The following is a 57,671-nucleotide window of genomic DNA, read 5'->3' as shown; positions in this document are numbered from 1 at the left end:
TCGCGGCCGCGCAAAGGCGCGCGGACGAACTGAACGGCGAACTCGACAACGCGTAACGCGGTTTCCCGTTCGCCGGGGCCGCCCGCAGGCGGCCCCGACCGGAAGTCTCGTGCGAGGCTTCCGCAACCGGCCGTCCCAGCGCGGCATTTGGCGCAACATCATGGCTCTAGCTAAACGCATCATCCCCTGCCTGGACGTGACTGCCGGGCGTGTCGTCAAGGGCGTCAACTTCGTCGAGCTGCGCGATGCCGGCGATCCCGTCGAAATCGCCCGCCGCTACGACGACCAGGGCGCCGACGAACTGACGTTCCTCGACATCACCGCGACGTCCGACCAGCGCGACCTGATCCTGCCGATCATCGAAGCCGTCGCGTCGCAGGTCTTCATTCCGCTGACCGTCGGCGGCGGCGTGCGCGCGGTCGAGGACGTGCGGCGTCTGCTGAACGCGGGCGCGGACAAGGTCAGCATGAATTCGTCGGCGGTCGCGAACCCGCAGCTCGTGCGCGATGCGGCCGACAAGTACGGCTCGCAGTGCATCGTCGTCGCGATCGACGCGAAGCGCGTGTCAGCCGACGGCGAGACGCCGCGCTGGGAAGTCTTCACGCACGGCGGCCGCAAGAACACGGGCCTCGACGCGATCGAATGGGCGCGCAAGATGGCCGAGCTCGGCGCGGGCGAGATCCTGCTCACGAGCATGGACCGCGACGGCACCAAGTCGGGCTTCGACCTCGCGCTCACGCGCGGCGTGTCGGACGCGGTGCCGGTGCCGGTGATCGCATCGGGCGGCGTCGGTTCGCTGCAGCATCTGGCAGACGGCATCAAGGACGGCCGCGCCGACGCGGTGCTGGCCGCGAGCATCTTCCACTACGGCGAGCACACGGTCGGCGAGGCGAAGCGCTTCATGGCCGACCAGGGCATCCCGGTGAGGCTGTGATGAATACGGAAACGAAATCCCTGCCCGCGTGGCTCGACAAGGTCCGCTGGGACGACAACGGCCTCGTGCCGGTGATCGCGCAGGAAGCAGCGACGAACGACGTGCTGATGTTCGCGTGGATGAACCGCGAGGCACTGGCGAAGACGATCGAGACGCAGCGCGCGGTCTACTATTCGCGCTCGCGCAAGCGGTTGTGGTTCAAGGGCGAGGAGTCGGGCCACGTGCAGCACGTGCACGAGGTGCGGCTCGACTGCGACGAGGACGTCGTGCTGCTGAAGGTCGAGCAGGTATCGGGCATCGCGTGCCACACCGGCCGGCATTCGTGCTTTTTCCAGAAATTCGAGGGCACCGTCGACCACGGCGACTGGGTCGCGGTCGAACCGGTGCTGAAAGATCCCGAACACATCTACAAATGACGCAATCGACCGAAGACACGCTGCTGCGCCTCGCGGCCGTGATCGATAGCCGCAAGGGCGGCGACCCCGATCAATCGTACGTATCGCGCCTGTTCCACAAGGGCGACGACGCGGTGCTGAAGAAGATCGGCGAAGAGGCGACGGAAGTCGTGCTGGCCGCGAAGGACGTGCGCCAGGGCGGCGCGCCGAGCGCGCTCGTCGGCGAGGTGGCCGACCTGTGGTTCCACTGCCTCGTGATGCTGTCGCACTTCGAGCTGAGCCCGGCCGACGTGATCGCCGAACTCGAGCGCCGCGAGGGGCTGTCGGGCATCGAGGAAAAGGCGCTGCGCAAGCGCCGCGAGCGCGAGGAAAACGGCGGCTGATGCGCATCGTCCCGCCGCGGTGGCAGCAGTGCGGTAAGCTGTAAGAATTGTCATCTTACGGGGGTAGCATCATGAACGATACGTCGAACCAGTTTCCGACGCCCGCGGTGCCGGGGGCGGCGGATGCCGAGCGCCTGAACGGGCTGCGCACGCTGACTCACGTGCTCTACGGTCTTTATGCATTTCACTGGCTGACGGGCGGCGTCACGGGCATCATCGCGATCATCATCAACTACGTGAAGCGCGGGGACGTGGCCGGCACGCCGTATGCCGACCATTTCGAGTGGCAGATCCGCACGTTCTGGCGCGCGCTGATCGCGTACGTCATCGGGTTCGCGCTGGCATTCGTCGTGGTCGGATTCGCAGTGATGTTTGTCACGTGGATTTGGACGCTGTACCGTATCATCAAGGGTTGGCTGTACCTGAACGACAACAAGACGCTCGATCCGCAGGCGTGGTTCTGACCGGCGCGCGCGGGCGTTTCGCAGGAGCAACATGAGTCACGATCCGAATTGCCTGTTCTGCAAGATCGCGGCAGGCGAGATCCCGAGCACGAAGGTGCACGAGGACGACGAATTCGTCGCGTTCCGCGACATCCGCCCGGCGGCCGAGACGCACGTGCTCGTGATTCCGCGCCGGCACCTGCCGACGCTGTCGGCGGCGAGCGCGGACGATGCGCCGATGCTCGGCCGGCTGATGCTGCTCGTCGCGCGCCTTGCCGACCAGCTCGGCGTCGCGTACACGGGCGGCGAGACCGGTTTTCGCACGGTGATCAATACGGGCCCGGGCGGCGGGCAGGAGGTCTACCACCTGCACGCGCATATCCTGGCCGGTCCGCGCCCCTGGCAGCGGATGGGTTGACGGCGCGGGGCGTTTCCCCGCATCGATAGTCGAAGCCGGCGCGTCGCCGGCGATTTGCGCCGCCCGGCGGCGTGGTTGAGGAGAGGTTTCATCATGGGTGGATTGAGCATTTGGCACTGGCTGATCGTGCTGCTGATCGTCGCGCTGGTTTTCGGTACGAAGAAGCTGCGCAACATCGGCAACGATCTCGGCAGCGCCGTGAAGGGTTTCAAGGACGGCATGAAGGAAGGCGAAACGCCGGCCGATGCGCAGCAGCTGCCGCGCTCCGGCTCGGTCGACGTCAACGCGAAGGAAACGACGCGTTCCGATTCGAACAAGGCGTAACGCCGGCCCGCTGACAGGCATTCGCGATGCTGGATCTCGGTCTTTCGAAGATGGCGCTGATCGGCGTCGTCGCGCTCGTGGTGCTCGGCCCCGAGCGCCTGCCGCGCGTCGCGCGTACGGCAGGCGCGCTGTTCGGTCGTGCGCAGCGGTACATCAACGACGTGAAGGCCGAGGTCTCGCGCGAAATCGAACTCGACGCGTTGCGGACGATGAAGACCGATTTCGAATCGGCCGCGCGCAATGTCGAGACGACGATTCACGACAACCTGCGCGAGCACGAGAAGGAACTCAACGACACGTGGCATTCCGCGGTCGGCGGTCTTGACGAAGCGTCGGGTGCCGCCGGGTCCTACGGTTCCGACGCGCCTGCTGCGCCGTCGTGGCGCGGCAGTCCGGCCGCGCTCGCGACGAAGCGCCGCAACTGGCGCGTGAAGCAGGCGGCGACGCCTGTCTGGTACAAGCGCGCGACCACCCGCCGCACGCACGTGCAGTCGGGCGCCGCGCGTGTCGCGCGCCACCAGCCGGCCAGCCTGCGCCGGCCGACGCGCTTCTTCTGAGCCGAGCGCATGCTCGCTCGTCAATCCTACCGAGGGCCGGTGTGAGCGACCCCCAGCAGAACCCGGGCGACGCCCCGGAAGAAACCTTCATTTCCCATCTCGTCGAGCTTCGCGACCGCATCATTCGCGCGGGGCTGGCCGTGATCGTTGTGTTCCTCGGGCTCGTCTACTGGGCGCCCGACATCTTCCGGCTGCTCGCGCGGCCGCTGATGGAGAATCTGCCGAAGGACGGCAAGATGATCGTCACCGACGTCACCGGCTCGTTCTTCGTGCCGATGAAGGTCACGATGCTCGTCGCGCTCGTGATCGCGCTGCCGGTCGTGCTGTACCAGATCTGGGCGTTCGTCGCGCCGGGGCTGTACCAGCACGAGAAGAAGCTCGTCACGCCGCTCGTCGGCAGCAGCTACGTGCTGTTCCTGTGCGGGATGGCATTCGCGTACTTCCTCGTGTTCCCGACGATCTTCCGCGTGATGGCGCACTACAACGCGCCGCTCGGGGCCGAGATGACGACCGACATCGACAACTACCTGAGCTTCGTGCTCGGGATGTTCATCGCGTTCGGGGTCACGTTCGAGGTGCCGATCGTCGTCGTGCTGCTCGTCCGGATGGGCGTGCTGACGGTGAAGAAACTGAAGGAAATCCGCCCGTACGTGATCGTCGGCGCGTTCGTCGTCGCGGCGGTCGTCACGCCGCCGGACGTGTTCTCGCAACTGATGCTCGCGCTGCCGCTGATCGTGCTGTATGAAGCCGGGATCCTGGCCGCGCGGTTCTTCGTGCCGAAGAAGCCGGCCGAAGAGGGCGAGGCGGGGAACGGCGAAGCCGCGGGCTGACGGCGGCGCACCGGGCGGCGGGCCGGCTCTTCCGGTCAGCTCGAACGGTGCGGCGATGCCGTGGCCGAGCCGGCAAGCGTGTGGCATTGTCCCCTTCCCGGGCAATACGGATCGGTCGAAGCAAAGCAAAAGGGCAGCCAACCGGCTGCCCTTTTTCATTTCCACCGACGACAACGGGCGCGTGATGTCGCGCGACCCGCCTGCCCAACCTCATTCGGTATCGCTGTCCTGCTCGTCGAGCGTCTGCTTCGGCGGCGGCGGGCGCTTGCCGATCACGACGCTCACGTCGAACTCCTTGCCCTTGCGCACGACGTGCACCTTGGTCGGCGTGCCGGGCTTGATCTGCGCGACGACGTTCAGCAGCTTGGTCGTGTCCGTGATGTCCTCGCCGTTGACCGTGACCAGGATATCGCCCGGCTTGATGCCGGCCTTGTCGGCCGGGCCGCCCTGCAGCACGCCGGCGACGATCGCGCCCGATTTCTGCTGGAGCCCGAACGACTCGGCGATCTCCGGCGTGACGTCCTGCGGTTCGACGCCGATCCAGCCGCGCGTGACCGAGCCCGTCGTGATGATGCTCTCGAGCACCGTGCGCGCGGTCGACACGGGAATCGCGAAGCCGATGCCGAGCGAGCCGCCCGAACGCGAGTAGATCGCCGTGTTGATGCCGAGTAGGTTGCCGTTCACGTCGACCAGCGCGCCGCCCGAGTTGCCGGGGTTGATCGGTGCGTCGGTCTGGATGAAGTTCTCGAACGTGTTGATGCCGAGGTGATTGCGGCCGAGCGCGCTGATGATCCCCATCGTGACCGTCTGGCCGACGCCGAACGGGTTGCCGATCGCGAGCACGACATCGCCGACGCGCGACTGGTCGGAGCGGCCGAGCGTGATCGTCGGCAGGTTCGTCACGTTGATCTTCAGCACGGCCAGATCGGTCTCGGGATCGCTGCCGATCACCTTCGCGGTGGCCGTGCGGCCGTCGGCGAGCGCGACTTCGATCTGGTCGGCGCCGTCCACGACGTGCTGGTTCGTTAGAATGTAACCTTCCGGGCTCACGATAACGCCCGAGCCGAGGTTGGCTGCCGGTTCGTCCTGCTGCTTGCGGGCGTTGCGGTCGCCGAAGAAGTAGCGGAACAGCGGATCTTTCGCGCGCGGGTCGGGCGGCAGCGAGCCGTCCTTGCTGGAGAACACGTTGACGACGGCCGGCATCGCCTTCTGCGCGGCTTCCGCGTACGACGTGGTCGCCGGCGCGCCGCCGATGCCGGGCGCGACCTCCCGCAGCGCAACGATCGGCGTGGCGAGCTGCTTGCCGAGCTGTCCTTGCCGTTGCAGCCATTGCGGCTTGAGCGTCACGACGATGAACATCAGCGCGAGCAGCACGGTAACCGCCTGCGCGAAGAACAGCCAGAAGCGTCTAAGCATCTGAATGGATTAGAGGTTTATATGGATCGGATCGAACTTGAATTGTACTTGAACAATACCCTCGAAACCGCGCGCTTCAAGGACTATTGCCCGAACGGCCTCCAGGTCGAGGGGCGCCGCAAGGTCGAGAAGATCGCCACCGGCGTGACGGCGTCGGTCGCGTTCCTCGAGGCCGCGCTCGAATGGGGGGCGGATGCCGTGCTCGTCCATCACGGTTATTTCTGGCGCAACGAGGCGCCGCAGATCACGGGCCGCAAGTACCAGCGCCTGAAGCTGCTGCTCGCGAACGACCTGAACCTGTTCGCGTTCCACCTGCCGCTCGACGCGCATCCCGAATTCGGCAACAACGCGCAGCTCGGCGCGAAGCTCGGGCTGATCGGCGAGCAGCGTTTCGGCGAAGGCAACCTCGGCTGGATGGCGACGCTGCCGATGCCCGTCACGCTCGAGCACTTCGTCGCGAAGGTCGAGAACACGCTCGGCCGCACGCCGCTCGTGCTCGGTGACCCGGAGATGCAGCTGCGCCGTATCGCGTGGTGCACCGGCGCCGCGCAAAGCTATTTCGACGCGGCGATCGATGCCGGCGCGGACGTGTACCTGACCGGCGAGGTGTCCGAATACGTGACGCACACGGCTGCCGAGAGCGGCGTCGCGTTCGTTGCGGCGGGGCACCATGCGACCGAACGTTACGGAATCCAGGCGCTGGGCGCCCACTTGTCCGAAGAATTCGATATCGAGCACCTTTTTATCGATATTCACAATCCGGTCTGAGCGACGGATTTGCGGCGGTGCATCGAAATTTCGCAATGTAGCGGATGCTTAAAAGTGAAATGATTTAATCGCTCCGATAGTGGGGGATAACCCTTAACTATCAAACACTTCGAAGGGATTTTCATCTCCGGGCCTTGTAAATGGCGACTCCATTCGAGCAAACTAGCGGCGGAATGGAAAGTCGTGACGGAAAATCCAACTCAGAAGTGGGGCGTGTGATGCGAGACAAGGAAGAGAAACGCGTCGACAGCGGCCGCCGTACCTGGCTGATTGCGACATCCGTAGCAGGTGGCGTGGGAGGCGTAGCCACCGTCATACCTTTCGCGGCGTCGCTTGCGCCGTCCGCGAAAGCGAAAGCGGCCGGTGCCCCGGTCGAGGTTGATATCAGCGGCCTGAAGCCTGGCGAAATGGTCACCGTGCCGTGGCGCGGCAAGCCCGTCTGGATCCTGAATCGCACCGATTCGATGCTGGCCGACGTGGTCAAGGCCGACAAGGAAGTCGCGGATCCGACCACGAAATCCCCGTATTCGATGCCGTTGCCCGCGTATTGCGCCAACGAATATCGCTCGCGGGCCGATCGCAAGAACATTCTCGTCGTGATGGCCGTGTGTACGCACCTCGGCTGCACGCCTAGCCAACGCTTCACGCCGGGTCCGCAGCCGAACCTGCCGGACGACTGGCCGGGCGGTTTCCTGTGCCCGTGCCACGGTTCGACCTACGACCTCGCCGGCCGTGTGTTCAAGAACAAGCCGGCGCCTCAGAATCTCGACATCCCGCCCTACATGTTCACGTCGGCGACGACCCTCGTGATCGGCAAGGACGAGAAAGGAGAAGCGTGATGGCCGCCGACAACAAAGAAGTCTCCACGACAGGTCTCACCGGCTGGATCGATCAGCGCTTCCCGCTCACGTCCACCTGGAAGAAGCACGTTTCCGAGTACTACGCGCCGAAGAACTTCAACTTCTGGTACTTCTTCGGCTCCCTCGCGCTGCTGGTGCTCGTCAACCAGATCGTCACGGGCATCTTCCTGACGATGAACTACAAGCCCGACTCGATGCTCGCGTTCGCGTCGGTCGAGTACATCATGCGCGAGGTGCCGTGGGGCTGGCTGATCCGCTACATGCACTCGACCGGTGCATCGATGTTCTTCGTGGTCGTCTACCTGCACATGTTCCGCGGGCTGCTGTACGGGTCGTACCGCAAGCCGCGCGAGCTCGTGTGGATCTTCGGCTGCGCGATCTTCCTGTGCCTGATGGCCGAGGCGTTCTTCGGCTACCTGCTGCCGTGGGGCCAGATGTCGTTCTGGGGTGCGCAGGTGATCGTGAACCTGTTCTCGGCGATCCCGTTCGTCGGCCCGGACCTGTCGCTGTGGATTCGCGGCGACTACGTCGTGTCCGACGTCACGCTGAACCGTTTCTTCGCGTTCCACGTGATCGCGATTCCGCTCGTGCTGGTCGGTCTCGTGATCGCGCACCTCGTCGCACTGCACGAAGTGGGGTCGAATAACCCGGACGGCATCGAGATCAAGGCGAAGAAGGACGAGAACGGCATCCCGCTCGACGGCATCCCGTTCCATCCGTACTACTCGGTGCACGATTTCCTCGGCGTGTGCGTGTTCCTGATGATCTTCGCGCTGATCGTGTTTTTCTCGCCGGAGATGGGCGGCTACTTCCTCGAGGCGAACAACTTCGTCCCCGCGAACCCGCTGCAGACGCCGCCCGAGATCGCGCCGGTCTGGTACTTCACCGCGTTCTACGCGATGCTGCGCGCGACCACCGACCCGTTCAAGATCGTGCTGATGATCGTGATCGCGCTGCTCGGCGTGCTCGCGCTGATCCGCGCGCGCGGCAAGTGGAAGGCAGGCCTGCCGGTGCTGGCCGCGGCGATCGTCGTGTTCATGTACCTGACGGAGTCGAAGTTCTGGGGCGTCGTCGTGATGGGCTCGGCGGTGATCACGCTGTTCTTCCTGCCGTGGCTGGACCGCAGCCCGGTGAAGTCGATCCGCTACCGGCCGCTGTTCCACAAGGTGTTCCTCGGGATCTTCGTCGCGGCGTTCCTGACCCTCGCGTTCCTCGGCACGCGGCCGCCATCGCCGGCTGCGACGCTGATCGCGCAGGCCTGCGCGCTGATCTACTTCGCGTTCTTCCTCGGCATGCCCGTCTGGACGCCGCTTGGCACGTTCAAGCAGCCGCCGGAGCGGGTGCGCTTCAAGCCCCATTAACGTGAGCGAGGAGAGAACGACATGAAGAAACTGCTTTCGACACTCGCGCTGATCGGGGCGACCGCGTGTGCGCTGCTGGCGGCGCCGGCCGTGCGGGCGGAAGGTAATTTTCCGCTCGACCGGGCGCCCGATAACACGGAAAATCTCGTTTCGCTTCAGCACGGCGCGCAATTGTTTGTAAACTATTGCCTGAACTGCCACAGCGCGAACCTGATGCGCTACAACCGTCTGACGGATCTGGGCATATCCCAGAAGGAGATCGAAAAGAATCTCCTGTTCACGACCGACAAGGTCGGCAACACAATGTCCGTCGCGATGCGGCCCGAAGACGCGAAGAACTGGCTCGGCACCACGCCGCCCGACCTGTCGGTCGAGGAGCGCGCGCGCGGCCGCGACTGGCTGTATACGTATCTGCGGAGTTTCTACCGCGACGATACGCGGCCGACCGGCTGGAACAACGCGGTGTTCGAGAACGTCGGCATGCCCCATGTGTTGTGGCAGCTGCAGGGGCAGCGCATTGCCAAATTCGAAGACAAGACGGACGAGGAGACGGGCGAGAAGGTCCACACGCTCGTCGGCTTCCAGCAGGTCACGCCGGGCACGCTGTCGTCGCCCGACTATGATGCTGCGGTGGCCGACCTGGTGGCCTATATGACATGGATGTCCGAGCCGGCCCAGCAGACTCGCAAACGCCTCGGCGTGTGGGTGCTGATCTTTCTCGGTGTCCTGACTTTCCTGGCCTGGCGGCTCAATGCCGCGTACTGGAAAGATATCAAGTAAACACGCCTGACCGGCGTGGGGCCGGCGCAAGGCGGAACCCGTGAAAGGGGTTGCGCCGCGTGCCGGCCCTCGGCTTTTTTGAGGAAACGCAAATATGATGGTTCTGTATTCCGGCACAACTTGCCCGTTCTCCCAGCGTTGCCGGCTGGTGCTGTTCGAGAAGGGCATGGACTTCGAAATCCGCGACGTCGACCTGTTCAACAAGCCGGAAGACATTTCGGTGATGAACCCGTACGGTCAGGTGCCGATCCTGGTCGAGCGCGACCTGATCCTGTACGAATCGAACATCATCAACGAGTACATCGACGAGCGCTTCCCGCATCCGCAGCTGATGCCGGCCGACCCGGTGCAGCGCGCCCGTGCGCGCCTGTTCCTGCTCAACTTCGAGAAGGAACTGTTCGTTCACGTCAGCACGCTCGAGAACGAGAAGGGCAAGGCGGCGGAGAAGAACCACGAGAAGGCACGCCTCGCGATCCGCGATCGCCTGACGCAGCTCGCGCCGATCTTCGTGAAGAACAAGTACATGCTCGGCGAAGAGTTCTCGATGCTGGACGTCGCGATCGCTCCGCTGCTGTGGCGCCTGGATCACTACGGCATCGAGCTGTCGAAGAACGCCGCGCCGCTGATGAAGTACGCCGAACGGATCTTCAGCCGTCCGGCCTACATCGAGGCACTGACGCCGTCCGAAAAGGTCATGCGTCGTTGATGTTGCAATGAAGGAATGACGGAGCGGGCGGCGCGGCGTGCCGCGTGCCTGCTCCGGGTTCGAGGATCGTGATGCAAGAGATTTCAACGAAGCCTTATCTGCTGCGCGCGTTGTACGAGTGGTGCACCGATAACGGTTACACGCCGCATATCGCGGTGAGGGTCGACAACTCGACGCGCGTGCCGCGTCAGTTCGTGCGTGACGGCGAGATCGTGCTCAACATCAGCTTCGAGGCGACGAGCCAGTTGCAGATGGGCAACGAGTGGATCGAGTTCACGGCCCGGTTCTCCGGGAAGGCGCACAAGATCGAGATTCCGGTGGCCAACGTGCTCGCGATCTATGCGCGCGAGAACGGGCAGGGCATGGCGTTCCAGGTCGATGCGGTTGCGGGCGAAGGCGCGGATTCGGGTACGTTCGACGATGACGCCGCGCAAGCGGAAGACGGGCAGCGTGACGAGCCTGCGTCGACGTTGACGCCGGTCGCCGACAGCGGCGCGAACGAGGAGCCGTCCGAAGGCGCCGACGAACCGCCGAAAACCGACGGCGACGGCACGAAAGGCGGCAGCAGACCTCGCCTCAAGATCGTGAAATGAGGTAGAATCTCGCGCTTACGCCGGCTTAGCTCATCTGGTAGAGCAGTTGATTTGTAATCATCAGGTGGCGGGTTCGAGTCCTGCAGCCGGCACCATATTGAACGAAGGGCCGGGAGATTGATTCTCCCGGCCCTTTGTCTTTTCTGCGGCCGTCTTTCTGGTCGACGAGGTGTCGTGTGCGCGGTGCCGCGACAAGGGGACTGTCCTTTCGACATCAATCTGCCGCTCACATCTGCCTGAACAATCCCGCATACGCACGACTGACGGGCAGCATCTCCCGCTGCCCGTGCACGCGAATCCGCAACCGCCCCAGCAGATCGCGCTCGATACGATCGATCGCCGCGTACGCGACGATCACACCGCGATGCACCTGCGCGAACCGCGCCGGATCGAGCCGCTGCATCAGGTCCTTCAACGGCGTGCGGATCACGAGCCGTTCGCTGGCCGTGACGATTTCCGTGTATTTTTCCGACGCCTGGAAATACAGCACATCGTCGATCGAAACGAGCCACGTCGCATCCTTCACGCCCACGGTCAGCCAGCGGATCGGCGCGGCATCCCGCGATTGCGCCGCTTGAGCCAACGCTTCGGGATGCCCGACAGCCGGCTCGCCGCGCTGAAGCTTCGCGATACAGCGCAGCAGCCGCTCGTCCGTCACCGGCTTCAGCAAGTAGTCGACCGCTGAGCGATCGAACGCGTCGACTGCATATTCGTCGTAAGCCGTGACGAACACGACATGTACGTCCGGCACCAGCGCAGCCAGCTTCAATCCGTCGATGCCGGGCATCCGGATGTCGAGGAACGCGATGTCCGGGCGCGGCGACGCATTCAGTGCGGCCAGTGTTTCGACACCGTTGCGCGGCATCGCAACGATCTCCAGTTCAGGCCAGAGCTGCCGCAGTCGTTGCGCGAGCGAAGCGGACAGGTTCGGTTCGTCGTCGGCGATGAGGGCGGTCGGCATGTCAGTCGATCGGAGTCAGCAGGGTGGCGGTGACGCCATGTGCGGCACTCGCGTTCGTTTCGACGGTGATGCTGCCGCGCTCGCCATGCAGCGTCCGGATACGTGCGGCGACGTTGGCGAGCCCGACACCGCCGTGCAGGCCAGAGCCGCCCTTGCCGAGGCCGACGCCCGTGTCGATCACGTTCAGTTCGAGCTTGTCGCCCCGCGTCCGGCCGCGAACGACAATCCCGCCGCCGTCGATCGACGGCTCGATCCCGTGCAGCAGCGCATTCTCGACGAGCGGTTGCAGCAGCAGCGGCGAGAACGGCAGCGCGTGCAATTCCTCCGGAACTTCGATCGCATATGACAGCCGCTCGCCGAGCCGGATCGAGGCGATCTTCAGCAACGCGTCGACGAGATCGAGTTCGTCGCCGAGCGTCGATGTCGCATCGCGCGTGCGGCGCAGGCTCGCACGCAGGTAGCGGTTCAGGTGGTCCAGCATCGTCGATGCGCGGGACGGGTCGCGTTCGATCAGGCTCTGCACGTTCGCGAGCGTATTGAACAGGAAGTGCGGCTCGATCTGCGCCTGCAGCAGCGCGAGGCGTGCGGCTGTCTCGGCCTGGCGCGCTTCGGCGGCTTCGCGTCGCTCGGTTTCGAGCGTCGCGCGCATGCGAAGCGACTGAAGGAACAGCGACACGCACACGAACAGCACGGCCGACACCAGGAACGACGGCCCGTAGTCGTCCCACGTTCCGATGCGGGCGTGCCCGAATACGTGCGGCACGTTCCCGCGAATGATGGTCGCGGCGATCTCGAACCCGGCGAACACGCTGACCGGTGCGATCACGATGGCCTTCAGCACGAGCCCCGGCTTGCGCGGCAGCAGCCGATTCGCGGCGCGGCTGAGCAACAGCGCGCAGAAACCGATCGTGTTGGCGACGACGAGGTAGGGCAGCAGCGGTTCGCCGACATGGACGACCCAGAACCCCAGGCCGACGACCGAATTGAAGCACGTGAACGCGAGCAGCGCGGCCGGATCGCGCAGCCGCCGCGGTGCGGCGCCGGCAGGCGGCGGTATCGGTGAAGGATCGGACGTGGCTCGCATGGTGTCGGGGGAGCGTGGTGCGCGATGCGCGTATGCCGTGACTTTAGCGTCACGTGGGCCGACTGCGTGAATGTTGCGACGAACGGCGCGCGGCTTCGACGACGTGCGTCGGCGGCCGACGGCTGGCCGGCTATCGCCACGAGTGTCGCGGAGCGTCGCCCGGAGGGATAGCGGATGGCGTCGGCTCCGCGCCGAGGGGGCCTCACCGGACGACCATCGCCACGACGCGCAGCTCGTCCGCGGATTCCGGCCGCCCGTCGCAAGCCGCGCCGCGCGCCGGGGCTGCGCAGTACGGTGTCGGCGTGTCCATTCCGATCAGGCGACTTCGACCATGTCCGCGCTCCTTCATCTGAAGCCTTACGTGTACGTGATGTTCTGCGTGCTGCTTTACATCGGCATCAAGCGCTGTTTCCCGCGCGAGGTGCCGGCGATGCGACCGCTGATTTCTCCCGTCGTATTCGGGATGCTCGGCATCGTCAGCCTGAACGGTCTGTTTCCGCACGCCGGTGTCGATGCGAACGCGATTGCGCTGGCGGCCGTGCTGGGCGGCGCGTCGCTGGGCTGGCTGCACGCGAGCCGGTGGCGCCTCGAATACCGCTCGATGCCGTCGGGCCTGCGCGTGCGCCTGCCCGGCGACGCAAGCCTGCTCGTCACGCTGATGGTGACCTTCGTCGCGGAAACCTGCATGCATTATGCAGTGGCCGTGCGGGCGCCATGGGCGGCGACGAGCGGCTTCGAGATGCTGTCGTTCGCCGTCTGGGGCGTGCTCGTCGGAATGACGCTTGGGCGTGCACTGAACGTGGTCGTGCGCTGCATGCGCCATGCGAGCGGATCGGAGCGCGGCGGCTACCCGTATTCAGTCGATTCGCGATGACGGGCGCGAGCTTGATGCAGTTCGTCGTCAACTGGATCCGCATCGAAACGCCGGCGGCGCGTAATGCGGACTGTTTCGCTCCCGCTTTGCTGTCACGGCCGCGTCACGATACGCCCATAAGGTTGCACGTTTTCATCGCCGCGACCTCGCCCGACGGAGCCGTGCGCAACCCGCCCCGCGGCGACGTGCCCGCCTCGCAGGCCGGGCAACCGGGATCTCGCTCCGGCAGCCTGGCGGCCGCGCATCGCACCCTTCCATTCGCAAACACGATCGACGCCGGTTCGAACCGGATCGCAGCCGGTCAGGAGACAAGCACCATGCTGAGTCCGCACGAATTCTCGATGCTGTTGCGCATTGCGCGTGCGCCGGACAGCGTCGATCAATCGAATCCGGCCTTTGCCGTGCTGGTCGAGAAGCGTCTGGTCGACGATACGCAGGCGCGCATGAGCGCCGTGGCGGCGCGTCCGGCGCTGACGCCGATCGGCCAGATGTTGCTGGCGCGCTTCGACGAAGCGGCTTGAGGGGAGGCGTCACGCGTTCATCGAAATGAACGGCGTGACGCATGGAAATGCCGGGCGGCTTATTGTGCGACCGGCACCGTCACATCGCTGCCGAACCAGTGCATCGAGATCTTCTTCAACGTGCCGTCCTTGTGCAGCGAATCGAGCGCGTCGTTGATCGCCTTCTCGAACTTCGGATTGCCCTTGCGGAACGGGATCGCCATTTCCTGCTTGCCGCCGTTCAGCACCGCCCCCGCGCGCAGCGGCAGGTTGGACGTCTTGATCATGTACGGCAGCATCAGCCGATCGTCGAGCGTTGCCTCGATCCGGCCCGCGGCGAGGTCACGCAGTTTCTCCGGCGCGCCCGGATACGTCTGCACCTCGATACCCGGCACGGTGCGCGCCATCTGGTCGTAGTTGGTGCCGAGCGTCACGCCCAGCTTCTTGCCCTTGAAGTCGTCGAGCGACTTGAAGTTGCGCGTGTCGTCCTTGCGCTGGATCAGCTGCGCGGCCGAGTACGTGTACGGCTGGCTGAAGTCAAGCGCTTCCTTGCGTTGCGGCGTGATCGTGACCTGGTTGACGATCACGTCGAACTTGCCGGCCTGCAGGCCGGCGATGATGCCGCTCCATTCGGTCGGGACGAACTGCGTCTTCACGCCGAGCTTGCCGGCGACCGCGTTCGCGACGTCGACGTCGAAACCCTCGAGCTGGCCTGACGTGCCGCGCGAATTGAACGGCGGATACGTGCCTTCGAGGCCGACGCGCAGCACGCCGGCTTTCTTCACGGAATCGAGCAGGTCTTCCGCGTGTGCGGCGACGGCCGTGAAGCCGAGGGCCGACGCGAGCAGCAGGCCCGACAGCAGGAACTTCGAACGTTTCATCGCAGATCTCCAGTGTTCAGTGTCGTGTAGGGAGCGCCGGGTATCGGTTGGACCCGGATGAGGCCGGAATACGGGCACGTAGACACTACTCGCAACCGCGCCGCGCCGGAAGTCGAATTGGCCCTGATTGCAATCGATTTCACGGCGCGGCGAGGGCCGAACGGTGCGGCGGGCGCCAGCGCAGGCAAAGCGCGGACCGATTGGATGCCGTGTCTTCAAATCCGGCCGGTTTTCGAGGATGCCAGTAAATTGTCTGTAAAATCGCGCGAGCAAAGTCCAGTGCTCGCGCCATCCGAGGGCGCGTCAAAAGAAGAAAAGGCCGTAGCCATGAACATGCAGAACACGATCGCCGCGTTGCGTGGCGGGTTGCTTCAGCAGGACCGGTTGCTGAAGCTCGATACGCCCTTGGGGGGCAACGTCCTGACCGTGCAGCGGGCAGTCGGCCGCTCGCGCATTGGGCGTGCGTACGAGTTCACGCTCGACGTGCTGTCGACCGATAGCGATCTGGAACTTAAAAAGCTGATCGCGCAGCCCGTCACGCTGTGGATCGAGCAAGGCGACCGCAGCTATCGGCCGATCAACGGATACGTGCATACCGCGCGCCGGCTGGGCGCCGACGGCGGACTCACGACCTATCAGCTCACGTTCGCCGATTTCACCCATTTCCTGAAGTTCCGTCGCGACCAGCGGCTCTGGAACGACACGACCGTCGACCAGATCATCAGCGACGTGCTGAACCAGCATCCGCAGGCCAAGGGCCATTTCCGCTTCGCACTGTCGAAGCCGCTGCCGAATCGCTCGTACACGCGCCAGCACGACACCGACTGGCATTTCGTGCATCGGCTGATGGAGGACGAGGGGCTCTACTGCGCATGGCAGCAGGCCGACGACGGCAAGTCGCACACGCTCGTGATCACCGACAATCTGCAGGCGTTTGCGCCGCTGTCACCGGAGACGGTGAGCTTCTATCGCGGCGGTTCGGCAAGCGGGGCCGACGCGTTCACGCAATGGTCGGGCACGCGCACGCTGCAGAGCGTCACGCGGTCGACGCGCACGTTCGACTACAAGAATCCCGCGCAACCGTCGAATCCGAAAGGTACGTCGCTGCCGACGATGGCCGGCCAGGGTGAACTGCCCGACCAGCTCGAGGTGTACGAGTACACGGGCGCTTACACGTATCTGGACCAGACGCGCGGCGACCATCTGACGAAGATGCGGATGGAGGAGTGGGAATCGCAGGCGAAGCGCTTCCACGGTGCGGGCGGCGTGCGCGCGATCGACGCCGGCCGGCGCTTCACGCTGGCCGAGCATCCCGAGCACGATCGCGATTCCGCCGATCAGCGCGAATTTGCCACGATCGAGGTCGCGTGGTGGATCGAGAACAACCTGCCCGTTGCGAGCGACAGCGCGGACTTCCCGTACAGCTTGCGCGAGGCATTGATCCAGGCACAGGATGGTTACGGCGCCGATCCTGCGTTGCGTGTCCCGCACGACGACGGTTCGACGGGCTTCTATCTGGTCGAGGTCGAGGCGCAGCGCGTGAGCGTGCCGTATCGCAGCCCGTTCGAGCACAAGAAGCCGGAGATGCACCTCGAAACGGCGATCGTCGTTGGGCCGCAGGGCGAGGAGGTCCATACCGACGAACTGAACCGGATCCGTGTGCAATTCGTATGGGACCGGTTGAATCCGGCCAACGAGAACGCGTCGTGCTGGGTACGCGTGGTGCAGTCGGATACGGGCGGCGGCTACGGCGGCGTGCACGTGCCGCGCATCGGCGAGGAAGTGCTGATCGACTACGTCGGCGGCGACTGCGACCGGCCGCTGGCCGTCGGGCGCGTGTACAACGGCGCGAACCAGCCGCAGTGGCACAGCGACGGGATCCTCTCCGGCTACCGGTCGAAGGAGTATTCGGGCGGCGGCTACAACCAGCTCGTGATGGACGACGCGACCGGGCAGAACCGAGTGCAGTTGATGAGCAGCAGCGCGAACAGCCTGCTGCACCTCGGCTACCTTATCGACCAGAACGGCAATTCGCGCGGGTCGTATCTCGGCAGCGGGTTCGACTTGCGCTCGGATGCGTACGGCGCGGTGCGGGCGAGTCAGGGCCTTTACGTAACGACGCACCCGAAGGCGCCGAACAGCCAGCCGCTCGACGTGAAGGAAGCGCAGCAGCAGCTCGTGACGGGTGAAAGCCTCGTCGAAGCGATGTCGGGCGTGAGCGAGCAGCATCAGGCGGAAAGCCTGAAGGAAGCGCACGACACGATGCGCGCGTTCACCGACGCGACGCAGGACAGCAAGTCGGGCAGCGCGTCCGGCGGGCGCACGGCCGGTGGCGGCACCGGAAGCGCGAATGCGTTCAAGGAGCCGGTGATGCTGTTCGGCAGCCCGTCGGGAATCGGGATGTCGACGCAGCAGTCGGTGCATGTGGTCGCGAACGATCACGTGAACGTGGCGAGCGGGCAAAGCGTGCATGTCGCGGCGGGCAAGTCGCTGATCGGGAGCATCGGGCAGAAGCTGAGCCTGTTCGTGCAGAACGCGGGGATGAAGCTGTTCGCGGGCAAGGGCAAGGTGGAGATCCAGGCGCAGTCGGACAACATCGAGGTGACCGCGCAGAAGGCGGTGAAGGTCGTGTCGGCGACTGACCGGATCGAGATCGCGGCCGATCAGGGGATTCTGCTGACGAGCGGCGGCGGGTATATCCGCATTCAAGGCGGCAACATCGAGATTCATACGCCTGGCGCGGTCGATGTGAAGGGTGCGTCGCATACGTTCGCGGGGCCGGCGAGCATGGGGTATCCGTTGCCGAGTCCACGGCCGGATCAGCCGGGGCAGCTGGAGCTGTTTCACAAGTACGTGAACGGCGAGGCGGTGAAGGGCGGGCTGTTCACGGTGAAAGACGTGAACGGTGCGGTGCTGAAGAAGGGGGCGCTCGACAACAGCGGCTACACGGTCGTGAGCGGGCTGCCGCCGGGTGCGGTACGTGTCGAGTTCGGGAAGGATCCGCGCGAGTCGGATCAGCCGGCGAACTATTTCAAACAGGCGAAATGGCCAGCGGAGCCGGTCGAGCCGTCGCCGGAGGCGGCCCAGTCAGCGGCAACGGGACAGCTTGCCAGCCAGTTGCAAGGGATGGCCCCTGCTGCTGCGACGGCAGCCATGGGGCTCGTGAGCGGTGGCGGTGCAGGTGCAGCGCTGGGCGGACTGGCGAGTTCCGCGTTGCCGGCTGCGGCGGGCGCGCTGGGTGGGGCAGGTGCAGTCTCCGCGCTGCAGACGGCGTCGAGCCTGGGCAGCGCCGCTAAGCAGGTGGCCGGGATGGTGCAGGCGGCACGGCAAGGCGGACTCGCGGCGCTGGCCGCGCCGGCGGCGAATGCGGCGTCCGGGGCGTTGCAAGGCGCATTGCCGGGCGTCGCCGGTATCGCGGGCAAGGGCGCCACGACCGTGGCCTCGGCCGCGGGCGCGACGGGCATGAAGCTGCCGACGAGCGGGTTTGGCGGACCGCTGAAATCCTGAGAGCGCGGCGGCTCGTCGGCCGCCCGAATATAACGAACTGAACGAAGAACGACATGGCACAACAACTTCCGCCGGGCGCAGAGAAGGAACAGGCCGTTACCTGGCTCAGCGATGTTTCTCCGAAGGATGTCGCCGCGGTCGGCAACCGCTTCGATGCGTGGTTGCGCAAGATCAGCGGCAACCACATCACGTTCGAGGACGTGAAGACGTTTGCCGGTGCGGTACCGATCATCGGCAACATCATGGCAATGGTCGACGCGCTGGGCGATATTGCCGAGATCATCGAGAAGCGCGGCGGCCAGGTGCTCGACTACATGAGCCTGGCGATCAACCTGCTTGGCATCATCCCGGTTCCGCCGACGCTTGCGCCTTTCCGGATGTCGGCGCGCCCGCTGCTTGCGCTCGTTCGCCACGAATTGCTGATGACGCGCAACAACCTCGGCGCGGCGATCATCTCCGTGCTGGTTACGCATATCAACGCGACTTGCGCGACCGAGATCGAGGACTTTCTCAACAAGCTGAAGGCCGGTCTCGTCGAACTGCTCAACGGATGCGCATCGACGTGCCAGGAGCTCATGCTCGCGCTGGCGACCGGCATGGACAAGGCGCTGCACGGGCAACTCTTCGACGCCAACGCGAATCTGAAGCGACAGCAGGAGATCGCAAAGAAGATGGCGGACGATCGGCCGTGGTACAGCCCGAGCCGTGTCGGCGACGGCATCCAGTTTGCGTACGAGGGGACCAAGGCGCTGGGAAAGAAGGTTGTCAACAAGACGGCGGGCACGGTGGCGAAGCTCGCGCCGGATGCGTGGCTCGAGCCGTTTCGCGGCACGGTGACGTTCCTTCGGACCGAAGCGCCGAAGATCGCGGCGTCGATTCGTTCGCTTGCCGGCAGCGAAGAAGGCAAGATGATGTGGCTGGTCTTGCAGCTGATCGAGGCCGTTGGCCGCGTCAAGGCGCGCGCGAAGCTTCATGAGCAGAGTACGGACGTCAAGGCGAACGGGAAGAGCCAGGCGAAGAAGACGCGGGAGCAGGAAGGGCTGGAGAAAGTCGACGGACAAGCGCCGGTCGAAGGGGCGGGGAGGAGCACGTGCAAGGCGTGCGGGCTCGGGGCATCGGAGGCATCAATCGATTTCGCGTTCGGCGACGAAACGTTCTCCCACGTGGATTTCGACCTGCCGGGCGCCATGCCGCTCGTTTGGGAGCGTACTTATCGTTCTCGTCTGTCGGCTTATGACAATGGCGAACTGGGTGCGCGATGGATCACGCCCTATACGACGCGCATCGACACCAAGAACGGTCAGTGGATCTATCGCGATGCGGAAGGGCGCAGCATCGAGTATCCGGCACTCGCGGCCGGCGCGGTGCACGATGATCTGTCGGAGAACCTGACGCTGTCGCGGCTCGACGATACATGGGTGACGATCGCATACGGCCATGCCGTGCTGCATGTGTACGAGCGTCGCGGCGACGTGTTCCGTCTCGCGATGCAGAAGGACCGTGCCGGCAACACGATCACGCTGGACTACGATGCGCTCGATCGCCTGGCGCGTCTGATCGATTCGAGCGGCAATGTGCTCGCGTTCGAGCACGATCGGCATGGCCGGATCGTGCAGATCGAACACGTGCTCAAGGATGGTGTTCGCCGCACGCTGGCGAGCTACGAATACGATGCCGACGGCGATCTCGTGCGCGCGGTCGATCGCCACGGCAATGCGCGGACGTATCAGTATCGCCGTCACCTTGTGACGCGCTATACCGATCGCACGGGCCGCGGGATGACGCTCGAATGGGATGGCGCGGATGCCGAGGACAACGCAAACGCGAAGTGCATTCGTGAATATGCCGACGACGGCAGTCTCGATCTCCGGCTCGCGTGGAATCCGAACATCCGTCTGACCTACGTGACCGATGCGCTCGGACAGATGACGCGGTACTACTTCAACATCCACGGTTACGTGTATCGGATCGTGTATCCGGACGGTAACCAGGAGTGGTTCCGGCGCGATGCTCATCACAATCTGGTACTGCACATCCGGCAGGATGGCAGCATCGAACGGCGCGAATACGACGCGCGCGGCAATCTGGTTCAGCACGAACGGGCGGACGGCAGCGTCGTCGAGATGGCGTACGACGAGAAGGATCAGATGATCCGGCTCGTCGACCCGAACGGGCACGTGTGGCAACGCAAGTACGACGATGCGGGCAACCTCGTCGAGGAAATCGATCCGCTCGAACACTCGACGAAGTACGAATACAACGACAAGGGTTTGCCGACGCAAATCATCGATGCGAAGGGCGGTTCGAAGACGCTCGAGTACAACGACGCGGGGCAGGTCACAAGCTATACGGACTGCTCCGGAAAGAAGACGGAGTGGCGCTATGACGATATCGGGCGCGTGATCGAGACAAAGGACTCGGCCGGTGGCGTGGTGGCCTATCGGTACGGCCCGAACGGGCAACCGACCGAAGTTCGCTCGCCTGCTGGCGTCGAACAGATCCAATACGATGCTGAAGGCCGCTTGCTCCGTCACACGGATCAGCTCAATCGTTCGACGCGATATGGCTACGACGCGGTCGGCCGCATTGCCAGCCGCGCCGATGCGCTCGGGCAGACGGTTGCGTATCGCTATGACCGCCTCGGGCGCCTGACCGCGTTGACCGATGCGAACTTTGCGACGTATCAGTTCCACTACGATCCGGCAGGGCGGCTGATCGAGGAAATCGGCTTCGACGGCAAGTCCACGCGTTATCAGTACGACAGCGAGAGCGGCAGTCTCGTTGCGATCGACGAAGCGGGTTGCGTGACGTCGATCGACGTCGATGTGAACGGTCGGCTGCTGAAGCGCGTCGCGGGGGAAAGCGAAGAGCGGTTTGCCTACGATCGGAGCGGCAAGTTGATCGATGCGGTGAATCGATACGGCCGCGTGCAGTTCTTCTTCGATCCGGTCGGCAATCTCGTGCGCGAACATCATGCGTACGACCTGTTCGGCGAACGACGCAGTTACGTATGGCATCACGAGTACGACGAACTCGGCAATCGGCGGCGTACCGTTCGGCCGGACGGCCATGCGGTCGACTGGCTGATGTATGGGTCCGGGCATGTGCACGGGATGCTGCTCGATGGCGAGGAGCGTGTGCAGTTCGAGCGCGATGACTTGCATCGCGAGACGGTGCGTGTGCTGTCGAGCAAGGTCGGCCAGCGCACGCACTACGATCCGGCTGGACGCGTGTTGCAGCAGACGATTCAGCGATCGACATCGCCCGCGCCGCTTGCCGAGCGGCGGTATCGCTATGACGTGGTGGGGCAGTTGTCGCGAATCGAGGACAGCCGCAAGGGCGGGACCGACTATCGATACGATCCGGTCGGACGGTTGATCGAGGCGATCAGTCCCATCGCGAAGGAACGGTTTGCGTTTGATCCCGCGAGCAACATCATCGATCCGGTGCGGACTGCGGACATGTCTGCGTCGCGTCCGAGTCAGGTGCGGCCGGAAAGCACGTTGCCGGTTGAGGTGCCGAAGGTGCTCGGTAACCTGCTGAAGGCGTATGCAGGCATGCACTTCGAGTACGACGCGCGCGGGAATCTGGTGCGCAAGCGCACGCCGGCGGGTGAGCAGGAGTACGAGTGGGATGAATTCAATCGCTTGCTGTCCGCACGGGTTGCCGAGACGTCGCGGCAGAGTCAGGCGCGGTATTTCTATGACCCGTTCGGTCGGCGTATTGCGAAGGAGGTGAACGGCGAGCGGACGGTGTTCGGGTGGGATGGTGACACGCTGGCGTATGAGAGTGACGGCGAGCGCGGCACGCACTATCTGTACGAACCGGGAACGTTCGTGCCGCTGGCGCAGTATGTTGCGGGGCCGGTTGAGGGGGTCGTGACACCGGAGTGGAAGAGTACCGACCGCTATGTGCCAGAGGAAGATCCGCTGCAGAAGGTGCCGGAGCGTCGAGGCGATGCGGCGGTGTTCTATTACCACTGTGATCAGATCGGCACACCGCAGTTGTTGACGGATGCCGATGGAGACGTCGTGTGGGAGGCGTCATATAAGGCGTGGGGGGAAGCGCGGGAAGTGATCGCGCGGGTGTCGAAGGCGGCGGGGATCGTGGCGAGGAATCCGCTGCGGTTTCAGGGGCAGCAGGACGATGAAGAGACGGGGCTGCATTACAACCGGTATCGGTACTACGATCCAGAAGTAGGACGGTTCATTAGCAAAGATCCAATTGGACTTGCGGGTGGGCTGAATGCTTTCCAGTACGCGCCTAACCCCATCGGTTGGGTTGATCCGTTGGGGCTCAGATGCGATAGTCCAGCAGAAAAACTTCGTCGGAAGCTTTCAGCGCTTGAAGGAGCACAGGCGACTGCTGATCGAACGCGTGCGCTGCCAGACGGACGTATCCGGTACTACGATAAAGAAGCGTTAGCCAGAACTGCCGGGCCGACGAGAGGACGATCACACGTCACCGAATGGAATCCTGCTACTGGTCAAGTCCGCAGTTGGGAAGAGACGTACGACCATTCTGGAGCAGTGAATCGCGTTCATCCTAAGATGAATGATGGCGAGGTTCTGGATTTACCACACTACCCGCCGACCAAGGCAGATATAGATCAAGGGAAGGCGACGCCGGGCGGCAGAGCAATTAATTGTCCATGTAGGTGCTGATGATGAATCAACGCGATGAAAAACTGAACTTGGTCACGGAAATAATGGAGTTCATCGAAACACAACCCTATGCCCCGGAAACATGTGCTCGATATGTTTATCTCAAGTCGCTTGATGCTAGGGCATATCGCTATGGTGATAAGAGGCTCGACACGCTGCTCGACACGATTGGTGGGATGAGTGCTGGAGAGGAGTTCGTCTATTCAAAGACTGAGCTTCTAGAAATGTTGAAGGCGTACTTGTCAGAGGCGTAGTAACGAAAGGCCGCTCGAGCGGCTCCTGGTATATATGTGATTGTCGAGGTCGGGGGAGATGGAAATCAGGTACGACGGGATCGACCATTTGATCGAGCAAACGGGGGGCGACGGCAAGATGGTGCGCTATGAATACGACGAGGTGGGTTTACGGATCGCGTCACCTTGAGGAAATTACTCAACACCCCGCAGCCAAAGGCGCACCGGCACCTAGCGAGTGGCGCAATGCGACTACGACGCGGGTGGTGTTCTGCGCCCAGGCAATGTGCTTCTCGATTGGGAGAGTGAAGGAGCGCGACTTATAGACGGGGCTCGCCTATAACCGACACAGATACTACGATCCGAGTTCGGGGCGCTTCGTGTCCAAGGACCCGATCGGTCTCGCTGGCGGCAACAACCTCTATCAATACGCGCCCAATCCGACTGGCTGGATCGACCCGCTGGGGCTGGCTCGATGCCCTTGTGATCCGTGCTCGAAGTATGATGTTGGTACGTACGACGATCTCAAGAAGCGTTCAGCTTCTGGCGACGGCCTCGATATTCACCACGCGATGCAAAAACACCCAGCCGCCCAGGTTGTTGCTGGCTACGATCCAAAGACTGGCCCGGCCATAGCTGTTCCTGCTGGTGAACATGAACAAATTCCGACACGTAAGGGCGCGTATACGGAAACGGCGAGAGATTTGCTAGCTAGCGACATCAGAGACCTGAGACAACACACTGGCGCTTCTAACAAGTGCTTGCAACGGCTCATTGCGCTCAACAAGGAAATGTACCCAAAGGCTTTTAAGAAATAGTATTCACGTAAAAAGGACTTCAGTCATGAATACAGAGGAATTCGTTGCTGCGATCCGGACGCATGTACAGGAGCAGGCGACAAGTGATCTTGTGAGAACTTTTACTGCCCCTCCGGGGCGGCGGCCTCGTGATCTGCTGATCAAGGTTTCGGAGTGGCGGGCTCGTTTACCGAGCGATGAACAACGGCTACTCGACGAAGCGATAGCAGAATCGGTTCGCGTTGCATTATTTGGTCTCTTTGCTGTAATCGACGGGTCAAGGGTCGTTGACGAAAATGTGGATCGGTTCATTATTACTGCTGTAGGCTACGACGGAGCTCGAACAGAGCTTAATGAAGATACCGCAGTCGACCTTCACAGTGAGTTTGCGCCTGATTGACGAGAGCCTTCGAAGGGAGCAGTAAAAGAACAAGGGCCGCGTAAGCGGCCCTTGTTGTTTCTGGTCGCTGATGTCCGGAAATAGACCAACGCGCGGTTACTCGTTTCTCCCCTGATAATGCGAGTTCACGCGCTGCGGCTCGAGCCTTTGGATCTGGCTCAACCAGACCTGATTCAATTCTCTATCAAGCTAGGATAAATGGTGTTACGCACTCGCGGACGTTTGCGAATCCTTGTCCATGCAAATGCCCATGACTGGAGATGAAATGACGCCCACTGAACGATTGACGACCTTTATAGCGGATATGCTGCGTTGGGAGATAGCGCTTGAGGTGAAGCGACGAGCCCTGAGAGGCAACCAGGACTCATCGGTGCGTGAGCAAATGTTGACCGATGCTAGAGAAGCGCTAAACCAGATTTTTATGGAGCATCTCAGTGCCGAGGCGCTTGCTACGAAGGCGCAAAGTCGCCTCGATTTGTTGCCTTCTGGTCGTCCGCCAGAGTTTGAGCAGCAAGTGCTGGATGATACAGAGAGCAAAGTCGGTAAGACGATCTACATCGAGACGTTCAATGAAAGAGGACTCGCTCAGCGTCTCCGTTACGCGCTCGTAATGGAGCACGGTGAGCCGAAAATTGACGCCGTCTACGATTGGCGTCGGAGTACGGGTAAATGGGACAAGCAGGATTCCATCTAGAGTGAGTCACCGCGCCACATGGCGCGGGTGAAGCAAGGGCGGTTATCAGCAAAGCGGCTCGCAATGTAGGAATCAGGAATCCACTGCGCTTCGCGGACCAATTGAGATGCTGAAACGGGGTCGCTCCAGCTGCACTATAACCGGCATCGGTACTACGACCCGAGCAGCGGCCGCTTCATCTCGAAAGACCCGATCGGCCTCGACGGTGGCTTCAATGTCTATCAATATGCGCCCAACCCGACCGGCTGGATCGATCCGTTAGGGCTTTCGAAGCAATGTCCTAAATGCTTGCCTAGCTGCAACGATTTCGCGTCTCAGGGGCCGAAAGATTCAACTGAGATGGCCCAAGAACTTTCAAAGCAGATCAACCAAAATTCGATAACGTTCTTTACGCCCACAACACAAGGCCACATTGATCTGAAAGGGGCATCGCATTTCGATAAGGCCAAACTCCGTGTAATTCGGTAGATTCGGCCCATGTGCCTATCCTGCACTGGATCAAAAAGGTTCAACGTTGATCTTGATTGGCTCCAGCCGCCAAAATCGGTCAACGTGTACTTACTCGTTTCTCCCCGATCGGGGAGAAACGTAGCGTCGGCCGTCGGAGTGGGGACGGCTAAGACAACGCGCTGGCTGAAACGATCAACGGCCTGTACAAGACGGAACTGATTCATCGGCGTGCCCCGTGGAAAACAAGGGAATCCGTCGAACTTGCAGCGCTGGAATGGGTGGCCTGGTACAACCATCATCGACTGATGGAACCGCTGGGCTATATCTCGCCCGCCGAGGCTGAGGCAAACTACTACGGGAAACTCAGAGCTACCGCTGACGTACCCGCATTAACTTAAACTAACCGGCCTCCACGATTCCCGGTGCGGATCACACCTTCGGTGCAATTGGCGGGGCCGTCACACGAAGTTGGGCCGGAGCATTATGTTGCGACACAATCGCAGCGTCAGAGAGGTGTCGACGGTACATATGCCGTGGAGCGTCGGGTTGCATGCCGGGTTCTACGCCGAGCTGGTTTTTCTGCAGATGAAACTCGCTGCCATGTAATGCGAGATAACAATTATTTCTCCAATGTGGGCATTACGGATGATACGTCGACTCGTGTGCCGAGGAATGGAAATAGTTCAACCAGGAGGTGGTAGTGTGAGCAAATGGATTACAGATGATATGATTTTGGAGATGTCCAGGATATGTGAATGCTTTTCGAAAAATATTTTCGAAAAATTGGTTTCGGATGGAAATTTTGACGCCAAAGAGTCAGAGGGAATTAAGAGGAATATTTTGGAATATCTGTGCGGGGATATTCTGGATGAGAATGCGCTAAAAAGAATCGGAGTCCCTGATCGAGGCTACATCGTTAGTCGCGTGAAGTTGTATGAAATTGATCCGGGGGCGCCATCGGAGTCCAGTAAGAAGGTGCAACTCGATCTAATAATAGATGGCGTTGAAAGTGACCTTACTCTTGTTATGCATGCATATAAAATGACTGAAAAGGATAGGATTTTGATTTGCGATGCTCTAACTTTGTAGGGTCGGTTTGCTGCTGAATGAGAGTGGAGGCTTTGCGTTTCGGGGTTATTCTTTTTCGACGGGGCGTGCAGTCCCTCAGTTGAGGCGAGGTGATGTTGATACGTATCGATTGGCGTGAATTGTATGTTGATGAGTAAAAAATTTCGATATTGATGCAGGGTGGGTCATCTTCGCTTCTTTTTTTGATTGGTTCGGAAAGGGGGGCAGATGATTGCGTACGATTTCGATTCGGACCTGATCGCCATATTATGTCTATTTGGCTAGGGAGTCTGATGAAGAAGATGGTGACTTCGTAAGTGTGGCGATCACGGAATTCGTAGTATCTTGCCCAAATTTCAATCGGCAAAAAGTATAGATGTGGGATGCAGGTTTCAAGTGGTGTTTAGGAGGAGCGCGCGGGGGTGTCAGGATTTCCGTGTTCAAGGCGGGTGGAGCAATTACTCGGAACGCCGGATGAATCGATCTGCGTAAAGGATAGCGAATTGGTTCATGGCGGTCTTCCAGTCATGCGTGGCACTTCCCCAATTCGCGGTGATGTTGCGCAAGGCCAGCCAGATGAGCTTGGTGGCGGCCTCATCGGTCGGGAAGTGACCACGGGTCTTGATGATCTTGCGCAGCTGCGAGTTGATATTTTTCAATCGCGTTCGTCGTGTAGATGATCTTGCGCCCGCCCGGCGGAAACGCGAAGAACGGGATCACGCGATCCCAGGCGTTGCGCCACGCGCTACTGACGGTCGGGAATTTCTGGCCCCACGGGCCATTCGCAAACGCATCGAGTTCGGCCTGAGCAGCTTCCGCGCTGGGCGCGGCATAGATCGGTTTGATCGCCGCGGCCAGTCCTCGGCGGTCCTTCCAACTGGCGTAGTCCAGGCTGTTGCGGATCAAATGGACGATGCAGGTTTGCAGCGTCGTGGCCGGAAATACTGCTGCCAGGGCCTCGGGCATGCCCTTCAGACCGTCGGTCACGGCGATCAAGATGTCGTGAACGCCGCAAGTCTCCAGATCGTTGAGTACCTTCATCCAGAACTTGGCGCCCGCGGTGTTCTCGATCCACAGACCCGGGATCTCCCGCGTGCCGTCGGGCAGCACGCCCAGCGCCAGGTACACCGCCTTGTTGCGCACGACGGCGTCTTCGCGAATCTTGACCCGCAGTGCGTTGAAAAACACCACCGGATACATCGGCTCAAGCGGCCGGGCCTGCCAGGCGGTTACTTCGGCCATGACCTCGTCGGTGACCGAGCTGATGAAGTCGGGTGAGACCTCGGTGCCGTACTGTTCCAGCAGGAAGCCCTGAATCTCGCGCACGGTCATGCCCCGGGCATACATGGCGACGATCTTGTCGTCGAAGCCCGTGAAGCGCCGTTCGTGCTTGGGAATAAGGATGGGGTCGAAGCTGCCTTCGCGGTCGCGCGGCACCTCGATGCGAATCGGACCGTCTTGGCACCTTTGCCGTTGCGCTGATTCGTGGCGTTGGTCGGTTTGGCCGCACCGGCAGGGTAGCCGAGATGATGATTCATCTCGCCGCCCAACGCCCGTTCGATCAGCGCCTTCTTGAGCGCCAGTGTCGCGGCATTGATGGCTTCGGCCGTCATCGGACCGTTGCAGAACCGCTCAAGCAGCTCGGCCGGAATCGCCGGCAGAGCCGCCGGCTGGGCTTTCGGTTTGCAAGGCATACACTCTCCTTGAGAGCATGTTATGCCTTAAACACGAAATTCCTGACAGGCCCCCAACAACGCGCGCTGAGCAATCTCAGGGCCCCGGATTCGGCATAATCACGGCTTGCCACCGTGGCCTCACGATTCCAGCAACGCCTTCCCTCCGTTCAACCGCAATACCTATGTCGACCACCTACGCGACCACTGCGTCGCTGCAGCACATCCTCGAACACCCTGGAGATTTTTCCGGATGGCTCTGCCTGCCGCCGACGCCGTGGACGCTCGATACCGAGGGCGAATTCGCCGATGACGCTGACCACGCCGAAGGCACCACGCTACCCGCCGCCGCACCACACCCCGACTGGCGTGTCACGTTGAACAGCGCGACGATCGAGGACATCGTGATCAACGCACATGACCAGGTCGACGAACCGAGTATCGCGCAACTATTCGACGCATTCGTGTTCTACGTCGACAACGAAGAATTCATCCTGCTCTGAAGGCGCTCGCCACGCGCCACAGTAAAAAAGGACCGCCGAGCGGTCCTTTTTCCATGCAGCATCAACGCGAACGAAGCCCGCCCCTCAAGGCAACGAAATCGTCAAATTAGCCGACTCCGGCCCCACCTTGATCACCTGCGAATAAGGCGCCAACGCCTGCAGCGTCTTGTCCTTGAGATAAGTATTGAGCCCGAGGTACCCGAGCAGTGCCACGAGTGCAAACACCGCCCCGATCGCCCAAACCGGCACCTCACGCTTCAACCGATGCGCGATCTGATCCGGCAACGGCCAATGCGGCGCGAACGGCGCCCGCTTGCCTTTCATATGCGCGATCTCATCGCCCAGCCGCGCGGTGAGGTAAGCGAGCTTCTCCGGCCCTTCGAGCAGATACTTGCCCTGGAACCCGAGCAGCAGACACATATGAAACACCTCGAGCGACTGCAGCCGCGCCGCGCCCTGCGCACGGCAATCCTCGAGATACTGATAGAACTTCTCGCCCGCGAGCTGCTCGCCGAACAGCACGAGCTGCAGCGGCCGGCGTTCCCAGTCGGCCCGGATCTTGAACTGCGACGACAGCACCATCTCGTCGATCGCGGCGCAGAACGCGAATTTCGCGCCGTAGACGTCCTCGGCAGCGATATTCAGCTTCTTCGCACCGCGCTCGAAATCCGACAGGAACTCCTGGATCCGCGTGCTGAACTCGCTCGCGCTGTCCGGTTCCCGCCCGTTCTTGAGCAGGAACAGCATGAAGAAGCCGTCGTACAGCAAATCGAGCAGCGAACGCGCCTGGAACGCGGAGTCCGTCGACGCCGGGGTATGCATGGGTGCCGGCGCATTGTCGCCGAACAGGGAAGGCGCGTAGCTCATGATGTGACCGCGATCAGTTCGAATTTCAGGTCATTGATGCCAGTCGGCGCATAGATCATCGCGGACTGGGCCTGCAGCATGCGCTCGTACAGCGGGCTGCGCGAATCGAGCGCGAAGTAGCATGCGCCCGGCCGCACCGGGATCGCGGGCGGCACCTGCGGCGTGTACGACAGCCGCACGCCGGGCATCGCCGACAGCACGAGTTTGTCGACGTCGTCGGGCGCGCCGACCTTGAAGCGGGCCGGCACGGCATCGACGAGCTCGACGCTCGGCATGTCCGCGGACACGGCCAGATAGAACTCGGTCTTGTCGTCGATCTTGCCGGAGTCGAGGCGGCCGAGGTGGAACGACGGACGTACCTCGTCGAGCGTGATCGCGAAATAGCGCGTCGAGATCACGGTGTCGAGCAGCTCGCGCAGCATCAGGTCGAGACGCGCAAAACTCGGTCCCGGATCGTCGTGGCGGTAGACGGGCAGGTCGGCGAGCGAATAACCCTTCGAGAACGTCATCAACTGGCCCGCGAGGCGCAGCAGTTCCTGGAACAGCCGCTCCGGATGCAGCGCCGCGTGCTGGTGCAGGTGCGCGAGCGTCGCGAATGCGGCGTTCGCGGTGTGCAGCAGCCAGAATGATGCGATGTCGCCCGAGCGGAACTCGATGATGTTCTTCGACGGCTCGCGGTGGAAACCGTACAGCGCGTTCACCTTCGCCTGCAGCGCGTCGACGAGCTGGCGCAGCCGCTGGTGCAGGATCGGCGATGCCTCGATCGCGAGGCACGGCGGCACGAAGCTGTCGTCGATCTCGAAACCGGAGGTCGCGGTGCGGCGCACGCGGACGAGCGGCACCGACAGCAACTGGTCGCGCGGTTCGCTGTGCGCGATCAGCTTGACCTGCGTCTTCAGGAACGTGATGTCCGCCTCGGCGGCATCGGTGAAGTTGTCGGCGACGCTCGTCTGCTCGCTGACGAAGCGCGTCATGAAGCCGGCGGCCGGATCGTCGCTGTAATTGGTGCCGTTCTCGCGCAGCGGGTGCAGCGCGAGATAGAACACGAATTCGTTGATGCCCTCGGGCAGCGTATCCAGCGCGATCGGCGGCGGCAGGTCGTCGGCCTGCGGCGCGGCATACAGCGCACCGTCCGGAAACACGAGCGCGAGTTCGGCGACCCGCAGCACGTTGCTGCCGAGCGCGTCGCGATCGATGCGCACCGAGCGCACGCCCCAGTTGTACGGCTGGATCGCCTGGATGGACTCGAACAGGCGCGCCTCGTGGTACGCGTCCTGTCGCTGAAAGTGTTGAGGCCGGAGGAACAGCCCTTCCCCCCACAGCACCTTGGCCGAATAACTCATGTCAAATCCGGTTAATGTGGCGTTGCGATGTAATCGATTTGGTCGTGCCCGAATTAAATCGCCAATTGTTAACTCTTGTTAATTGACATTCGTGCGACATGTTTAACCGCAGGACACCGAAGACAGCATATTCAGCGGTTGTGACGGCGCACCCTGCTGCGGTGCAATGACGGTGCCATCGGTGACCGTCATCGCGCAATTATGCAGGCCGATGATTATGCCGGATTTCTCCGACTTCACCGGATCGAACGTCAGTTTCCATCGCTGGAGTGCGGGATCGCGGAACAGTGCGACGATGCCGAACGCCTGCGCCTCGCGCGAAACCTTCTCGGTCGCCGTATAGCGCTGGCCCGGAATCAGCGTGATTTCACGTACGTTCAGCAGGTCGGCGCCGAGTGCGGCCTTTTCCTTGGTCGGATCGGTGAAGGCGTCGAACGGCGCTTGCTGGAACGACGTCGGGTCCTTCAGCGTATAGAGCCGCACGACGAGCGCGAGCGGCTTGTTGTCGGTCGCGGCATTCAGGTTCGGCGCCGCGGCGAGCGTGATGCCGAGGTTGCGCGGCGGCTTTTGCGCGTCGGGCACCTCGGGCTTGCCGATGCCGGCCGCGGACATCACGGCGCTCGCGGCCGAGCCGAGCAGCGGGGCGGCCGCGCATCCGGCCAGCAGGGCGCACGCAACCAGCGGCAGCGCGTAGCGAATCATGGACGATCTCATGTGTTTCCGGCGTGCCGCCTTTATCCCTGTCAAGACTGCCAGGTATTTCCGCGATCGCTGCGAATCCCCGGCGTTACATTGTTCAACTATTAAGCGCGCCGGCGTCTCGGCGGGCATCCGGAAATTTTTTCCGCCGCCCGGGCGGCGCGTCGTGCGACCAGTAAAACTTGCGCATTCCGGCCGAAAGAAAAACCGCCGCGAGCCTGCGGCGATAGGCCATTCGAGGGGGTAGCGCCCGGTTTTAAAAGGAATTACTCTTCACACGACGATTGAATTATGAAAAATTGATCGGTACTATACCCGCGCGCTTCTTGCAAAGCAAAAGAACCAGATTCTCAACGATTTAAAACTCACGCGCCGGTGGAAATAACGATGAAAGACCGTCTCTTCGCAAAACTGTCTGGGGTAGTAGTGGCTTGCGGCGTGATCGCCGGTTGTGCGAGCCAGCCTCCCGCGCCGCCGACTGCCGAGGTGTTCAACAAGTCGCTGGCCGATGCAGACGCTGTTGCGAAGGCGGGGGACCAGGACAAGGCGCTCGGCCTTTACCAGCAACTCGCGAAGTCGGATCCGACGCGCGAGGAGCCGTGGTCGCGCATTGCGCAAATCCAGTTCGCACAGAACCACTACGGCCAGGCAATCGTTGCCGCGCAGGAAGCGCTGCAGCGCGACGCGACCGACCGTCAGGCGAAGAGCGTGCTGGCCGTGGCCGGCCTGCGGATCGCGACGCAGTCGCTCGGCGAGCTGCGCCAGGATGCGTCGCTCGCGGGCGACGCGAAGTCCGATGCGCAGGCGCTCGCGAAGCAGCTGCGCGACACGCTCGGCGAATCGGCGCTGTTCCCGCCTGAAACGAAGGTCGTGAAGCCGCGCCCGCCGCGCCGCGTCGTCCATCGTCCGAAGGGCGTTGCCGCACCGGCCGCCGAAGCGGCGGCAGCCACCACGCCGACGCCGCCCGCCACGCCGCAAAAGGGCAGCGCCGATCCGTTCGGCGCACTGCGCAACTGAAACCGCAACTGACGCGATAACCACAACTAACCTGGGAGCCGTCGAGATGGCCAAGAAAGAAAGCATTCAGAAAAGCTTGCAGAAAATTCGGCCGCCGCGCGTCCAGCTGACCTACGAGGTCGAGAAGGGCGATGCGATCGAGGTGAAGGAACTGCCGTTCGTCGTCGGGGTCGTCGGTGATCTGGCGGGCCAGTCCGAAATCGAGCAGCCGAAGCTGCGCGACCGCAAATTCGTCAACATCGACCGCGACAATTTCGACGACGTGATGAAGGCGATCGAGCCGCGTGCCGCGTTCCAGGTGGAAAACCGCCTGAGCCCGGAAGGCGGCAAGTTCGCGGTCGACCTGAAGTTCCGCTCGCTGTCGGATTTCAGCCCGGACGAAGTCGTCGAACAGGTCGAGCCGCTGCGCCGCCTGCTCGAGGCGCGCTCGAAGCTCGCCGACCTGCGCAACAAGCTCGCCGGCAACGACAAGCTCGAGGATCTGCTGTCCGAGGTGCTGAAGAACACGCAGCAGCTGCAGGAGCTCGCGAAGGGCACCGGCGGCGACAAAGACGGCGAATGACGACGGAGTGTTGAGATGAACCAGCAAACGGCTGCGGCCCAAGCGAGCGGCGCGGAATACGCCGCCGGGACTTCGCTGCTCGACGACATCGTCGAGAAGAGCAAGGTCGCGAAATCCGATTCCGAGCATGCCCGCGCGAAGGACCTGATCGGCGAACTCGCGCACCAGGTGCTCGACGGCACGGTGATCGTGTCGGACAACCTGTCGGCCACGATCGACGCGCGCGTCGCGGAACTCGACCGCCTGATCTCCACGCAGCTTTCCGCGGTGATGCACGCGCCGGAATTCCAGCGCCTCGAGAGCACGTGGCGCGGGATGGACTACCTGGTCAAGGAAAGCAACACGGGCCAGACGATCAAGATCAAGGCGCTGCACGCCCCGAAGCGCGACCTCGTGCGCGACTTCAAGGGCGCGAGCGAGTTCGACCAGAGCGCGCTGTTCAAGAAAGTCTACGAAGAAGAATTCGGCACGTTCGGCGGCTCGCCGTTCGGTGCGCTGATCGGCGATTACGAGATCTCGCGCCAGCCGGAAGACCTGTACTTCATCGAGCAGATGTCGCGTGTCGCGGCGGCTGCCCATGCGCCGTTCATCGCGTCGGCGTCGCCGGAGCTGCTCGGCCTCGAGTCGTTCGCCGACCTCGGCAAGCCGCGCGATCTCGCGAAGGTATTCGACACGGTCGAATACGCGAAGTGGAAGTCGTTCCGCGACTCGGAGGATTCGCGCTACGTCGGCCTGACGCTGCCGCGCTTCCTCGGCCGCCTGCCGTTCAATCCGAAGGACGGCCAGACCGCGGAGCGCTTCAACTTCGTCGAGGACGTCGACGGCACCGAACACGACAAGTACCTGTGGTGCAACGCGGCGTGGGCCTTTGCAGCCCGCCTGACGGCTGCATTCGACGACTTCGGCTGGTGTGCGGCGATCCGCGGCGTCGAAGGCGGCGGCCTCGTCGAGGATCTGCCGACCCACACGTTCAAGACGGACGACGGCGAAGTCGCGCTGAAGTGCCCGACCGAGATCGCGATCACCGATCGCCGCGAGAAGGAACTGAGCGACCTCGGTTTCATCCCGCTCGTCCATTGCAAGAATTCCGATTACGCCGCGTTCTTCGCCGCGCAGTCGGTGCAGAAAGCGAAGAAATACAGCACCGACAGCGCCAACGCGAACGCCGTCCTGTCCGCCCAGCTTCAATACATCTTCTCGGTATCGCGTGTTGCGCACTACCTGAAGGCGATGATGCGGGACAAGATCGGCAGCTTCGCCTCGGCGCAGAACGTGGAAACATTCCTCAACCGGTGGATTTCGCAGTACGTGCTGCTCGACGACAACGCGTCGCAGGAGCAGAAGGCGCAATTCCCGCTGCGCGAGGCTTCCATACAAGTGTCGGAGATTCCGGGGAAGCCGGGCTCGTATCGTTCGGTCGCATTCCTGCGCCCGCACTTTCAGCTCGACGAACTCTCGATTTCTCTGCGACTTGTCGCTGATCTGCCCAAATCGGCAAATTCATAAGCGAGCAAAATCGCCCGGGCGGGCCGCCTGGGTAGGACGTTAAAACCACCTCTTTGGGGAGTAGAAGGGCCATGTTACACATTCACTTGCAATTTGGTAGCCCGGCAGTCAAGGGCGAGTCGGCTGACAAGGACCATCAGGGCTGGCTTGAGCTGAAGTCGTGGGATCACTCGATCGTGCAGCCGCGTTCGGCAACGGCGTCGTCGGCCGGCGGCCTGACGCAGACGCGGTGCGAACACGGCGACATGGTGTTCTCGAAGGAAATCGATTCGTCGAGCCCGCTGCTGTACCAGCACGCGTCGGGCGGCACGACGTTCGACGAAGTGACGATCCATTTCTCGCGCGCCGACGGTGAAGGCAAGCGCGTGCAGTATCTGGAAGTCAAGCTCAAGTACGTGATCATCTCGAGCATCGCGCCGAGCGTCCGCGAGGAAGGCCTGCCGATCGAGACGTTCTCGCTGAAGTACGCAGCCGTGCAGTGGAAGCAGACCCAGCAGAAGATCGGCGGCAACCAGGGCGGCAACACGCAGGGCGCCTGGAGCCTGACGAAGAACGACAAGACCTACGCGGTCTAAGGTCGGTTGCGGCAACGGGGCGCACGGCGTCCCGTTGCCGTTTTCGCTGTGCACGCCGGCTGATGAAACGATTCGAACCCAGTTTTCTCGACAAGCTGTTCGACGACGAACCGCACCTGCCGGCCTCGGCAGCGATGCGGCAATTGTCGCTGGACGAGCTCAAGAACACGGTCGCCCGCGACGTCGAGGCGATCCTCAACACGCGTATCGCGCATACCGAGAGCGAGCTGGCGGCGCTGCCCGAATGCCAGAAGTCGGTGCTGACCTACGGGCTGAACGATTTCGCGGGGCTGAGCCTCGCGAGCCACTACGACCGCGCGTTCATCTGCAAGTCGATCCAGCAGGCCATCGCGCGCCATGAGCCGCGCCTGCAGCAGGTGCAGGTGACGTTCGAGCTGAACGAGCAGGCCACCAACGCGCTCTATTTCGCGATCCAGGCGCTGCTCGTCGTGCACCCGGCCGAAGAGCCGGTGAGTTTCGACGCGATGCTGCAACCGTCGACGCTGCAGTATTCGGTCACGCGCGCACGCGCCGCGAGAATGCAGTAAATCAAGCCGCCGAGCGGGCCGGACCGCCCGGTGGTTGATCAGGTCCGGCAGGAAATATTGAGGTTCGGGGTCGTCGATGGAAGAATTGCTGCCGTATTACGAGCGCGAATTATCGTTTTTGCGGCGCTATTCGCGAGATTTCGCCGAACGCTATCCGAAAATCGCGGCGCGGCTCGCGCTGTCCGGCGAGCATTGCGAGGATCCGCACGTCGAGCGGATGATCGAGTCGTTCGCGCTGCTCGGCGCGCGCATCAACAAGAAGCTCGACGACGATTACCCCGAATTCACCGAAGCGCTGCTGGAAGTGCTGTATCCGCACTACCTGCGGCCGTTCCCGTCGTGCTCGATCGCGCAGTTCACGCCGGCTTCGCCCGGCCAGCAGACCGAACCGGTCGTGATCGAGCGCGGCACCGAGCTGAAGAGCCGTCCGATCCGCGGCGTGCAGTGCCGGTTTCGCACCGCCTACGACGTGACGCTCGCGCCGATCCGCATTTCGGAGGCCCGTTACACGCCGGTCGCGCTCGCGCCGAGCGCGACGGTGCTGCCGTCGAACGCGACGGGCGTGATCTCGATCACGTTCGAATCGCTCGCCGCGCAGCTCGATCTCGGCGCGCTGAAGCTGTCGACGCTGCGCGCGCACCTGCACGGCGAGCAGTCGTTCGTCGCCGCGCTCACCGACTGCCTGTTCGTCAACGTGCTGGGCGCGTATGTCGAGCCCGAACGCAACGGCCGCTGGACCGCGCTGCGCAAGCTGCCGATCGCGCAGGCCGGTTTCGACGAAGACGACGCGCTGATCGACTATCCGGCGAAATCGCATCCCGCGTATCGCCTGCTCACCGAATACTTCGCGTTCCCCGACAAGTTCGATTTCGTCGATTTCGACCTCGCGGCGATCACGCGCGCGTCGGGCCGCTGCCAGCGCGCGACGCTGCATCTGGTGCTGCAGGACGTGCGCAGCGATTCGCACGTCGCGCGGCTGCTCGAGCTGCTGACGCCGAGTCATTTCCGGCTGTTCTGCACGCCGATCGTCAACCTGTTCCGTCAGCACGGCGAGCCGATCCGCGTCACGCATCGCGCGGTGTCGTATCCGGTGATTGCCGAGGCGCGGCGCGCGTTCGCGTACGAGGTGTACTCGATCGACTCGGTGAAGCTCGTCAGGCAGCAGGCGCACGAGGAGTCGGTGATCGAATTCCGGCCGTTCTACTCGCTGCATCATGGTGAATCGGCGCGGATCGGCCACTACTGGTTCGCGCGCCGCAACGACTGGGTCGCGCAGAAGAGCCCCGGCTACGAAACCGAAATCTCGATCGTCGATATCGACTTCGAGCCGACGTCGCCGCAAACCGACACGCTGAGCCTCGACCTCACCTGCACGAACCGCGATCTGCCGGCGATGCTCGCGTTCGGCCTCGAAGGCGGCGACCTGTTCCAGGAGGGCGGTGCGCAGACGAGCGGCATTTCGATGCTGCGCCGCCCGACGCAGAGCGTGCGCTTCGAGCGCGGCCGCGCCGCGCACTGGCGGCTCGTGTCGCATCTGGCGCTCAATCACGTGTCGCTGGTCGCGCACGGCCTTGCGCCGCTGAAGGAAATGCTGACGCTGTACGACCTGCGGCGCACGGCCGTGTCGATGCGCCAGATCGACGGCCTCGTCGGGGTCGAGCAGCGCGGCGCCGTGCAGTGGCTGCCCGGCAAGCCGTTCGCGACCTTCGTGCGCGGCATCGAGATCCGGCTCACGATCGACGAGGAGCACTTCGTCGGCGCGAGCCTCGCGTCGTTCGTGCGCGTGCTCGACAGCTTCTTCGGGCTGTACGTCCATCTCAACAGTTTCGTTCAATTGGTCGTCGTGTCGAAGCGCACCGGCGAGGAGATCATCCGATGCAAGCCCCGAACCGGCGAATCGATCCTGGCGTAGTCGACGCGCTGCTCGACGAGCCGCACCGCTTCGAATTCTTCCAGGCGGTGCGCGTGCTCGAAGGGCTGTTCGCACGGCAGGCGTCGGACGCGCCCGGCGCATGGCGGCAGGGCGACGTGGTCGCGCAGCGCATCGAGTTCCGCAATACGCTGTCGCTCGGTTTTCCGCCGAGCGAGATCGAAGGTGTGCGCTCGTTCGACGACGGCGGCGCGCTGCTCGATTCGGGCGAGCAGCGTACCGCCGCGCTCGCGGCCGGCGAGCTCGGCCACGTCGAGCTGACGCCCGCGTTCTTCGGGCTGCTCGGCGGCCAGGGGGCGCTGCCGCTGCATTACACCGAGCAGATCGTCGCGCGGGAGTACCTGCGGCGCGATCATGCGGCGCGCGCGTTCTTCGACGTGTTCTCGAACCGCGCGACCGCGCTGTTCTACGCGGCGTGGAAGAAATACCGGCTGCCGTTCCATTACGAGCTCGATCGCGACGAGCGCTATCTGCCGCTGCTGCTCGCGATCGCGGGCGTACCGAGCGACGAGGTGCGCGACAGCCTCGCGGCCGGCCCGGGCGGCGTGCTCGACGAAGCCGTCGCCGGTTACGCGCTGGCCGCGCGGCACCGGCCGATGTCGGCCGCGTACCTGCAGCGCGCGCTGTCCGATTACTTCCGCGTGCCGGTGAAAATCGACCAGTTCGTCGGCAAGTGGTACGACGTGCCGCCCGACCAGTTGAGCGTGCTCGGCGAAGTCAACGCGGTGCTCGGCGCGACGGCGCTCGTCGGCGAACGCGTCTGGCAGCGCGACATGCGCGCACGGATCGTCGTCGGTCCGCTGTCCAAGCGCGATTACGAGGCCTTCCTGCCTGGCGGCGCGCACGCCGTCGCGCTCGAGCGGATGCTGACGCTGCTCGCCGGCGTCACGCTCGAATACGAGGTGAAGCTCGTACTGAAGCGCACCGAGGTCGGCGCGAGCGTGCTGGGGGCGGGCTCGCGGCTCGGCTGGGATGCATTCCTCTGCACGCGCGACGCGATCGAGGACCGCTCCGATGCACGCTACGAACTGCACGTGATTCATTGATTCCGAACGACAACAACACGCAATCGAACCTGAGATCGACGCCATGAGCACGCCTCTGAAGACCCTGATCACGAAACTGAATCCGCTGTGCCGGCACGCGACCGAGCGCGCGGCGAGCGCGTGCCTGGCGCGCGGCCATTACGAGGTCGATCTGGAGCACCTGTTCCTCGCGTTGCTCGAGGAGCCCGCCGGCGACCTGCCGCTCGCGCTGCGCGCGAGCCGCGTCGATCCGCATGCGCTGCGTGCCGATCTCGAACGCGAGCTGACGCGGCTGAAGACCGGCAACACGCGTACGCCGGTGTTTTCCGTGCACCTGATCGCGCTGTTCGAGCAGGCATGGCTGATCGCGTCGCTCGATTCGCAGCTCGGCCGCATCCGTTCGGGGCATCTGCTGCTCGCGCTGCTGACCGCGCCGGATCTCGCGCAGTTCGCGCAGCGGATGTCGTCCCAGTTCGCGGAAGTGAACGTGACGGACCTGAAGCACAAGTTCGACGACGTCGTGGCCGGGTCGAGCGAGGCCGAGCCGCGTCAGGCCGATACGGACGACGGCGGCGCGGCGGCGAGCGAGGCCGGTGTGGCACCCGCGGCGGGCCCGTCGAAGACCCCCGCGCTCGACACGTACACGACCAACCTCACGCAGCGCGCGCGCGACGGCAAGATCGATCCGGTGATCGGCCGCGAAGCGGAGATCCGCCAGGCGATCGACATCCTGATGCGCCGCCGCCAGAACAACCCGATCATGACGGGCGAGGCCGGCGTCGGCAAAACCGCGGTCGTCGAGGGGCTCGCGCTGCGGATCGCGGCCGACGACGTGCCGCCGCCGCTGCGCGGCGTGGCGCTGCACGTGCTCGACATGGGGCTGCTGCAGGCCGGTGCGAGCGTGAAGGGCGAGTTCGAGAACCGCCTGAAGAGCGTGATCGAGGAAGTGAAGAAGAGCGCGCATCCGATCATCCTGTTCATCGACGAAGCGCATACGATCATCGGCGCGGGCGGCCAGGCCGGCCAGAACGATGCGGCGAACCTGCTCAAGCCGGCGCTGGCGCGCGGCGAGTTGCGCACGATCGCCGCGACGACGTGGAGCGAATACAAGAAGTACTTCGAGAAGGACGCGGCGCTGGCGCGGCGCTTCCAGGTCGTGAAGGTCGAGGAGCCGAGCGAGCCGCTCGCGGCCGCGATGCTGCGCGGGATGTCGGGCCTGATGGAAAAGCACTTCAACGTGCGGATCCTCGACGACGCGATCACCGAGGCCGTGCGCCTGTCGCACCGCTACATCAGTGGCCGCCAGCTGCCCGACAAGGCGATCAGCGTGCTCGACACCGCGTGCGCGAAGGTCGCGCTCGCGCACAGCGCGACGCCGGCCGCGATCGACGACACGAAGAAGCGGATCGAGCGGATCGACGCGGAAATCGCGTCGCTGGAGCGCGAGGCAGCCGGCGGCGCGCCGCACGACGAGCGGCTTGCCGAACTGCGTAGTGCGCGCGACACGGCACTCGAACAACTCGCGAAGGACGACGCGCGCTACGAAGCCGAGCGTGCGATCGTCGCCGAGATCACCGAGCTGCGCGATACGCTCGACAAGGCGCGCGGCCCGTCGGAAGACGGCCAGCCGGTCGACGTGCCGGCCACCCGCGACAAGCTCGCCGAACGCGTGGCGGCACTGCATGCGCTGCAGGGCGGCGAGCCGATGGTGCCGCTGCAGGTCGACGGCCATGTCGTCGCCGAGATCGTCGCCGCGTGGACGGGTATTCCGCTTGGCCGGATGGTGAAGGACGAGATCGACACCGTCCTGAACCTACAGCCGCTGCTCACCGCGCGCGTGATCGGCCAGGATCACGCGCTCGACGCGATCGCGCAGCGCGTGCGCACCGCGACCGCGAACCTCGAGGATCCGAACAAGCCGCGCGGCGTGTTCATGTTCGTCGGGCCGTCGGGGGTCGGCAAGACCGAGACGGCGCTTGCGCTGGCCGACATCCTGTACGGCGGCGAACGCAAGATGGTCACGATCAACATGAGCGAGTACCAGGAAGCGCACAGCGTGTCGGGCCTGAAAGGCTCGCCGCCCGGCTACGTCGGTTATGGCGAAGGCGGTGTGCTGACCGAGGCCGTGCGCCGCAACCCGTATTCCGTCGTGCTGCTCGACGAGGTCGAGAAGGCGCACCCCGACGTGCTCGAGATGTTCTTCCAGGTGTTCGACAAGGGCGCGATGGACGATGCGGAAGGGCGTGAGATCGACTTCCGCAACACGCTGATCATCCTGACGTCGAACGTCGGGTCGGCCGCGGTGATGCAGGCGTGCCTGAACAAGCCGGCCGAGGAACTGCCCGATCCGGACGCGCTCGCCGAGACGCTGCGCCCGCAGCTGTACAAGACGTTCAAGCCCGCGTTTCTCGGGCGCATGAAGGTCGTGCCGTACTATCCGATTTCCGACGACGTGCTGGCCGAGATCATCGAGTTGAAGCTCGAACGGATCCGCCGCCGGATCGAGGCGAACCACAAGGCCGCGTTCGAATGGGACGAGTCGCTCGTCGAGGCGGTGCTTGCGCGCTGCACCGAGGTCGACTCGGGCGCCCGCAACGTCGACCATATCCTGAACGGCACGCTGCTGCCGGAGATCGCGGGCCACGTGCTCGGCCGGATCGCCGACGGCGAAGCCATCGCGCGTATCGCGGTGCGTGCGGACGAGGCCGGCGAATTCGCGTACACCGTCGAATGAGCGCGGCCGCGCAACGTCCAAGCATTGATGAACTGACCAAACCATGCCGATCAATCTTCCCGAGCTGCTGACGCCGATCAGCGACGCGTCGCCCAGCGGCGACGACCTGCTGTTTTCGAACGAATTCGACGCGATCCAGGACGCGCGGCGCTACGACGATCCGACGCTCGACCAGGGCGAATGGGTGACCGAGATCAAGGAGGCCGACTGGGGCTTCGTCGTCGATCAGGCAAGCGTGCTGCTGCGTACGCGCACGAAGGACCTGCGGCTCGGCGTGTGGCTGACCGAGGCGCTCGCGCTCGAGGACGGCCTCACCGGCCTCACCGACGGTTATGCGTTGCTCGAGGGCCTGTGCCGTGAGTTCTGGGACACCGTGCACCCGCTGCCCGAAGGCGAGGACACCGAATACCGGCTCGGCAACGTCGCATGGCTCTCCGGCCGCACGGCCGAGCTGCTGCGCGCGGTGCCGATGACGGACGGTGCATCGAACGCGTTCAGCACGCTCGACTGGGAAGTGGCGCAGCACGTCGCGCAGGCGATCAAGCGCGACCCCGATCACGCGGACGAGATCGCGCGCGGCAAGCCGTCGCTCGACCAGATCGATTCGTCGCGGCGCGTGACGCCGATCGCGTTCTACACGACGTTGCTGGCGAACCTGAAGGCGTTCGAATTCGCGCTCGATGCGTTCGAGGAGCGGCTCGTCGAGCGCGCGGGCGATTCGGCGCCGAGCTTCCGTCAGGCGCGCGACGCGTTCGAGACCGTGTACCGGCTCGCCGAGCGTTTTGCGCGCGAGCAAGGCTACACGGGTAGCGCGCCGCACACGCAGGCGGCGCCGCAGGCGCAACCCGAGCGCATCGAGCCGGTGTTCGGCAATTCGATCCAGACCGAGGAGACCCACGTGCAGCAGCAGACCGCGCCGCGCCCTCCGGTGACGCAGATGATCGCCGGCATCCAGAACCGCGCGCAGGCCGTCGACCAGTTGCGTGCGGTCGCGCGCTATTTCCGCCAGACCGAGCCGCACAGCCCGGTCGCGTATCTCGCCGACAAGGCGGCCGAATGGGCCGACATGCCGCTGCACAAGTGGCTGGAGAGCGTCGTGAAGGACGACGGGTCGTTGTCGCATATCCGCGAGCTGCTGGGCGTGCGGCCGGACGAGCAGTCGTAAGCGCCGGGCCTTGCACCTGAGAGCGCGGGCTCGGCGGGCCCGCGGCAGACAAGAACAGGGATTGACGCATGAACGTGACCGAACTGGCCCAGGCGATCCGCGGCGGCCTGGTTCAGCAGGATCGCCTGCTGAAGATCGACCTCCCGTCGCTGCCGAACAATGCGCTGGTGCCGCGCCGCGCCGTGATTCACGCCGAACTGGGACGCGATTTCAGCGTGGAGCTCGATCTCGTGTCGAGCGCGAGCGACATTGAGCTCAAGACGCTGATCGCGAAGCCGATCACGCTGTGGATCCAGCAGGCGGACAAATCGTATCTGCCGATCAACGGTCATATCCACACGGCGCGCAGGCTCGGCGCGGACGGCAGCCTGTCGGGCTACCAGCTGGCCTTCGCGTCGTGGATGCATTTTCTCAAGTTCCGCAGCGACATGCGGTACTGGCAGGACCAGACGATCGACACGATCTTGGCCGACGTGTTCGATGCGCATCCGCAGGCCAAGGGCCGATACCAGTTCGCGCTGTCGAAGCCGCTGCCGTCGCGCTCCTACTGTCGCCAGAGCGAAACCGACTGGAACTTCGTGCATCGGCTGATGGAAGACGAAGGGCTGTTCGGCTTCTGGCGCCATGCCGGGGACGGCAGCGCGCACACGCTGGTGATTACCGACGACCTGCATGCGGTCGACGAGCTGTCCCCGAATACCGTCAGGTTCGACCGCTCGGGAACGGGCAGCGAAACCACGGGTTTCACGCAATGGGCCGCGTCGCGCACCCTGCAGAGTTCGCTGCACACCACGCGCACGTTCGACTACAAGTCGCCGTCATCCGCCGGCAACCCGAACGGCACGACGCTGCCGACCAAGGCCGATCAGGGCGACCTGCCGGGCCAGACCGAAATCTACGAATACACCGGTGCGTATACGTACGCGGGCCAGGATCGCGGCGAACACCTGTCGAAGATTCGCCTTGAGCAATGGGAGTCCTGCGCGAAGCGCTTTTTCGGCGTGGGCGGCGTGCGTGCGATCGATGCGGGCCGGCGCTTCACGCTGGAGGATCACCCCGAGCACGATCGCGATTCGGCTCAGGACCGGGAATTCGCGGCCGTGAAGGTGTCCCGGTACATCGAGAACAACCTGCCGATCTCGGACCACGAGGCGAACTTCCCGCACAGCCTGCAGGACCGTCTGGCGCAGGTGAAAGCCGGCCACGGTGAAGCCGCGGCCTTCGAGGTGGGGCATGACGACGGTTCGGCCGGGTTCTATCTCGTCGAAGTCGAGGCGCAACGCGCAGCCGTGCCGTATCGCAGCCCGTTCGAGCATCGGAAGCCCGAGATGCAGCTTGAGACGGCCATCGTCGTCGGGCCGAAGGGCGAAGAGGTGTATACGGACGAGCTGAACCGGATCAAGGTCATGTTCGTCTGGGACCGGCAGAACGCGGGCACCGAAACCGCGTCGTGCTGGATGCGCGTCATGCAGTCGGATACCGGCGGCGGCTACGGGGCCGTCCATATTCCGCGTGTCGGCGAGGAAGTGCTGGTCGGCTACATCGGCGGCGACTGCGACCGGCCGATCGTCATGCATCGCGTCTACAACGGAGCGACCAAGCCGCAATGGCATAGCGACGGGATCCTGTCGGGTTTCCGGTCGAAGGAATACGCGGGGTCGGGGCACAACGAGATGGTGCTCGACGACGCGACCGGGCAGAACCGTGCGCGCCTGTTCAGCAGCAGCGCGAATTCGCTGCTTCATCTCGGTTACCTGATCGAACAGAACGGCAACACGCGCGGCACGTATCTCGGCTCGGGTTTTGATCTGCGTACGGATGCGTATGGTGCGGTGCGCGCCGGGCAGGGGCTGTATGTGACGACGCATCCGAAGCAGGCGAACAGCCAGCCGCTCGATGTGAGCGAAGCGAAGCAGCAGCTTGCCAATGCGGAAGGGTTGATCGAGTCGATGTCGCAGGTCAGCGAGATGCATCAGGCTGAAGCCCTCGGGGCCGGTCACGATGCGCTGAAGCAGTTCGTCGATGCGACACAGAACAGCGTGACGGGGGCGACGTCGGGCGGCAGGACCGCTGGTGGCGGGACGGGCAGCGCGAATGCGTTCACGGAACCGGTGATGTTGTTCGCGAGCCCGGCGGGGATCGGGATGGCGTCGGAGCAAAGCATGCACCTGGCTGCGGATCGCCACGTCAACGTCGTGAGCGGGCAGAGCACGCATCTCGCCAGCGGGAAATCGCTGGTGGCGAGCGTCAAGGAGAAGCTCAGTTTGTTTGCGCAGAATGCGGGCATGAAGCTCTTTGCTGGGAAAGGTGCCGTCGAGATACAGGCGCAGAATGACAACGTCGAGATGGTCGCGCAGAAGACGATCAAGGTGCTGTCGGCGACCTCAACGATCGAAGGCGTCGCGAAGGAAGAGATTCTGCTGACTTCCGGCGGCGCGTATGTCCGGATCAAGGGCGGCAACATCGAGATTCATGCACCGGGCAAGATCGACGTGAAGGGCGGGCAGCACACGTTCAGCGGGCCGACGAGCATGCATAAGACGTTCAAGGCGGAAGGCAAGAAGGCAGACATGCGGATTCGATATGTAGATGCCGACGGCAACGTGCCGCACGGGGAACCGATCAAGTTCACGACCGAGGACGGGACCGAGCATAGCGTCGCGCTCGACGCGGAAGGCAAGGCGGAATTGAAGAACATCGATTTTGACGAGTTCGTGGCCAGTCAGTTCAAACGGACGGGGGAGTGAAAATGGGCAAGCCACTTGTTCAACATAACGTCTGTATTGATCTGCCGGGGGAGCCGGTCAAGTGCGCGGCCGAGACGGAATTGACGGTGCTGTTACGCAAGCATCGGGATGTGGTATTCGATATCCAGCTTCAGGCCGGCGCGACCTATACCGTCACCACGACGCACCCCGATCAACCGAACGGGCGCTTTTATGACACGAAGCGGAAGATGAATGTCGGCAAGACGACGTTCAAAGATGGGGAGCCGTGCCACATCTGGATCGGCCGTACTTTCGAGGGGAGTCTGATTCTCAAGCAGGGCGAGAAGGTGCTTGGGCACTATCCGATTGCCAAAATGGACTGCACAAAGGGCTGTACGGATGATCCGAAGGATAAACCAGCGCCGGTTCTGATTGTGCTCCACAACGATAAGGAGTGGGCGAAGGACCTGATCCGGATTTCGGATGCTGGAGTCCTGGGAAAAGCTGCTGCGGCACCGTCCTTGATGTCCGCTCTGGATCGGGCCCGCCAAGCGCAATCCAAAGGTGATTCATCCGGCCTGATGAGTAATAGCCCGTTCCAATCTAAAAAAACGATGGCGGGTGCGCCCAATGTTTTCTCGGGGGAGGCATTAAATGTTTCCGCGGACGGGCGGGAAATAAAATACTCCGTTCACATGTTTTCCGTAAAGCGGAATGTCGGTGTGGAGGAGCCAAATTGGGTGCTGAGATTCTTCAAAGAGGGTGACAAACCTTACGAATTCAAGCCTAATCCTCACGATGTCATATCGAGGAACTGGCTTCTGATGCAGGTCGGAAATATCGGTGCGTATATCAGGGATGCTTGGTATGGAAATGAGCCTTGGGCAAGGGATTTTTTTAAAAGATCATTTTTTTTAATCAAGCGTGGCGGTGAAACGGTACTTGCATTCTCCACCGTCCCGGAAGATTGGAAAACTCTGGGATTTTTATTGGTTGGCTATGCGCGGGAAGTGCAGCCCGGTACCAAGCTGGCAACGATAGCCGGAGGGGCTGGATCATTGTCATCCGCAGGAGCGGCGGCGTGGAATGCAGCCAAGGGATCCTTTTCCGGGAATGCACTGGTCGCATTCTTTATTGGGGCGGGTATAGACACGATCGTCTGGTTTTCGGATTCAAATCAGGATTTCAGGGATTTAATCGCAATATTGTTGGTGGATGCATTCAAGGCGGCATTGGTTGGTGCTGCAATAAGCTTGGCCAACGCTGGCATAGTTGCCATGGCCGCAGCAACCGGAGTGACTGTAGGTGCTCTGGCGATAGGTGGATTTGTCCTGATTTTGGGTGTTGGTTTGCTTGTTGATTATTTGTTCGATGCCAGTGGGAAGAAATTCGTGAAATTGCTATTTCACAATCCGAAGGCTATCGTGGATGAAATCGATGGCATGGTGCGGAGGGCCGGTAAGACACTCGAAGAAAAGCTGCCGAAGGATTATGGTGTCTATTATTCAGGGTCGCAGTGGATGATGCTTCCCTGAGGATTCACTTCCGGTGATTTTTGAGGATTTTTATCTGACGATGATGGAAGCAAATGTTGATGGCCACCCAGTCGATGACGGTTCGCCGATAGATTTTCATGGAAAGCTGGCTGCGATAGAGTTGGCTATTGGTTTGCTTGTGGCCGCCATATATTACGTATTTTCCAAGTTGGGTGTGATGGCGGATTTGTTGTGGAAATCGATGGTGGTTGTTCAGTTTTGCATATCGATTGTTTTGTTTGTTCATTATGTTATGAATCGGCAGCCTCGAAGGCTCTGGGTTGAGGGTGTTGTTTCGCTGTTTTACCTGGGGCCGTGGTTGATGATCGCATTGTTTTGGTTGTTCTATATATCATATGTTCCGATGTCTGGAATTTTGAAGGTTTCCGTGATCGCTGTATGCTTTGCTATTATTGGGTGGCACTCGTTCAAGGTTTTGTTGGATTTTCGTCGCGCCGCTAAAAGCGAATCGGTTGTGAATACAATTTATTATGAAAGTGGTGGGAAATTGGTCTTCCGTAATTCGCTGGGTGGCTATATTGACCAATTGACTTCGCGGAATCCATTGAAAGGATCCTTGCTTTCAGTGGTTGGTTATTCGATGCCTTTTGCTGCGGCATTTGGGTTGAGTGCGAACCATGTTTTTGGTGAGAACATTGGTCCTCATGTGCTGGGTGTTGTTTTGTCGCTCGTTGGGTTCCCGATGTCGATCTGGATCATTGGAAATGCCTACGTGCGATCGATTTTTTTTCGAGTTTATTTGCCATTGAGGCTTGAACGAAAAACCGGGAAGAAAGTTATTCTGAGTTCATGAATAGCCTGATGCTCGCGGCGGTTTGAAGCGAAATTTCATATCCGCGTGATACCACGCAATTCTCGGAGAGAATCTGGTCGCCGGTGCGGTCCTCATCGTGTGCGCGTATGTGCTCGGAACGCCACTGTTTCTGGTCGATTCGCCGCCGTTGACGATCGCCGCTGACGGAGCAACGAACGATGACTCTTCTGGATTACTTGAAACAGGCGTCCGATCAGTGAATGCCCGATTCTCGGGCTCCGCGCTACGGCGATCAGCTGCATAACATGGGCGGATGCGACCAAGTTTGATCCGCAACCAGTCGCCATATCCGAATCACGAACCGCCGATGCGATTCCGTGCCCGCCGCATATTCACTGGGTGTGGCGGATGGACCGCCGTCGCAGCTCGAAATGTCGATCCAGGATTTCGAGCAGTCGCCGGGCGTTGTCCGTTTGCGTGGGAACGCGCCGTAGCGCATGGTGAGCGGCGTGCCGAGGTCGCCCTCACAAGGTGGTGGCTGCCCCCAAGCCCCCCGCAACCCGCTGCCCGATCCCGGGATGAGATCTTGCGCTGCGGCGAAATGAACGCAGCGCTGTACACTGGCCGGGATGGCGAGAGGGCGATCCTTGAAGTTGGTTTTGAGCATACCCAGATAAGGCACCATTCCTATCAGCTCGCCGGCTTCCTCCGACATGATGGATGAAACTGCATCGAGCAATCCGACAAACTTAATCTGAATCGGCACGCCTTCAATAGCGAGATCCGTGTCGTCCCTGCGTTTGGTCATGCAATACACTGCACCGGAATTCCCCGCGATTGTTCCAGGCCTTCGCGGTACACACGCCGTTCGCGGACGGTTCTCCGCTGCGCTGCGAGTCGCTGCGGCAGGCTTGCTGTTCGTGTCCATGGCGGCGTGCAGCAAGTCGGATCCGACCTACACCAGCATTTCGACCGAGGCGCTGAACTACCTGCCGTACAACCTCGTTCGGTTCACGATCACCGACCAGTTCGGCAACAAGGCACGCGGCGGCGGTGATCTCGAACCTGGGGCAGGGGAGGGCAGCATCGCCTGCTGCTACTTGCTGAAGGGCACCGATTTCAAGGTTCAGTGGACGTATTACGATGCGGACGACTGGCGGCCGGGCGAGCAGGTGAAGAAACAACAGGCGGAGACGGACGTTTCATTGCCGCCGACGAGGGAGCCGGACTCGATCGGCTCACGCATTCTCGAAGTTCACTTCTATCCCGATCGTCATGTCGAACTGGCATTTCCCGGCGAGATGCTGGGCAGTACGCGATTGCCGATCGTCGACGTGTCGCGTGACCTGACGAAACGGTACGGCAAACGGCTCGACGAAAAGTACAAGGACAACGATGCCCAGTTGCACCGCCGGATTGCGAGAACCGTTGCGGAAGCCTGGATCAAGTACCGCTTCACCGATCGCAGCGACCTCGAGCAATACGCGTATTACGCGCTTCTGGTGAATCCTCGGTTCGACGCGCACCAGGAGGCGCAGAAACTCATTCAGTCAAGCAAGGGCAAGCCGGGCGCATTCGCGAAGGCGGTAGCCGCGCTGTCGCCTTCGGTTGTGAAGGAGCTTGGGCGAAACCGATTCCAGGCGGTCGCGGTGCCGTCGATTCCGGCGGGGCTGTTGCCGCCGCCACGTGAGGAGAACAGCCATGGCAGGAGCTAACGATCGAAACGCTATTCGACTCGATCCTGACGATGCTACGCCGCAGAGCGTTCGAATGGCCGTCGACAGGATGGCGACGGCCAACTATCCGAAGGGAGATTGTCTGCCGTGCGGGGCAACGATCCGTATCGGCGTGTTCTTCGTACCGCAAGGTCGTCCCTGATACGCAGGGCGTGAACTTTCTGCCGCATGCGGAGGTATTCCTGCGCTGGATCGCCGTGCGATATCAGGATCCGGAATTCCGTCATTCAGTGACGGATCCGGCGACCGAGTGGCGCAAGGATGTCGAAAAAGCCGACTACGACCGGCGCGATGCCAAGGCAAAGCTCGACTGGGCGATGATGGGCCGCCAGCGGATGGATTCGCCCGAAATTCAAAAGCTGAAGCTCGCGAAGCAGGCGGCGGACAAGCGTTACAACGACCTGTGGAGTGACGTCCCGCCGAGCAACTATACGACGGTCTGGCAGCGCCTCGACAAGGAGGCGAAGGAGATGACCGGCAAGTGGGAGAAGATGCGGCCGGAATACGAGGTCCAACAGCAGCGCCGCTTCATGCAGTCGTTCAACAACAAGCTGACCTATACGCCGCTGTTCCTCGCGCCTGCGTTTGCGCGCCACGTCGAACTGAACGAGGACGAGGTTGCGCTGGTCAAGGCCTGGGAGCAGGGGTATTCGGGGAAGAACCCGCTTCCGTTGGAGGTGATGGCGATGTTCGACATGCTCGTCCACGATACGTTGCTGACGAGTTGGCAAGATCACGTGCTCGCGCCTTCACTGTACTTCAGGACACGGGACAAGGACGTGTTTGGAAAGACCGACTACGTGAAGGAAGATAAGCAGCGCAAGAGCGACGATCTCACCGCCGAACGGGTCGAGCAGGCGAGCAGGCAGAGCCAGCAATGGGCGAAAAGCTACCAGCGGACGCCGCCCACGCATTGACGTCACTCAGCGGCGCGCAATTATCTATCGCCGACACCCCGCCACACCGGGGCGGCTCATCGTGAGTCGCCTCCCGCAAACTTACTGCCCCACCCGGAACTCGATCCGCCGATTCCTCGCCCGCCCGTCGGCCGTATCGTTCGGCGCGATCGGCTGATCCGGCCCGACGCCCGTCGTCGTCATCTGCTGCGGCGGAATGTTCTTCGTGATCAGGTAACCCTTCACCGCATCCGCGCGCGCCTGGCTCAGCGCGATGTTCGACGTCCGGTTCCCCGAGTTGTCGGTGTGGCCGATGATGTCGACCGTGCGGTTCTGCATCTTCGCGAGCGCGGCCGCCATCTGGTCGAGGATCAGCCGGCCCTGCGGCGTCAGCGTCGCGCTGCCGGTCTCGAACTCGATCGTGCGATTGGCGAGCGTCTGGTCGAGCACGCCCTGCTCGGACGCCGACACGCGCAACCCGTTCTTGATCGTGTACGTCGGGTTCAGCGTGTTCGCCATGTCGCTGGCGAGCTGCTGGCGCTGCGCCTCGTTGTGCACCTCGCCCTTCATCTCGATCTGCGTGCCGTTGATCTTCAACTGCCCCTTGCTGATCTGCTTGAGTTGCGCGCCGAGCAGCTTCTGCACGTTGGCGCTCCAGTTCGGCGGCGTCGCGACGTCGCCGACCTCGATCTGGTCGACGACGTTCGTCGTGCCGTAGGTATCGCGCAGCTTCTGCAGCACGGCGGCCTTGGTCGCCTCGTCGGGCACCTTGCCGCCGACGACGACCTGGCCGGGCGCCGCGTTCGCGGGCGGCGGCGTGATCGTGCCGGCCGTGCCGCGCACCACCGTGCCGGACGCGGTGCCGGCGCTCGGGTTCGACGACGGCAGCGCGGTCGTCGCGACCGTGCCGTTGCCGACCGGCGTGACGGTGGCGCCGGTGTTCTGCGCGAAGGCCGCGCCGCTCGCGACGAGGCCGGCGGCGAAGAGGGCGGCGAGGGCGGGCGAGAGGGCGGCCGAAAGACGGGCGCGCCGGGCGTGAATCGTGCGATGCATCCCGTCAGCCTCCGATGAACGCTTCGCGGAACGCGTCGATGGCGACGCGCAGCGAGAGTTGCGGTTGGTCGAGGTAGCTGACGAGCTTGCTGATCTGCTGATCGTTTTGCGCATGGGCGTCGATCCACTCGGGATCGTCGATGTCGATGTTGTGGGCGGCATAGGTCTGCGGGTCGACCACGCTCAGCAGCGTCTTGGAAGACGCGCCGTTGAAGCCGATGATCAGCCGTTCGCGTTCGGCGATCGTGCCGATGAAGATCGCGAGCTCGAAGTCGGCCTGCGCGACGAACGGCGTGATGAGTTCGAGCCAGAACGCGGCGACGAGGCTGCGGTAGAACGGATCCACGGGCAGCGGTAGCGTGAGCCCGCGCTCGATGTGCGACGAGCCGCTCTGCATCACGGGCCGCAGCAGCGAGCCGAGCGCGAGCATCGCGCCGCGCAGCCGCACCGGATGGCCGCTTTCGAGCAGCATCTGCTGCAGGCCGTACAGCGACTGATGTTCGACGAAATCGTTGAAGGTACCGTCGTGCGACGTGCCGGGGCCGCCGACATCGATCGGCACCTGCGTGTCGCCGAGCGCCTGCAGCGCGCCGGGCGGCTCCTCCTTCGCGAGCAGCGCCGGCATCTGCGCCGCCACGCGCGACCACAGCCGCGCGAACGCGAGCGGGCTGCGCGCGAGGAATGCGAGCGGCCGGTCGACCTCGAGCGCGGTCGCGCCGAGGAACGGGAAGCGGCGCATCGACACGTCGTGGCTCGCCACCATGTGGCCCGCGATCGCGAGCTTGCTGCGCGAGCCGATGAACGCGAAATGCATCGGCTTCGCATCCTCGTAGACGATCTTCCAGCGCGGATCTTCCGCAAGCAGCTCGAGCGCCTGCGCGATCCAGCGATCGAGCGTCTGCAGCAGCTGCGGATTGTGTGCGCTCTTGACGAAGTCGCCGCGCGACGGAATCTTGCCGAAGTAGGCGATTTGCGCCTGAACGGTTTGCGTCATTGCGCCCCCTGTGCATGCGTTGCGTTGGCGGCCGCGACGGCCGGCGCGACGGCCGGCGTGCCCGTGCCGGCGGACTGCGTTGCGTTCAGCGCCGCGCCCGCGCTCGCGTCGGCGACCGACGACGGCAGCTGCAGGCCGCGCAGGCTCTGCTGCTGCGGCTGGTCACCGCCGCCGCCGGACGGTTGAGACGTGCTGATGATGCGCATCGTTACCGACACGTTCACGCTGCCCTGCGCCCACGTCAGGTCGAAGGTGCCGTCCGGGCGGCGCTTGCGCTGCGCCGAGTTGATCAGCTTCTCGAGACCGTAGCGGCCCGGCTCGTTGACGAGCTGCACCGTGCGGCCGTCGAAGGTCGTCGCGGACAGCGTCGCGCCCGGCGAGCCCTGCGGGTTCGGCCAGACGAAGTTGGTCCACTGCGGCGGCGTGTTGCGGTAGCGCAGTTGCTGGCCGTCGATCGCGATCGTGTATTCCGTCGTGCCCGTGCTCGGCTGCGGCAGGATCTGGAACACGGTCTGCGGCTCGGACGACGCGGCCGCGCTGCCGGCGGCGCCGCCCGCGAGCGGTGCGACCCAGCGTGCGAAGCCGTTCGTGAAGTCCGGCGTGAGCCCGATGCCCATGTCGCCCCACGTGCGGGCGGCGAGCGTGTCGCCGCGGCGTACCGCGAGCGGCCCGAGCGTCGTGCCGACGAACTTCGCGATCGAGCCGTCCGGACCGAACACCTGCGCGATCTCGCCGGCGCCGGCCTCGACCTTGGCGTTCGCCGCGAACGGGTACTTCGTCGCGAGCGAGTTCTGGAACGGCTGGTAGACCTGCGCGTTCCACACCTTGTTGACTTCGGCGCTGGCCGGCTGGATCACGACCGCGAACGCCTGCATCAGCGGCCGCACGAGCAGCGGGCGCAGCGACTTGCGTTGCGAATCGGTGAGGCCCGTCAGCATCTGCTCGTCGACGAGCTTCAGCGAATCGGCGAGCTCCGAACCGTTGCCGTCGAGCGTCTGCTGCATCAGCTGGCGCGCGCCCGGGCCCGGGTCGCCCTGGTTCTTGATCACGTTGAAGCGGGTACGGACCTTCGACAGCGAATCCATGTAACCCTTGAGCATCGACGTGCCGTCATGCGTCGCGACGATCCGCGCGAGCCCGATGAACTCTTGGCCGATCGGACCCATCGGCACCTCGGCCGGATTCCCGTTGATGTCGATGTTGGCCGCCGCCACCTGGCCGGCCTGCGAGCGCGTGAACAGCTGCTTGACCCAGTTCACCACGCCCGTCTGCGCCTTCTTGATGGCCACATTCGCGAGCGACGGGTTGTCCCACGACGTCTGGTCGTACGCGGTCTCGAGGATCTTGCGGATCGGCGAATCCTGCGGGTCGCCGAGGCGGTTCATCCCGTCGACGGCCTGGCCGAAGCTGCTGAAGCCCTGCACCGCGATGCCCTGCATGAACTTCTGCCAGTGCTGCGCGTACTCGGTCTTGTACATGCCGACGAGCGTCTTCTGGATCTGCTCGGGGCTGCCCTCGAGCGTCAGGTCGTCCTGCGTCGACGTGTTCAGCACCCAGTCCTTCGCCTGCAGCTCCTTGGTCGCCGCGTCGCGGATCGCCGGCTGCACGTAGTCGAACCACGCTTCGCGCGTGAACGTGCCCGGAATCGCGTAGCTGCCCGCCACGAGGGACTGGTTGCCGTCGCCGACGATGCGCGCGATGGTCATCGGCGCGAAGCGGGTCGACGCGCGCGCCTTGATTTCCTCGTAGACGCGCTGGCGGGCCGGCATGCCGCGCACGACGCGGCGCAGGTTCTCGCGGGTCTGGTCGACGAGCGCGAGGTTCGCGTCGATCATCGGCCAGTCGTCGTCGTTCACGCGGGACAGGTAGAACGAGATCATGCGCTCGGCGCTCTTGATCATCTCGTCGCGCGGCATGTTGCCGCGATTCGTCTCGAGCCAGCCGCGCCAGAAGCGGGCGAGCTGGTCGGTCAGGTGCGCCTGCTCGACGTGGCGCTTGTCGGACAGCATCAGGTACGTCTTCAGCGCGTTGTACGCGTCCTGCACGTTGGTCGGCGACGCGTCGCTGTAGAGGCCGCCCTGCGGTGCGGCGGGCTGTTGCGCGGCGGCCGGCGCGGGGCCGGACGCGGCCAGTGCGGCACCGGCCTGCGGCGCGGCGCCTGCCGCGTTGGTCGAGACCGGCAGCGTGCCGCCCTGCACGGCGCCCGATTCGGGCGGGCGCGTCATCGGCACGAGCTGTTCGGGGTGCGCGTTCACGTCCTTCATGAACGACGCGAGGTTCTGCGACACCGGAGCCAGCAGGATCTGGCGCACGCCGTTGTAGTACTCGGTCAGCAGGTGCTGCTCGAGACGGTCGCCCTGGTACAGGCCGAGCGACACCGACAGCGGCTTGTCGCGGCGGAACTGCTCGAGCTGCTCGATCCGGTCTTCGAGGATGTCCATCGCCTGCAGGCGCGACTGCAGGTCGTTGCGGCCCTGTTGCAGGCGCGTGACGTTGTCGAGGTCGGCCTGCACGTTCGACACGAGTTGCTGGTTGCCGATCGTGGACCAGGTCCAGCCGCCGAGCGCGAGCGCGAGCGCCGCGACGAAGCCGAAGAAGGTGGCGTAGCGCAGCCGCGTCTTGGTCGGGCTCGCGAACTGGCGCACCGTCTGGCGGTCGGCGAAGATCACCTTCGAGAACAGGTCGCGCAGGAAGAAGCCGTTCTTCGAGAAGGCGCTGTGCGGCTTCGGCAGCGCGTTTCCGTCGAGGCCGAAGCGGTGCGCGATGCGCTGCGCGGCCGCGCTGTTGGTTTCGCCTTCCTGCAGGGCGCTGGTGAAGTAGAAGCCGCGGAAGATCGGCTTGTACTGGAACGGGTTGTTCTCGAACAGTGTCGCGAGGAACGCGCGCAGCGACGGCTTGATCGTCGAGAATTCGAGCGGGAAGCTCAGCTGGCCCGGCGACAGCTGGTTGCCGCGCGACAGCGACAGCTGCGCGACGCTGATCTCCTTCAGCCCCTCGTAGAGTTCCTCGAAGTGCGTATCGAACTGCGCGACCACGTCGCGCTTGTCGTCGGGCTCGTAGGGCAGGGTGGCGCCCCACACGCGGTCGTACTCGTGCTTGTCGCTGCTGCTGAAGAATTCGGTGAAGCCGGTGATCAGGTCGGCCTTCGTGAACATCACGTAGACCGGCGCGAACACTTCCAGCTTTTCCGTCAGCTCCTGAACGCGCTGGCGGAGGTTTTTCGCGAGGTTGATCGCGAATTCGGGGCGGTTGCCGGTGAGTTCGGCGATGCTCGCGGTGACGATGATGCCGTTGATCGGCGCCTTCGGGCGATAGCGCTTGAGCAGGCCGAGGAAGCCGAGCCATTCGCTGCGGTCTTCCTCGTGCACCGAATAGCGGCCGGCCGTGTCGAGCAGGATCCCTTCGGTCGTGAAGAACCAGTCGCAATTGCGCGTGCCGCCGATGCCGTGGATCACGGCGCTGTTCTTGTCCGCGAACGGGAATTGCAGGCCGGAGTTGAGCACGGCGCTGCTCTTGCCCGCGGCCGGGTTGCCGATCACGATGTACCACGGCAGTTCGTACAGCGCGGAGCCGCCCGACACCTGGCCGATCTTCGACGTCTTGATCGTCTTCACCGCATCCGACAGGCGCGTGCGCAGCACGTCGAGGTCGGCGGTCTTCGAATCGGGGGCGAGCGCGGCGGCGGCGGGCGCGGCGATCTTGCCGGTTTCCGCCTGCTCCTCGAGCACCTGGCCGAGCTGCTGGTTCGCGCGCTTCACGCGCCAGCGGCGCCACAGCGCGACGACGAGCCACAGCGCGAGGATCGCCGCGAACGCGATCGCCGCCCACAGGAGCGGCAGCTGCAGCATGTCGGCGACGATGAAGAGAATCGCCGCTAGCGCGACGATCCCGACAATCGAGAGCGTACGCGGATGAGTCAGCACGTTGAGGATGCGTTGCATAGGACGTTCAGGTTCCGGTGCGATTCGGTGAGGCGACGCAGGCGCGCCGAGCGGCAAGGGTGGCGCCGCGATGTGTCGCCATGCTGTCAAACGGGATGAAGGGGGCTGGCATCAATGCGCCCGCGGCATCGGAGAAGGCGCGCGCATTAATGAAAGGACGCTGTGAGATTTAAAACGGAAGCGGCGGCCGGAAAAAATCGCGCACCGGAATGCCCGATTTTTTGCGTCGCCCGTATCGTTTCCTGCCGGGATATTTAAAAGCCCCATGCCGCCCTCATTATTTCCTGTCCGGCAGCCCTGGCTAGCTGCCGCGTCCCAGTTTAAAACCGGGTTTATGGTATTCCACGTGCCCGAGATCCATCATTTTCCATCGGCCGCCCCAGGTCAGGCCGACTTGCTCGGCGACCTGGCCGTACAACTCGTAGCCGCGCATCGCCCAGGGATCTTTCTCGGAAATGACCAGCTTGCCGTCGCGCAGGAATGCGTTGTCGGCCGCCAGCCCGAATTGGTGATAACTCTGGAAGGCCGCCGCGTTGGTCACGTTGCTGCCCATCTGTGCCAGCCGGTTCTGCCGTTCCGGGCTTCGGTACCCTTCCAGCAGCGCCATCTCATAACCGTGCTGTTCGTGCATGATCTTGTAGACCAGCAGCAGACGCGTACGGAAATCCGGGTCCAGCAGGTTCCAGTCGCGGCTCGCATCCTTGAGTGCCGGGCGTATCTGCTCGACTTCCTTGGTGGCGAAGACTTCCGGCGGCAGCGGCGGCGGCGGTACGAGCTGCTCGCCCTGCAGCAGCGCGGCGATCTTCTCGTCGGGCACGCGCGCCGTGTCGTCATACTGGAACAATTGCCGGCCGCGTAAAGCAATGGCGACCAATGGCGGCGTCGCAAGAATACCTGCCGATACCATAATCATCAAGCGCCGTCGAACCAGTAAATTTTGCACATCGTTTAATGCGCCGCGCGTAACGCTTGCCGATTTAACAATCTGACTCCGCGTGCGCGCGG

Annotated in this window: 49 protein-coding genes, 1 tRNA gene and 5 pseudogenes (2 of these 55 running past the window's edge); 42 read left to right on the top strand and 13 right to left on the bottom strand. The window is 63.2% G+C overall.

Features of this window, described 5'->3' with window-relative positions; all coding sequences use genetic code 11:
* The 9 genes from hisA to tatC all read left to right on the top strand — a co-directional run.
* A protein-coding gene (gene hisA / locus AC0KUR_RS25985; RefSeq protein ID WP_034189814.1) for a 1-(5-phosphoribosyl)-5-[(5-phosphoribosylamino)methylideneamino]imidazole-4-carboxamide isomerase crosses the window boundary here: on the top strand, positions 1-56 show its end. 700 nt of this gene lie to the left of the window's left edge; the window shows 56 of its 756 coding nt (coding positions 701-756); its start codon lies beyond the left edge, outside the window; it ends in the stop codon at positions 54-56.
* A 104-nt stretch (positions 57-160) separates the two neighbouring features.
* Positions 161-934: an imidazole glycerol phosphate synthase subunit HisF gene (hisF, locus tag AC0KUR_RS25980; RefSeq protein WP_011350732.1), complete on the top strand. Its 774-nt coding sequence runs from the start codon at positions 161-163 to the stop codon at positions 932-934.
* Complete coding sequence (gene hisI / locus AC0KUR_RS25975) at positions 934-1,350, top strand: phosphoribosyl-AMP cyclohydrolase (RefSeq protein WP_034189813.1); 417 nt, start codon at positions 934-936, stop codon at positions 1,348-1,350. Before hisF ends, hisI begins: the two co-directional genes overlap by 1 nt.
* A complete protein-coding gene (locus AC0KUR_RS25970) occupies positions 1,347-1,712 on the top strand; it encodes a phosphoribosyl-ATP diphosphatase (RefSeq protein WP_034189812.1) in 366 nt (121 codons plus the stop codon). Before hisI ends, AC0KUR_RS25970 begins: the two co-directional genes overlap by 4 nt.
* Positions 1,713-1,783: 71 nt before the next feature.
* Positions 1,784-2,176: a DUF4870 family protein gene (locus tag AC0KUR_RS25965; RefSeq protein ID WP_034189811.1), complete on the top strand. Its 393-nt coding sequence runs from the start codon at positions 1,784-1,786 to the stop codon at positions 2,174-2,176.
* 31 nt (positions 2,177-2,207) lie between these two features.
* Entirely contained in the window at positions 2,208-2,573 is a 366-nt protein-coding gene (locus AC0KUR_RS25960; protein ID WP_034189810.1) for a histidine triad nucleotide-binding protein, read from the top strand.
* A 93-nt stretch (positions 2,574-2,666) separates the two neighbouring features.
* A complete protein-coding gene (tatA, locus tag AC0KUR_RS25955) occupies positions 2,667-2,897 on the top strand; it encodes a Sec-independent protein translocase subunit TatA (protein WP_034183658.1) in 231 nt (76 codons plus the stop codon).
* Between the two features lie 26 nt (positions 2,898-2,923).
* Positions 2,924-3,454, top strand: coding sequence for a Sec-independent protein translocase protein TatB (tatB, locus tag AC0KUR_RS25950; protein ID WP_034189809.1), 531 nt, complete (start codon positions 2,924-2,926; stop codon positions 3,452-3,454).
* Between the two features lie 41 nt (positions 3,455-3,495).
* Positions 3,496-4,284, top strand: coding sequence for a twin-arginine translocase subunit TatC (gene tatC, locus AC0KUR_RS25945; protein ID WP_034189808.1), 789 nt, complete (start codon positions 3,496-3,498; stop codon positions 4,282-4,284).
* Between the two features lie 210 nt (positions 4,285-4,494).
* Here tatC and AC0KUR_RS25940 read toward each other — a convergent pair whose 3' ends face one another.
* On the bottom strand, positions 4,495-5,700 hold the full coding sequence (locus AC0KUR_RS25940; protein WP_034189807.1) for a Do family serine endopeptidase: 1,206 nt from the start codon (positions 5,698-5,700) through the stop codon (positions 4,495-4,497).
* A gap of 21 nt (positions 5,701-5,721) precedes the next feature.
* On the opposite strand from AC0KUR_RS25940, the gene AC0KUR_RS25935 reads away from it, so the two are divergent.
* From AC0KUR_RS25935 to AC0KUR_RS25905, 7 genes are all read left to right on the top strand, one after another.
* The gene (locus AC0KUR_RS25935) at positions 5,722-6,468 is read left to right on the top strand and encodes a Nif3-like dinuclear metal center hexameric protein (protein WP_049032317.1); all 747 of its coding nucleotides are present in this window, start codon (positions 5,722-5,724) and stop codon (positions 6,466-6,468) included.
* A 218-nt stretch (positions 6,469-6,686) separates the two neighbouring features.
* Complete coding sequence (gene petA / locus AC0KUR_RS25930) at positions 6,687-7,307, top strand: ubiquinol-cytochrome c reductase iron-sulfur subunit (protein ID WP_006477110.1); 621 nt, start codon at positions 6,687-6,689, stop codon at positions 7,305-7,307.
* Complete coding sequence (locus AC0KUR_RS25925) at positions 7,307-8,689, top strand: cytochrome b (RefSeq protein ID WP_034189805.1); 1,383 nt, start codon at positions 7,307-7,309, stop codon at positions 8,687-8,689. The genes petA and AC0KUR_RS25925 overlap by 1 nt, the downstream gene beginning before the upstream one ends.
* A gap of 21 nt (positions 8,690-8,710) precedes the next feature.
* The gene (locus AC0KUR_RS25920) at positions 8,711-9,469 is read left to right on the top strand and encodes a cytochrome c1 (protein WP_034189804.1); all 759 of its coding nucleotides are present in this window, start codon (positions 8,711-8,713) and stop codon (positions 9,467-9,469) included.
* A gap of 94 nt (positions 9,470-9,563) precedes the next feature.
* On the top strand, positions 9,564-10,175 hold the full coding sequence (locus AC0KUR_RS25915) for a glutathione S-transferase N-terminal domain-containing protein (RefSeq protein ID WP_006400565.1): 612 nt from the start codon (positions 9,564-9,566) through the stop codon (positions 10,173-10,175).
* A 71-nt stretch (positions 10,176-10,246) separates the two neighbouring features.
* The gene (locus AC0KUR_RS25910; RefSeq protein ID WP_034189803.1) at positions 10,247-10,768 is read left to right on the top strand and encodes a ClpXP protease specificity-enhancing factor; all 522 of its coding nucleotides are present in this window, start codon (positions 10,247-10,249) and stop codon (positions 10,766-10,768) included.
* A gap of 19 nt (positions 10,769-10,787) precedes the next feature.
* Positions 10,788-10,863, top strand: a tRNA-Thr gene (locus tag AC0KUR_RS25905).
* A gap of 131 nt (positions 10,864-10,994) precedes the next feature.
* On the opposite strand, the gene AC0KUR_RS25900 is transcribed toward AC0KUR_RS25905, so the two are convergent.
* A complete protein-coding gene (locus AC0KUR_RS25900; RefSeq protein WP_473376588.1) occupies positions 10,995-11,729 on the bottom strand; it encodes a LytR/AlgR family response regulator transcription factor in 735 nt (244 codons plus the stop codon).
* 1 nt (position 11,730) lies between these two features.
* Positions 11,731-12,813: a sensor histidine kinase gene (locus AC0KUR_RS25895; protein ID WP_473376587.1), complete on the bottom strand. Its 1,083-nt coding sequence runs from the start codon at positions 12,811-12,813 to the stop codon at positions 11,731-11,733.
* A 331-nt stretch (positions 12,814-13,144) separates the two neighbouring features.
* Here AC0KUR_RS25895 and AC0KUR_RS25890 point away from each other — a divergent pair, with 331 nt between their 5' ends.
* Both AC0KUR_RS25890 and AC0KUR_RS25885 read left to right on the top strand, forming a co-directional pair.
* Positions 13,145-13,687, top strand: coding sequence for a DUF6622 family protein (locus AC0KUR_RS25890; protein ID WP_069706009.1), 543 nt, complete (start codon positions 13,145-13,147; stop codon positions 13,685-13,687).
* 317 nt (positions 13,688-14,004) lie between these two features.
* Positions 14,005-14,208: a hypothetical protein gene (locus AC0KUR_RS25885; RefSeq protein WP_034189859.1), complete on the top strand. Its 204-nt coding sequence runs from the start codon at positions 14,005-14,007 to the stop codon at positions 14,206-14,208.
* Between the two features lie 59 nt (positions 14,209-14,267).
* Here AC0KUR_RS25885 and AC0KUR_RS25880 read toward each other — a convergent pair whose 3' ends face one another.
* The gene (locus tag AC0KUR_RS25880) at positions 14,268-15,068 is read right to left on the bottom strand and encodes a transporter substrate-binding domain-containing protein (protein ID WP_034189797.1); all 801 of its coding nucleotides are present in this window, start codon (positions 15,066-15,068) and stop codon (positions 14,268-14,270) included.
* Positions 15,069-15,395: 327 nt separating this feature from the next.
* Between AC0KUR_RS25880 and AC0KUR_RS25875 the strand changes: the two genes are divergently transcribed.
* The 9 genes and pseudogenes from AC0KUR_RS25875 to AC0KUR_RS25835 all read left to right on the top strand — a co-directional run bounded on the left by AC0KUR_RS25875 (position 15,396) and on the right by AC0KUR_RS25835 (position 26,902).
* On the top strand, positions 15,396-18,575 hold the full coding sequence (locus AC0KUR_RS25875; protein WP_473376586.1) for a type VI secretion system Vgr family protein: 3,180 nt from the start codon (positions 15,396-15,398) through the stop codon (positions 18,573-18,575).
* A gap of 53 nt (positions 18,576-18,628) precedes the next feature.
* Positions 18,629-23,239, top strand: a complete 4,611-nt coding sequence (locus AC0KUR_RS25870; RefSeq protein WP_473376585.1) for an RHS repeat-associated core domain-containing protein — start codon at positions 18,629-18,631, stop codon at positions 23,237-23,239.
* A gap of 2 nt (positions 23,240-23,241) precedes the next feature.
* Positions 23,242-23,493, top strand: a complete 252-nt coding sequence (locus tag AC0KUR_RS25865; RefSeq protein WP_059557545.1) for a hypothetical protein — start codon at positions 23,242-23,244, stop codon at positions 23,491-23,493.
* A gap of 305 nt (positions 23,494-23,798) precedes the next feature.
* Positions 23,799-23,951 (top strand): annotated as a pseudogene (locus AC0KUR_RS25860) (RHS repeat-associated core domain-containing protein); the annotation flags it as partial.
* Between the two features lie 364 nt (positions 23,952-24,315).
* Complete coding sequence (locus tag AC0KUR_RS25855; RefSeq protein ID WP_473376584.1) at positions 24,316-24,669, top strand: hypothetical protein; 354 nt, start codon at positions 24,316-24,318, stop codon at positions 24,667-24,669.
* Between the two features lie 265 nt (positions 24,670-24,934).
* On the top strand, positions 24,935-25,363 hold the full coding sequence (locus AC0KUR_RS25850; RefSeq protein ID WP_473376583.1) for an NTF2 fold immunity protein: 429 nt from the start codon (positions 24,935-24,937) through the stop codon (positions 25,361-25,363).
* A gap of 26 nt (positions 25,364-25,389) precedes the next feature.
* A pseudogene (locus AC0KUR_RS25845) lies at positions 25,390-25,645 on the top strand (RHS repeat-associated core domain-containing protein); the annotation flags it as partial.
* A 338-nt stretch (positions 25,646-25,983) separates the two neighbouring features.
* Positions 25,984-26,211, top strand: a pseudogene (locus tag AC0KUR_RS25840) (IS3 family transposase); the annotation flags it as partial.
* Positions 26,212-26,515: 304 nt separating this feature from the next.
* Positions 26,516-26,902: a hypothetical protein gene (locus AC0KUR_RS25835; RefSeq protein WP_473376582.1), complete on the top strand. Its 387-nt coding sequence runs from the start codon at positions 26,516-26,518 to the stop codon at positions 26,900-26,902.
* 437 nt (positions 26,903-27,339) lie between these two features.
* On the opposite strand, the pseudogene AC0KUR_RS25830 reads toward AC0KUR_RS25835, so the two are convergent.
* A pseudogene (locus AC0KUR_RS25830) lies at positions 27,340-28,507 on the bottom strand (IS256 family transposase).
* Positions 28,508-28,739: 232 nt separating this feature from the next.
* Here AC0KUR_RS25830 and AC0KUR_RS25825 point away from each other — a divergent pair.
* Positions 28,740-29,057, top strand: coding sequence for a DUF7716 domain-containing protein (locus AC0KUR_RS25825; protein ID WP_473376581.1), 318 nt, complete (start codon positions 28,740-28,742; stop codon positions 29,055-29,057).
* 84 nt (positions 29,058-29,141) lie between these two features.
* Here the strand turns inward: AC0KUR_RS25825 and icmH are convergent, their stop codons facing one another.
* The 3 genes from icmH to tssJ form a co-directional block, all read right to left on the bottom strand.
* Positions 29,142-29,924, bottom strand: a complete 783-nt coding sequence (gene icmH / locus AC0KUR_RS25820; protein WP_034187530.1) for a type IVB secretion system protein IcmH/DotU — start codon at positions 29,922-29,924, stop codon at positions 29,142-29,144.
* Positions 29,921-31,267 (bottom strand): type VI secretion system baseplate subunit TssK, encoded by a 1,347-nt coding sequence (gene tssK / locus AC0KUR_RS25815; protein WP_034187529.1) that lies wholly within the window; start codon positions 31,265-31,267, stop codon positions 29,921-29,923. The genes icmH and tssK overlap by 4 nt, the downstream gene beginning before the upstream one ends.
* 102 nt (positions 31,268-31,369) lie before the next feature.
* Positions 31,370-31,981: a type VI secretion system lipoprotein TssJ gene (gene tssJ / locus AC0KUR_RS25810; protein ID WP_034187528.1), complete on the bottom strand. Its 612-nt coding sequence runs from the start codon at positions 31,979-31,981 to the stop codon at positions 31,370-31,372.
* Between the two features lie 372 nt (positions 31,982-32,353).
* On the opposite strand from tssJ, the gene AC0KUR_RS25805 reads away from it, so the two are divergent.
* The 12 genes from AC0KUR_RS25805 to AC0KUR_RS25750 all read left to right on the top strand — a co-directional run bounded on the left by AC0KUR_RS25805 (position 32,354) and on the right by AC0KUR_RS25750 (position 48,085).
* Positions 32,354-32,983: a tetratricopeptide repeat protein gene (locus AC0KUR_RS25805; RefSeq protein WP_034187527.1), complete on the top strand. Its 630-nt coding sequence runs from the start codon at positions 32,354-32,356 to the stop codon at positions 32,981-32,983.
* A gap of 46 nt (positions 32,984-33,029) precedes the next feature.
* Positions 33,030-33,545 carry a type VI secretion system contractile sheath small subunit gene (gene tssB, locus AC0KUR_RS25800; protein ID WP_006484395.1) on the top strand — a complete coding sequence of 172 codons (516 nt, stop codon included), beginning with the start codon at positions 33,030-33,032 and terminating at the stop codon, positions 33,543-33,545.
* A gap of 15 nt (positions 33,546-33,560) precedes the next feature.
* A complete protein-coding gene (tssC, locus tag AC0KUR_RS25795; RefSeq protein ID WP_034187526.1) occupies positions 33,561-35,051 on the top strand; it encodes a type VI secretion system contractile sheath large subunit in 1,491 nt (496 codons plus the stop codon).
* A 71-nt stretch (positions 35,052-35,122) separates the two neighbouring features.
* Positions 35,123-35,626: an Hcp family type VI secretion system effector gene (locus AC0KUR_RS25790; protein ID WP_034187525.1), complete on the top strand. Its 504-nt coding sequence runs from the start codon at positions 35,123-35,125 to the stop codon at positions 35,624-35,626.
* Between the two features lie 62 nt (positions 35,627-35,688).
* Positions 35,689-36,174 (top strand): type VI secretion system baseplate subunit TssE, encoded by a 486-nt coding sequence (tssE, locus tag AC0KUR_RS25785; RefSeq protein ID WP_034187524.1) that lies wholly within the window; start codon positions 35,689-35,691, stop codon positions 36,172-36,174.
* Between the two features lie 76 nt (positions 36,175-36,250).
* Positions 36,251-38,086 (top strand): type VI secretion system baseplate subunit TssF, encoded by a 1,836-nt coding sequence (tssF, locus tag AC0KUR_RS25780; protein WP_034187523.1) that lies wholly within the window; start codon positions 36,251-36,253, stop codon positions 38,084-38,086.
* Positions 38,050-39,150, top strand: a complete 1,101-nt coding sequence (gene tssG / locus AC0KUR_RS25775; protein ID WP_034187522.1) for a type VI secretion system baseplate subunit TssG — start codon at positions 38,050-38,052, stop codon at positions 39,148-39,150. The genes tssF and tssG overlap by 37 nt, the downstream gene beginning before the upstream one ends.
* Positions 39,151-39,193: 43 nt before the next feature.
* Positions 39,194-41,863: a type VI secretion system ATPase TssH gene (gene tssH / locus AC0KUR_RS25770; protein WP_473376580.1), complete on the top strand. Its 2,670-nt coding sequence runs from the start codon at positions 39,194-39,196 to the stop codon at positions 41,861-41,863.
* A 43-nt stretch (positions 41,864-41,906) separates the two neighbouring features.
* Positions 41,907-43,028: a type VI secretion system protein TssA gene (gene tssA / locus AC0KUR_RS25765; RefSeq protein ID WP_175027131.1), complete on the top strand. Its 1,122-nt coding sequence runs from the start codon at positions 41,907-41,909 to the stop codon at positions 43,026-43,028.
* A 68-nt stretch (positions 43,029-43,096) separates the two neighbouring features.
* Positions 43,097-45,775 (top strand): type VI secretion system Vgr family protein, encoded by a 2,679-nt coding sequence (locus AC0KUR_RS25760; RefSeq protein ID WP_473376579.1) that lies wholly within the window; start codon positions 43,097-43,099, stop codon positions 45,773-45,775.
* A gap of 2 nt (positions 45,776-45,777) precedes the next feature.
* Positions 45,778-47,271, top strand: coding sequence for a hypothetical protein (locus tag AC0KUR_RS25755; protein ID WP_473376578.1), 1,494 nt, complete (start codon positions 45,778-45,780; stop codon positions 47,269-47,271).
* Positions 47,272-47,284: 13 nt separating this feature from the next.
* The gene (locus AC0KUR_RS25750) at positions 47,285-48,085 is read left to right on the top strand and encodes a hypothetical protein (RefSeq protein ID WP_473376577.1); all 801 of its coding nucleotides are present in this window, start codon (positions 47,285-47,287) and stop codon (positions 48,083-48,085) included.
* Between the two features lie 541 nt (positions 48,086-48,626).
* Here the strand turns inward: AC0KUR_RS25750 and AC0KUR_RS25745 are convergent.
* Positions 48,627-48,848: pseudogene (locus AC0KUR_RS25745) on the bottom strand (hypothetical protein); the annotation flags it as partial.
* Between the two features lie 4 nt (positions 48,849-48,852).
* Between AC0KUR_RS25745 and AC0KUR_RS25740 the strand changes: the two are divergent.
* Positions 48,853-49,761, top strand: a complete 909-nt coding sequence (locus tag AC0KUR_RS25740) for a DUF3304 domain-containing protein (protein ID WP_069706001.1) — start codon at positions 48,853-48,855, stop codon at positions 49,759-49,761.
* 173 nt (positions 49,762-49,934) lie between these two features.
* Positions 49,935-50,699 carry a hypothetical protein gene (locus AC0KUR_RS25735; RefSeq protein ID WP_473376576.1) on the top strand — a complete coding sequence of 255 codons (765 nt, stop codon included), beginning with the start codon at positions 49,935-49,937 and terminating at the stop codon, positions 50,697-50,699.
* A gap of 81 nt (positions 50,700-50,780) precedes the next feature.
* On the opposite strand, the gene AC0KUR_RS25730 is transcribed toward AC0KUR_RS25735, so the two are convergent.
* From AC0KUR_RS25730 to AC0KUR_RS25715, 4 genes are all read right to left on the bottom strand, one after another.
* A complete protein-coding gene (locus AC0KUR_RS25730; protein ID WP_069706000.1) occupies positions 50,781-51,731 on the bottom strand; it encodes an OmpA family protein in 951 nt (316 codons plus the stop codon).
* Between the two features lie 4 nt (positions 51,732-51,735).
* Complete coding sequence (gene tagF, locus AC0KUR_RS25725; protein ID WP_034187515.1) at positions 51,736-52,725, bottom strand: type VI secretion system-associated protein TagF; 990 nt, start codon at positions 52,723-52,725, stop codon at positions 51,736-51,738.
* Positions 52,722-56,666, bottom strand: a complete 3,945-nt coding sequence (tssM, locus tag AC0KUR_RS25720) for a type VI secretion system membrane subunit TssM (protein WP_473376575.1) — start codon at positions 56,664-56,666, stop codon at positions 52,722-52,724. The genes tagF and tssM overlap by 4 nt, the downstream gene beginning before the upstream one ends.
* Before the next feature lie 301 nt (positions 56,667-56,967).
* A protein-coding gene (locus AC0KUR_RS25715) for a M15 family metallopeptidase (protein WP_034187513.1) crosses the window boundary here: on the bottom strand, positions 56,968-57,671 show its 3' portion. Its footprint extends 142 nt past the window's final position; 704 of the gene's 846 nt are visible here — the last part of the coding sequence; its start codon lies off the right edge, out of view; the stop codon is at positions 56,968-56,970.

This window comes from Burkholderia sp. YHN3-13 (genome assembly GCF_055810675.1).
Note: the sequence above shows the minus strand (reverse complement) of the source record. Positions and strands in the feature narration are given on the sequence as shown.

Bases quoted from the DNA above. Each gene is read 5' to 3' on its own strand.
- AC0KUR_RS25915 (WP_006400565.1), top strand. From the start codon at position 9,564: ATGATGGTTCTGTATTCCGGCACAACTTGCCCGTTCTCCCAGCGTTGC.
- tssF (WP_034187523.1), top strand. From the start codon at position 36,251: ATGGAAGAATTGCTGCCGTATTACGAGCGCGAATTATCGTTTTTGCGG.
- tssB (WP_006484395.1), top strand. From the start codon at position 33,030: ATGGCCAAGAAAGAAAGCATTCAGAAAAGCTTGCAGAAAATTCGGCCG.
- hisI (WP_034189813.1), top strand. From the start codon at position 934: ATGAATACGGAAACGAAATCCCTGCCCGCGTGGCTCGACAAGGTCCGC.
- AC0KUR_RS25740 (WP_069706001.1), top strand. From the start codon at position 48,853: ATGCAATACACTGCACCGGAATTCCCCGCGATTGTTCCAGGCCTTCGC.
- tssJ (WP_034187528.1), bottom strand. From the start codon at position 31,981: ATGAGATCGTCCATGATTCGCTACGCGCTGCCGCTGGTTGCGTGCGCC.
- tatA (WP_034183658.1), top strand. From the start codon at position 2,667: ATGGGTGGATTGAGCATTTGGCACTGGCTGATCGTGCTGCTGATCGTC.
- AC0KUR_RS25960 (WP_034189810.1), top strand. From the start codon at position 2,208: ATGAGTCACGATCCGAATTGCCTGTTCTGCAAGATCGCGGCAGGCGAG.
- AC0KUR_RS25875 (WP_473376586.1), top strand. From the start codon at position 15,396: ATGAACATGCAGAACACGATCGCCGCGTTGCGTGGCGGGTTGCTTCAG.
- petA (WP_006477110.1), top strand. From the start codon at position 6,687: ATGCGAGACAAGGAAGAGAAACGCGTCGACAGCGGCCGCCGTACCTGG.
- AC0KUR_RS25935 (WP_049032317.1), top strand. From the start codon at position 5,722: ATGGATCGGATCGAACTTGAATTGTACTTGAACAATACCCTCGAAACC.
- AC0KUR_RS25790 (WP_034187525.1), top strand. From the start codon at position 35,123: ATGTTACACATTCACTTGCAATTTGGTAGCCCGGCAGTCAAGGGCGAG.
- AC0KUR_RS25900 (WP_473376588.1), bottom strand. From the start codon at position 11,729: ATGCCGACCGCCCTCATCGCCGACGACGAACCGAACCTGTCCGCTTCG.
- AC0KUR_RS25870 (WP_473376585.1), top strand. From the start codon at position 18,629: ATGGCACAACAACTTCCGCCGGGCGCAGAGAAGGAACAGGCCGTTACC.
- tssK (WP_034187529.1), bottom strand. From the start codon at position 31,267: ATGAGTTATTCGGCCAAGGTGCTGTGGGGGGAAGGGCTGTTCCTCCGG.
- tssG (WP_034187522.1), top strand. From the start codon at position 38,050: ATGCAAGCCCCGAACCGGCGAATCGATCCTGGCGTAGTCGACGCGCTG.
- AC0KUR_RS25970 (WP_034189812.1), top strand. From the start codon at position 1,347: ATGACGCAATCGACCGAAGACACGCTGCTGCGCCTCGCGGCCGTGATC.
- icmH (WP_034187530.1), bottom strand. From the start codon at position 29,924: ATGAGCTACGCGCCTTCCCTGTTCGGCGACAATGCGCCGGCACCCATG.
- hisF (WP_011350732.1), top strand. From the start codon at position 161: ATGGCTCTAGCTAAACGCATCATCCCCTGCCTGGACGTGACTGCCGGG.
- AC0KUR_RS25890 (WP_069706009.1), top strand. From the start codon at position 13,145: ATGTCCGCGCTCCTTCATCTGAAGCCTTACGTGTACGTGATGTTCTGC.
- AC0KUR_RS25965 (WP_034189811.1), top strand. From the start codon at position 1,784: ATGAACGATACGTCGAACCAGTTTCCGACGCCCGCGGTGCCGGGGGCG.
- AC0KUR_RS25755 (WP_473376578.1), top strand. From the start codon at position 45,778: ATGGGCAAGCCACTTGTTCAACATAACGTCTGTATTGATCTGCCGGGG.
- AC0KUR_RS25940 (WP_034189807.1), bottom strand. From the start codon at position 5,700: ATGCTTAGACGCTTCTGGCTGTTCTTCGCGCAGGCGGTTACCGTGCTG.
- tatB (WP_034189809.1), top strand. From the start codon at position 2,924: ATGCTGGATCTCGGTCTTTCGAAGATGGCGCTGATCGGCGTCGTCGCG.
- AC0KUR_RS25760 (WP_473376579.1), top strand. From the start codon at position 43,097: ATGAACGTGACCGAACTGGCCCAGGCGATCCGCGGCGGCCTGGTTCAG.
- tssM (WP_473376575.1), bottom strand. From the start codon at position 56,666: ATGCAACGCATCCTCAACGTGCTGACTCATCCGCGTACGCTCTCGATT.
- AC0KUR_RS25880 (WP_034189797.1), bottom strand. From the start codon at position 15,068: ATGAAACGTTCGAAGTTCCTGCTGTCGGGCCTGCTGCTCGCGTCGGCC.
- AC0KUR_RS25910 (WP_034189803.1), top strand. From the start codon at position 10,247: ATGCAAGAGATTTCAACGAAGCCTTATCTGCTGCGCGCGTTGTACGAG.
- AC0KUR_RS25825 (WP_473376581.1), top strand. From the start codon at position 28,740: ATGTCGACCACCTACGCGACCACTGCGTCGCTGCAGCACATCCTCGAA.
- AC0KUR_RS25925 (WP_034189805.1), top strand. From the start codon at position 7,307: ATGGCCGCCGACAACAAAGAAGTCTCCACGACAGGTCTCACCGGCTGG.
- AC0KUR_RS25865 (WP_059557545.1), top strand. From the start codon at position 23,242: ATGAATCAACGCGATGAAAAACTGAACTTGGTCACGGAAATAATGGAG.
- AC0KUR_RS25850 (WP_473376583.1), top strand. From the start codon at position 24,935: ATGACGCCCACTGAACGATTGACGACCTTTATAGCGGATATGCTGCGT.
- AC0KUR_RS25855 (WP_473376584.1), top strand. From the start codon at position 24,316: ATGAATACAGAGGAATTCGTTGCTGCGATCCGGACGCATGTACAGGAG.
- AC0KUR_RS25895 (WP_473376587.1), bottom strand. From the start codon at position 12,813: ATGCGAGCCACGTCCGATCCTTCACCGATACCGCCGCCTGCCGGCGCC.
- AC0KUR_RS25805 (WP_034187527.1), top strand. From the start codon at position 32,354: ATGAAAGACCGTCTCTTCGCAAAACTGTCTGGGGTAGTAGTGGCTTGC.
- tssE (WP_034187524.1), top strand. From the start codon at position 35,689: ATGAAACGATTCGAACCCAGTTTTCTCGACAAGCTGTTCGACGACGAA.
- tssH (WP_473376580.1), top strand. From the start codon at position 39,194: ATGAGCACGCCTCTGAAGACCCTGATCACGAAACTGAATCCGCTGTGC.
- AC0KUR_RS25885 (WP_034189859.1), top strand. From the start codon at position 14,005: ATGCTGAGTCCGCACGAATTCTCGATGCTGTTGCGCATTGCGCGTGCG.
- tssA (WP_175027131.1), top strand. From the start codon at position 41,907: ATGCCGATCAATCTTCCCGAGCTGCTGACGCCGATCAGCGACGCGTCG.
- tagF (WP_034187515.1), bottom strand. From the start codon at position 52,725: ATGACGCAAACCGTTCAGGCGCAAATCGCCTACTTCGGCAAGATTCCG.
- AC0KUR_RS25920 (WP_034189804.1), top strand. From the start codon at position 8,711: ATGAAGAAACTGCTTTCGACACTCGCGCTGATCGGGGCGACCGCGTGT.
- tssC (WP_034187526.1), top strand. From the start codon at position 33,561: ATGAACCAGCAAACGGCTGCGGCCCAAGCGAGCGGCGCGGAATACGCC.
- AC0KUR_RS25730 (WP_069706000.1), bottom strand. From the start codon at position 51,731: ATGCATCGCACGATTCACGCCCGGCGCGCCCGTCTTTCGGCCGCCCTC.